Annotated in this window: 51 protein-coding genes (2 of these 51 cut by a window edge); 18 read left to right on the plus strand and 33 right to left on the minus strand. The window is 68.3% G+C overall.

From position 1 onward, the window contains the following. Both ACWDSI_RS08715 and ACWDSI_RS08720 read left to right on the plus strand, forming a co-directional pair. On the plus strand, positions 1-486 hold the final stretch of the coding sequence (locus ACWDSI_RS08715) for a catalase family protein (protein WP_449756338.1). The gene continues 642 nt to the left of window position 1, outside the view; only the last 486 of its 1,128 coding nucleotides appear in the window; the start codon falls outside the window, past its left edge; its stop codon occupies positions 484-486. A gap of 48 nt (positions 487-534) precedes the next feature. After that, a complete protein-coding gene (locus tag ACWDSI_RS08720; protein ID WP_449756308.1) occupies positions 535-3,147 on the plus strand; it encodes a LuxR C-terminal-related transcriptional regulator in 2,613 nt (870 codons plus the stop codon). Between the two features lie 14 nt (positions 3,148-3,161). On the opposite strand, the gene ACWDSI_RS08725 is transcribed toward ACWDSI_RS08720, so the two are convergent. After that, entirely contained in the window at positions 3,162-5,543 is a 2,382-nt protein-coding gene (locus tag ACWDSI_RS08725; RefSeq protein WP_449756309.1) for an ATP-binding cassette domain-containing protein, read from the minus strand. A 40-nt stretch (positions 5,544-5,583) separates the two neighbouring features. Beyond that, positions 5,584-6,216 carry a TetR/AcrR family transcriptional regulator gene (locus tag ACWDSI_RS08730; protein WP_449746278.1) on the minus strand — a complete coding sequence of 211 codons (633 nt, stop codon included), beginning with the start codon at positions 6,214-6,216 and terminating at the stop codon, positions 5,584-5,586. An 88-nt stretch (positions 6,217-6,304) separates the two neighbouring features. On the opposite strand from ACWDSI_RS08730, the gene ACWDSI_RS08735 reads away from it, so the two are divergent. Continuing rightward, positions 6,305-7,324, plus strand: a complete 1,020-nt coding sequence (locus tag ACWDSI_RS08735) for a hypothetical protein (protein ID WP_449746279.1) — start codon at positions 6,305-6,307, stop codon at positions 7,322-7,324. A gap of 15 nt (positions 7,325-7,339) precedes the next feature. On the opposite strand, the gene ACWDSI_RS08740 is transcribed toward ACWDSI_RS08735, so the two are convergent. Next, entirely contained in the window at positions 7,340-8,215 is an 876-nt protein-coding gene (locus tag ACWDSI_RS08740; RefSeq protein ID WP_449746280.1) for an SGNH/GDSL hydrolase family protein, read from the minus strand. Positions 8,216-8,295: 80 nt separating this feature from the next. Between ACWDSI_RS08740 and ACWDSI_RS08745 the strand changes: the two genes are divergently transcribed. From ACWDSI_RS08745 to ACWDSI_RS08755, 3 genes are read left to right on the plus strand one after another with little or no spacing between them, the layout of a single operon-like run. After that, entirely contained in the window at positions 8,296-9,564 is a 1,269-nt protein-coding gene (locus ACWDSI_RS08745) for an esterase/lipase family protein (protein ID WP_449746281.1), read from the plus strand. A 40-nt stretch (positions 9,565-9,604) separates the two neighbouring features. Beyond that, a complete protein-coding gene (locus ACWDSI_RS08750) occupies positions 9,605-10,495 on the plus strand; it encodes a DUF1295 domain-containing protein (protein ID WP_449746282.1) in 891 nt (296 codons plus the stop codon). After that, positions 10,492-11,655: an FAD-dependent oxidoreductase gene (locus ACWDSI_RS08755; RefSeq protein ID WP_449746283.1), complete on the plus strand. Its 1,164-nt coding sequence runs from the start codon at positions 10,492-10,494 to the stop codon at positions 11,653-11,655. Before ACWDSI_RS08750 ends, ACWDSI_RS08755 begins: the two co-directional genes overlap by 4 nt. Here the strand turns inward: ACWDSI_RS08755 and ACWDSI_RS08760 are convergent. After that, positions 11,636-11,980 carry a nitroreductase/quinone reductase family protein gene (locus ACWDSI_RS08760; RefSeq protein ID WP_449746284.1) on the minus strand — a complete coding sequence of 115 codons (345 nt, stop codon included), beginning with the start codon at positions 11,978-11,980 and terminating at the stop codon, positions 11,636-11,638. The genes ACWDSI_RS08755 and ACWDSI_RS08760 overlap by 20 nt on opposite strands. 28 nt (positions 11,981-12,008) lie before the next feature. On the opposite strand from ACWDSI_RS08760, the gene ACWDSI_RS08765 reads away from it, so the two are divergent. Genes ACWDSI_RS08765 through ACWDSI_RS08775 form a run of 3 tightly spaced genes read left to right on the plus strand, consistent with a single transcriptional unit; the run spans position 12,009 to position 14,453 of the window. Further along, on the plus strand, positions 12,009-13,112 hold the full coding sequence (locus ACWDSI_RS08765) for an NAD(P)/FAD-dependent oxidoreductase (RefSeq protein WP_449756339.1): 1,104 nt from the start codon (positions 12,009-12,011) through the stop codon (positions 13,110-13,112). Between the two features lie 31 nt (positions 13,113-13,143). Next, positions 13,144-13,740: a sulfite oxidase-like oxidoreductase gene (locus ACWDSI_RS08770; RefSeq protein ID WP_449746285.1), complete on the plus strand. Its 597-nt coding sequence runs from the start codon at positions 13,144-13,146 to the stop codon at positions 13,738-13,740. Between the two features lie 2 nt (positions 13,741-13,742). After that, positions 13,743-14,453: a ferredoxin reductase gene (locus ACWDSI_RS08775; protein WP_449746286.1), complete on the plus strand. Its 711-nt coding sequence runs from the start codon at positions 13,743-13,745 to the stop codon at positions 14,451-14,453. Between the two features lie 35 nt (positions 14,454-14,488). On the opposite strand, the gene ACWDSI_RS08780 is transcribed toward ACWDSI_RS08775, so the two are convergent. Continuing rightward, entirely contained in the window at positions 14,489-14,803 is a 315-nt protein-coding gene (locus tag ACWDSI_RS08780) for a hypothetical protein (protein ID WP_449746287.1), read from the minus strand. A 48-nt stretch (positions 14,804-14,851) separates the two neighbouring features. After that, the gene (locus ACWDSI_RS08785) at positions 14,852-15,073 is read right to left on the minus strand and encodes a DUF3263 domain-containing protein (RefSeq protein WP_449746288.1); all 222 of its coding nucleotides are present in this window, start codon (positions 15,071-15,073) and stop codon (positions 14,852-14,854) included. A 238-nt stretch (positions 15,074-15,311) separates the two neighbouring features. Between ACWDSI_RS08785 and ACWDSI_RS08790 the strand changes: the two genes are divergently transcribed. After that, entirely contained in the window at positions 15,312-15,929 is a 618-nt protein-coding gene (locus ACWDSI_RS08790) for a hypothetical protein (protein WP_449756310.1), read from the plus strand. A gap of 39 nt (positions 15,930-15,968) precedes the next feature. On the opposite strand, the gene ACWDSI_RS08795 is transcribed toward ACWDSI_RS08790, so the two are convergent. Together ACWDSI_RS08795 and ACWDSI_RS08800 are read right to left on the minus strand one after the other, a co-directional pair. Then, positions 15,969-17,039 carry a DUF475 domain-containing protein gene (locus ACWDSI_RS08795; RefSeq protein ID WP_449746290.1) on the minus strand — a complete coding sequence of 357 codons (1,071 nt, stop codon included), beginning with the start codon at positions 17,037-17,039 and terminating at the stop codon, positions 15,969-15,971. Then, complete coding sequence (locus ACWDSI_RS08800) at positions 17,036-17,317, minus strand: hypothetical protein (protein ID WP_449746504.1); 282 nt, start codon at positions 17,315-17,317, stop codon at positions 17,036-17,038. Before ACWDSI_RS08800 ends, ACWDSI_RS08795 begins: the two co-directional genes overlap by 4 nt. 152 nt (positions 17,318-17,469) lie before the next feature. On the opposite strand from ACWDSI_RS08800, the gene ACWDSI_RS08805 reads away from it, so the two are divergent. After that, a complete protein-coding gene (locus ACWDSI_RS08805) occupies positions 17,470-17,814 on the plus strand; it encodes an RNA polymerase-binding protein RbpA (protein ID WP_449746291.1) in 345 nt (114 codons plus the stop codon). 98 nt (positions 17,815-17,912) lie between these two features. Here ACWDSI_RS08805 and ACWDSI_RS08810 read toward each other — a convergent pair whose 3' ends face one another. From ACWDSI_RS08810 to cobN, 5 genes are all read right to left on the minus strand, one after another. Further along, entirely contained in the window at positions 17,913-18,716 is an 804-nt protein-coding gene (locus ACWDSI_RS08810) for a polyprenol monophosphomannose synthase (RefSeq protein ID WP_449756311.1), read from the minus strand. After that, on the minus strand, positions 18,700-20,277 hold the full coding sequence (gene lnt, locus ACWDSI_RS08815) for an apolipoprotein N-acyltransferase (RefSeq protein ID WP_449756340.1): 1,578 nt from the start codon (positions 20,275-20,277) through the stop codon (positions 18,700-18,702). Before lnt ends, ACWDSI_RS08810 begins: the two co-directional genes overlap by 17 nt. 158 nt (positions 20,278-20,435) lie before the next feature. Next, positions 20,436-22,061, minus strand: a complete 1,626-nt coding sequence (locus ACWDSI_RS08820; RefSeq protein ID WP_449746293.1) for an amidohydrolase — start codon at positions 22,059-22,061, stop codon at positions 20,436-20,438. Positions 22,062-22,097: 36 nt separating this feature from the next. Continuing rightward, positions 22,098-22,610: an FxsA family protein gene (locus tag ACWDSI_RS08825; RefSeq protein WP_449756312.1), complete on the minus strand. Its 513-nt coding sequence runs from the start codon at positions 22,608-22,610 to the stop codon at positions 22,098-22,100. Between the two features lie 135 nt (positions 22,611-22,745). Next, positions 22,746-26,372: a cobaltochelatase subunit CobN gene (gene cobN / locus ACWDSI_RS08830; protein ID WP_449756313.1), complete on the minus strand. Its 3,627-nt coding sequence runs from the start codon at positions 26,370-26,372 to the stop codon at positions 22,746-22,748. A gap of 210 nt (positions 26,373-26,582) precedes the next feature. Between cobN and cobG the strand changes: the two genes are divergently transcribed. Genes cobG through cobJ form a run of 3 tightly spaced genes read left to right on the plus strand, consistent with a single transcriptional unit; the run spans position 26,583 to position 29,951 of the window. Further along, on the plus strand, positions 26,583-27,776 hold the full coding sequence (cobG, locus tag ACWDSI_RS08835; RefSeq protein WP_449756314.1) for a precorrin-3B synthase: 1,194 nt from the start codon (positions 26,583-26,585) through the stop codon (positions 27,774-27,776). Positions 27,777-27,799: 23 nt separating this feature from the next. Then, on the plus strand, positions 27,800-28,423 hold the full coding sequence (locus ACWDSI_RS08840; protein ID WP_449746297.1) for a precorrin-8X methylmutase: 624 nt from the start codon (positions 27,800-27,802) through the stop codon (positions 28,421-28,423). A gap of 7 nt (positions 28,424-28,430) precedes the next feature. Next, a complete protein-coding gene (gene cobJ, locus ACWDSI_RS08845; protein ID WP_449746298.1) occupies positions 28,431-29,951 on the plus strand; it encodes a precorrin-3B C(17)-methyltransferase in 1,521 nt (506 codons plus the stop codon). Positions 29,952-29,959: 8 nt separating this feature from the next. On the opposite strand, the gene ACWDSI_RS08850 is transcribed toward cobJ, so the two are convergent. Genes ACWDSI_RS08850 through ACWDSI_RS08865 form a run of 4 tightly spaced genes read right to left on the minus strand, consistent with a single transcriptional unit; the run spans position 29,960 to position 33,490 of the window. Then, positions 29,960-30,727, minus strand: coding sequence for a cobalt-precorrin-6A reductase (locus tag ACWDSI_RS08850; RefSeq protein WP_449746299.1), 768 nt, complete (start codon positions 30,725-30,727; stop codon positions 29,960-29,962). After that, complete coding sequence (cobM, locus tag ACWDSI_RS08855; protein ID WP_449756315.1) at positions 30,724-31,512, minus strand: precorrin-4 C(11)-methyltransferase; 789 nt, start codon at positions 31,510-31,512, stop codon at positions 30,724-30,726. Before cobM ends, ACWDSI_RS08850 begins: the two co-directional genes overlap by 4 nt. Continuing rightward, the gene (gene cbiE, locus ACWDSI_RS08860; RefSeq protein ID WP_449746301.1) at positions 31,509-32,720 is read right to left on the minus strand and encodes a precorrin-6y C5,15-methyltransferase (decarboxylating) subunit CbiE; all 1,212 of its coding nucleotides are present in this window, start codon (positions 32,718-32,720) and stop codon (positions 31,509-31,511) included. The genes cobM and cbiE overlap by 4 nt, the downstream gene beginning before the upstream one ends. Continuing rightward, a complete protein-coding gene (locus tag ACWDSI_RS08865; protein ID WP_449746302.1) occupies positions 32,717-33,490 on the minus strand; it encodes an SDR family NAD(P)-dependent oxidoreductase in 774 nt (257 codons plus the stop codon). The genes cbiE and ACWDSI_RS08865 overlap by 4 nt, the downstream gene beginning before the upstream one ends. A gap of 17 nt (positions 33,491-33,507) precedes the next feature. Here ACWDSI_RS08865 and ACWDSI_RS08870 point away from each other — a divergent pair, with 17 nt between their 5' ends. Further along, positions 33,508-33,909, plus strand: coding sequence for a TIGR03618 family F420-dependent PPOX class oxidoreductase (locus ACWDSI_RS08870; RefSeq protein ID WP_449756316.1), 402 nt, complete (start codon positions 33,508-33,510; stop codon positions 33,907-33,909). 9 nt (positions 33,910-33,918) lie between these two features. Here ACWDSI_RS08870 and ACWDSI_RS08875 read toward each other — a convergent pair whose 3' ends face one another. Continuing rightward, a complete protein-coding gene (locus ACWDSI_RS08875) occupies positions 33,919-35,061 on the minus strand; it encodes a M24 family metallopeptidase (RefSeq protein ID WP_449756317.1) in 1,143 nt (380 codons plus the stop codon). Between the two features lie 60 nt (positions 35,062-35,121). Between ACWDSI_RS08875 and ACWDSI_RS08880 the strand changes: the two genes are divergently transcribed. Continuing rightward, positions 35,122-36,072 carry a 5'-3' exonuclease gene (locus ACWDSI_RS08880; protein ID WP_449756341.1) on the plus strand — a complete coding sequence of 317 codons (951 nt, stop codon included), beginning with the start codon at positions 35,122-35,124 and terminating at the stop codon, positions 36,070-36,072. A 7-nt stretch (positions 36,073-36,079) separates the two neighbouring features. Here the strand turns inward: ACWDSI_RS08880 and ACWDSI_RS08885 are convergent, their stop codons facing one another. The 11 genes from ACWDSI_RS08885 to dop all read right to left on the minus strand — a co-directional run bounded on the left by ACWDSI_RS08885 (position 36,080) and on the right by dop (position 48,203). Further along, positions 36,080-36,964, minus strand: coding sequence for a DUF4333 domain-containing protein (locus ACWDSI_RS08885; protein ID WP_449756318.1), 885 nt, complete (start codon positions 36,962-36,964; stop codon positions 36,080-36,082). 194 nt (positions 36,965-37,158) lie between these two features. Further along, positions 37,159-39,954, minus strand: coding sequence for a DEAD/DEAH box helicase (locus ACWDSI_RS08890; RefSeq protein ID WP_449746306.1), 2,796 nt, complete (start codon positions 39,952-39,954; stop codon positions 37,159-37,161). Further along, positions 39,951-40,919, minus strand: a complete 969-nt coding sequence (tatC, locus tag ACWDSI_RS08895) for a twin-arginine translocase subunit TatC (protein ID WP_449746307.1) — start codon at positions 40,917-40,919, stop codon at positions 39,951-39,953. Before tatC ends, ACWDSI_RS08890 begins: the two co-directional genes overlap by 4 nt. A 20-nt stretch (positions 40,920-40,939) precedes the next feature. Further along, entirely contained in the window at positions 40,940-41,218 is a 279-nt protein-coding gene (tatA, locus tag ACWDSI_RS08900) for a Sec-independent protein translocase subunit TatA (protein WP_449746308.1), read from the minus strand. A gap of 116 nt (positions 41,219-41,334) precedes the next feature. Then, positions 41,335-42,294: a helix-turn-helix transcriptional regulator gene (locus ACWDSI_RS08905; protein WP_449746309.1), complete on the minus strand. Its 960-nt coding sequence runs from the start codon at positions 42,292-42,294 to the stop codon at positions 41,335-41,337. Next, positions 42,294-43,283, minus strand: a complete 990-nt coding sequence (locus ACWDSI_RS08910) for a helix-turn-helix transcriptional regulator (RefSeq protein WP_449746310.1) — start codon at positions 43,281-43,283, stop codon at positions 42,294-42,296. The genes ACWDSI_RS08905 and ACWDSI_RS08910 overlap by 1 nt, the downstream gene beginning before the upstream one ends. Positions 43,284-43,301: 18 nt before the next feature. Continuing rightward, positions 43,302-44,660 carry a Pup--protein ligase gene (gene pafA, locus ACWDSI_RS08915; protein WP_449746311.1) on the minus strand — a complete coding sequence of 453 codons (1,359 nt, stop codon included), beginning with the start codon at positions 44,658-44,660 and terminating at the stop codon, positions 43,302-43,304. 44 nt (positions 44,661-44,704) lie between these two features. Continuing rightward, complete coding sequence (gene prcA / locus ACWDSI_RS08920; RefSeq protein WP_449746312.1) at positions 44,705-45,484, minus strand: proteasome subunit alpha; 780 nt, start codon at positions 45,482-45,484, stop codon at positions 44,705-44,707. After that, positions 45,481-46,365: a proteasome subunit beta gene (gene prcB, locus ACWDSI_RS08925; RefSeq protein WP_449746313.1), complete on the minus strand. Its 885-nt coding sequence runs from the start codon at positions 46,363-46,365 to the stop codon at positions 45,481-45,483. The genes prcA and prcB overlap by 4 nt, the downstream gene beginning before the upstream one ends. After that, positions 46,362-46,553, minus strand: coding sequence for a ubiquitin-like protein Pup (locus tag ACWDSI_RS08930; protein WP_449746314.1), 192 nt, complete (start codon positions 46,551-46,553; stop codon positions 46,362-46,364). Before ACWDSI_RS08930 ends, prcB begins: the two co-directional genes overlap by 4 nt. A gap of 150 nt (positions 46,554-46,703) precedes the next feature. Next, positions 46,704-48,203, minus strand: a complete 1,500-nt coding sequence (gene dop / locus ACWDSI_RS08935) for a depupylase/deamidase Dop (protein ID WP_449746315.1) — start codon at positions 48,201-48,203, stop codon at positions 46,704-46,706. Between the two features lie 92 nt (positions 48,204-48,295). Between dop and glgP the strand changes: the two genes are divergently transcribed. Then, positions 48,296-50,881, plus strand: a complete 2,586-nt coding sequence (gene glgP, locus ACWDSI_RS08940; RefSeq protein ID WP_449756319.1) for an alpha-glucan family phosphorylase — start codon at positions 48,296-48,298, stop codon at positions 50,879-50,881. Positions 50,882-50,896: 15 nt separating this feature from the next. Here the strand turns inward: glgP and ACWDSI_RS08945 are convergent, their stop codons facing one another. From ACWDSI_RS08945 to ACWDSI_RS08955, 3 genes are all read right to left on the minus strand, one after another. Then, positions 50,897-53,365 carry an FHA domain-containing protein gene (locus ACWDSI_RS08945; protein WP_449746507.1) on the minus strand — a complete coding sequence of 823 codons (2,469 nt, stop codon included), beginning with the start codon at positions 53,363-53,365 and terminating at the stop codon, positions 50,897-50,899. A 109-nt stretch (positions 53,366-53,474) separates the two neighbouring features. Continuing rightward, positions 53,475-55,259 carry a proteasome ATPase gene (gene arc, locus ACWDSI_RS08950; RefSeq protein ID WP_449746317.1) on the minus strand — a complete coding sequence of 595 codons (1,785 nt, stop codon included), beginning with the start codon at positions 55,257-55,259 and terminating at the stop codon, positions 53,475-53,477. A 176-nt stretch (positions 55,260-55,435) separates the two neighbouring features. After that, the gene (locus ACWDSI_RS08955) at positions 55,436-56,266 is read right to left on the minus strand and encodes a tRNA (adenine-N1)-methyltransferase (RefSeq protein ID WP_449746318.1); all 831 of its coding nucleotides are present in this window, start codon (positions 56,264-56,266) and stop codon (positions 55,436-55,438) included. 122 nt (positions 56,267-56,388) lie between these two features. On the opposite strand from ACWDSI_RS08955, the gene ACWDSI_RS08960 reads away from it, so the two are divergent. After that, entirely contained in the window at positions 56,389-57,258 is an 870-nt protein-coding gene (locus ACWDSI_RS08960) for a RecB family exonuclease (RefSeq protein WP_449746508.1), read from the plus strand. A 30-nt stretch (positions 57,259-57,288) separates the two neighbouring features. On the opposite strand, the gene ACWDSI_RS08965 is transcribed toward ACWDSI_RS08960, so the two are convergent. Beyond that, positions 57,289-57,671 carry the end of a PE-PPE domain-containing protein gene (locus tag ACWDSI_RS08965; RefSeq protein ID WP_449746319.1) on the minus strand. 1,231 nt of this gene lie beyond the right edge of the window, so the window shows 383 of its 1,614 coding nt (coding positions 1,232-1,614); its start codon lies beyond the right edge, outside the window; the stop codon is at positions 57,289-57,291.

Here is a 57,671-nt window from a genome sequence, read left to right on the forward strand (position 1 = left end):
ACGTCGGCTCCGCTGCGCTACGGCAAGTACATCGCGAAGATGCTGTACGCACCCTCGTCTCCGGAGGTGCGCGCCCTGGCCGGGCAACGCACCCCCGACTATCGCGGCATCAACGCCCTGCAGGACATGATGATCGACTTCTTCGGCTCACACGGCGCCGAATACGAACTGCGCGTGCAGTTGTGCACCGACGAGAAGCGCATGCCGATCGAGGATGCGACGGTGCCGTGGTCGGAGGAGGAGTCGCCGCACCGCACCGTCGCCACCCTCAGATTCGCACCGCAGGACCCCTACACGCCCCAGCGACGTGCATATGGCGATGACATCTTGTCGTTCAACTCGTGGCGGGGGTTGTCGGAGCACACGCCGCTCGGTTCGATCAACAGACTCAAGCGTCGCGTATATGACGCCTCCAGCCAATTTCGCCATCAACGCAACAATGCACCCTTGATCGAGCCCGCCGGCGTGGCCGACCTTCCCGATTGACGGCGTTCTCGGCGCGGGGTGTCGGGCCGCAGCCGTATACTTTGCGCCATGGGCGGACGTTGGCAACTGCTCGGCCGTCCCGCCGAACAGCATCGGGTCCGTGCTGCACTGACCGATGCGCGTAGCGGGGGTGTCGTGATCGTGGGCCCGGCGGGGGTCGGCAAGACCACGCTGGCGCGCGCCGTCACGGAGTCACTGAACTCACCGGTCCAGTGGGCGGCATGCACCGAATCCTCCCGGGCGATCCCGCTCGGGGCGTTCGCCCCCTGGGTCCAGTCCACCGCGTCGCGCGATCCCATCGCAGCGCTGGTCTCCGCGCGCGAGGCACTGATCGCCGAGAAGCACACGGTGATCGGGGTCGACGACGCCCACATGCTCGATCAATTGTCGGCGACGCTGCTGCACCAGATCGCGGTGGACCGCAACGCCCGGATCGTGGCCACGGTGCGCACCGGTGAACCCGTGCCCGACGCGGTGACGTCGCTGTGGAAGGACGGGCACCTCACCCGCCTGGAACTGACGTCGTTGACCAAGAGTCAGAGCACCGAACTCGTGGAACTCATCCTCGGCGGACCGTTGGAAGGCCTCAGCGCCGACGTGATCTGGGACTCGTCGGGCGGAAACCCGCTGTTCCTGCGCAACATGGTGGAGGGCGCCGTCGACGCGGGCACCTTGTCGGAGGTCGACGGCGTCTGGCAGCTCCGTGGACCCACGGCCGTGCCGTCGGGTCTGGTGGCGCTGCTCGACGACAGGCTCGATCGCGCCGGGGAGAGCGTGGTCGAGGCACTCAAGGTACTGGCCCTCTACGAACCGCTCGACATCGATGTGATGATCGAACTTGCCGGTGAAGCGGAGGTGGAGGCGGCCGAGAACCGCGGGCTGATCCGCATCACGCAGGACGGCCCGGCGGTCAACGCCCGATTCAGTCATCCGCTCTACGGCGACGTGGTGCGTCGACGGATCGGCACGGTGACCGGACGGCGGCTGCGGGCCAGCATCGTCGACGTACTGCGCGACCGACCGATCGATTCGCCCGCCGAGCGGATCCGGCTGGCGCGGCTGTGCGTCGACGGAAACCAGGACATCGACATCCGGTTGCTCATCTCGGCGACCAAGGACGCGATCTTCCTCGCGAATCTGCCGCTGGGCGAGCGTCTCGCGCGTGCCGCGGTGGACCGAGGTGGCGGATTGGCTGCCGCGGAACTGCTTTCGCGCGCTCTGCTGTGGCAGGGCCGGCCGCACGAGGCCGACGACGTCCTCGCCGGCTTCGACCCCGAGAACCTCGACGAACTGCAACTGGTGTTGTGGGCATTGCCCCGAATGAGTTTGTTGTTCTGGTCTATCGGCGATGTCCCCAAGAGCCGGCGCATCCTCGATCTGCTCCACGAAGAAATCGAACATCCTGTTCTGCGGCAAGTGGTCGATGCGGTCGGCGCCGCGATGGCCGTGCACGAGAACAGATTGGATGAGGGAATCGCGGGCGCGGAGAAAATCCTCGCCATCCCCGACGCTCCCAAGCAGGCGGTGGATTTCGCCGCGTTCGCGGCAGGGCTGGCCATGCCCGTGGTCGGCCGCGGCCACGACTACGCCCCGTATGCGGCGCGGTGCCGCGCCGAACAGAAGGCCACCGACGGCATGGTGCGAGTCATGGTGCGCTACTGCGACGTTCTCGCCCTCACCATGCTCGGCGAAATCGAAACAGCCCGCAAGCGCGCCACCGAGTACACCGAATTCTCTTCTGCGGGACAGTTTCTGGGGTGGGCGATCGCCAAGATCATGACCGGCCTGGCCGCCACCTACCACGGCGCGTTCCGGGAGGGCATCAACGAGATCGAACAGGCACTCGCCGCACTCAATGCCGAACAATCACTGCCGTGGCGACTACCCGCGCGCCTCATACTCGTTCGGGCCTACGCCGCATTGAACGAAGCCGACGAGGCGGAGCGGGTGTTGCGCGAGGCCGACGAGCACACCGGGCAGCAAGTGGCGATCCACGAACCGCAACGGGTGATCGCGCGTGCCTGGCTGGCCGCCGCGCAGGGCAGCCAACGCGACGCCATCGCACACGCCCGGGAAGCGAGCCGCATCGCCCGTGAATCAGGTCAGTTCGCGCTGGAAGCCGAGGCCCTGCACCACGCAACGAGATTCGGGGACACGAGCACCGCGGACCGGTTGGGCGAACTCGCTCCTCGGCTGCAAGGCGTCGCGGGGCGTCTGTTCGCACGGCACGCCGCCGCGGTCGACGCCTCCGACCCTGATGCGCTCGACGCGGTGAGCCACGACTTCGAGGAGATCGGGCTGCTGCTCTCGGCCGCCGACGCGGCCGCGCAGGCGGCCACGCTGTACCGACACGCGGAACGTCGCAAGGAGAACGCCGCCACCGCCGCCCGTGTGCTGCGGCTGTCGACCGCGTGCGACGGGGCCACCACCCCCGCGATCCGGGCCACCGCGCGTCCGCTTCCGGTCACGGCGCGTGAGCGGGAGATCGCCGCCCTCATCTCGAGGGGACTGACCAACCGGGAAATCGCCGATCGGCTCACGGTGTCGGTACGCACCGTCGAGGGACACATCTACCGCGCGTGTATCAAACTCGACGTCGCCGACCGCGACGAGTTCGCGCAGCTGGTGTGGGATTCCGATGCCGGGGGTGCACGCGCCTGATCGGGCGCGTCGGATCACAGACCGAGATAGTCGGCGAGGTGAGTGGCCGTCAGCGTTTCGCGCCCGGCGACGAGGTCATGCGGCGTGCCCTCGAACACCACCGCGCCACCGTCGTGTCCGGCGCCCGGACCGAGATCGATGATCCAGTCGGCGTGCGCCATCACCGCCTGATGGTGCTCGATGACGATGACCGACTTTCCGGCGTCGACAAGGCCGTCGAGGAGATCAAGCAGATGTTCGACGTCGGCGAGGTGCAAGCCGGAGGTCGGCTCGTCGAGCACATATACGCCGCCGCGCTCACTCATGTGGATGGCCAGCTTCAGGCGTTGGCGTTCGCCTCCCGACAGTGTGGTGAGCGGCTGGCCGATGGTGAGATAGTCGAGCCCCACCAGGCTCAGATTGCGCAAGAGCTTCTGTGCCGCAACGACCTTGGTGTCGCCGGAACCGAAGAAGTCGAGCGCGGCGGCCACCGGCATCGCGAGAACCTCGCTGATGTCGCGCCCGCCGAGTGTGTAATCGAGGACCTCCGGCGAGAAACCCTTACCCCCGCACAGCTCGCAGGTCACCGCCACCCCGGCCATCACCGCGAGGTCGGTGTAGATCACCCCGCTCCCCTTGCAGTTGGGGCAGGCGCCTTCCGAATTCGCGCTGAAGAGACCAGGTTTGACACCATTTGCCTTGGCGAAGGCCTTACGGATCGGCTCGAGCAATCCTGTGTAGGTCGCGGGGCTGCTGCGGCGGGAACCGCGGATCGGGGTCTGGTCGATGAGCACCACGTCGTCTCGCTGTGCCACCGCCCCGCCGATCAGTGAGCTCTTGCCCGATCCGGCGACCCCGGTGATCACGCAGAGCACGCCCAGCGGGATGTCGACGTCGACGTCGCGCAGGTTGTGCGCGTTGGCGTCGCGGATCGGCCACGCACCCGTCGATGCGCGTACCGAGTCCTTCACTCGTGCGCGGTCGTCGAGATGCCGTCCGGTAAGGGTGTCCGCGGCTCGCAACCCCTCGACGGTCCCCTCGTACATCACCTCGCCGCCGTCGGCCCCGGCGCGTGGACCGAGATCGACAACGTGGTCGGCGATCGAGATCACCTCCGGCTTGTGCTCGACGACGAGTACCGTGTTGCCCTTGTCGCGCAGGCGCAGCAGCAGCCGATTCATCCGTCCGATATCGTGCGGGTGCAGCCCGACCGTGGGCTCGTCGAAGACATAGGTGACGTCGGTGAGGGCCGATCCCAGGTGCCGGATCATTTTGGTGCGCTGCGCTTCTCCGCCCGAGAGGGTGCCCGCGGGACGGTCCAGGGAAAGGTAGCCGAGGCCGATCGCGACGAACGAGTCGAGTGTCGCGGCGAGGGTGTCGCGCAACGGGGTGACCGACGGGTCGGTGATCTGCCGTACCCAGTCGGCGAGATCGCTGATCTGCATCGCGGACGCGTCGGCGATACTGTTCCCGCTGATCAGGGACGACCGTGCCGCTTCGTTGAGACGCGTCCCTGCGCAGTCCGGGCAGGTGGTGAACGTGATCGCGCGGTCGACGAATGCGCGGATGTGCGGTTGCATCGCGTCGCGGTCCTTGGCCAGGAAAGACTTCCGGATCTTCGGGATCAATCCCTCGTAAGTCACATTGATGCCCTCGACCTTGATCTTCGTGGGCTCCTTGTAGAGCAGATCGTCGAGTTGCCCTCGGGTGAACTCGGCGATCGGCCGGTCGGCGTCAAAGAAGCCGCAGCCACGGAAGATCCGGCCATACCAGCCGTCCATCGAGTAGCCGGGAATCGTGATGGCGCCGTCGCTGATGGATTTCGACGCGTCGTAGAGCGCGGTCAGGTCGAAATCGGAGACACTCCCCCGCCCCTCGCACCGCGGGCACATGCCGCCGGTGATCTCGAAGCTGCGGCGCTCCTTGACGGTGCGCCCGCCCTTCTCGAGGGTCACCGCACCGGCTCCGCTGACCGAGGCGACATTAAACGAGAATGCCTGCGGCGAGCCGAGGCGGGGTTCGCCGAGGCGGCTGAAGAGGATCCGGAGCATCGCGTACGCGTCTGTCACGGTCCCCACGGTGGAGCGCGGGTCGGCACCGATGCGTTCCTGGTCGACGACGATCGCGGTGGTCAATCCATCGAGCACATCGACATCGGGCCGGTCCGGTGTCGGCATGAAACCCTGTACGAACGCGCTGTACGTCTCGTTGATGAGGCGCCGCGACTCGGCGGCGATCGTCCCGAACACGAGTGAGCTCTTTCCGGACCCGGACACACCGGTGAACACCGTGAGCCTGCGTTTGGGAAGGACGATGTTGACGTTCTTGAGGTTGTTGACGCGCGCACCGACGACGGTGATCGCGTCGTGCCGGTCGGCTGCGAGCACGCCGTCGCCTGTGGATCTGGCTGCGGGCATGGTGATGTGGACCTCGTTCCGTGTGGCTTTCGTCACCACGCTAGCGGGTCGATCTGACCCGGGGTGTCGTCTCTGTCGGCTCGTCCGCCTCGATGCCCGGGCCCTCGCCGCGACTCAGCGTGCGCCACAGCGGGATCACGCAGATATCGACGATCTCGTCGATCGTGGTGGGCGACAGCGCTCCGGAGATCAACATCTCATGGCGTGCGAGATCGAACGGTAACGACAGCGCCCGAGGGGGAAGCGTCAGCGCACCGAGTTCGCCGCGACGGCGGGCGCGCTCGAGCGTGGGGCCGAGGATCCCGTCGACGTGACTGCCGAGCAGGGTGCGGAAGGTCTCGGTGGTGCCTGCCGGGAGTTCGGCGATGAGGCTGTGAATCGTGGGGGTACCGATCTCGTCGAGTCGGTCGCGCATCGCGCTCAGGAGCACGCGCACATCACCACCCAGCGAACCGGTGTCCGATGTCACGAGGGCCTCCCTCGCCGATGCGGCGAGCGCAGCGAGCACCATGTCGGCGCGGGATCCCCATCGTCGGTAGAGCACGGTCTTCCCGGTGCCCGCGGCCGCGGCGACGCCCTCGTAGGTCAGCCCGGCGTAGCCGTGTTCGGCGAGCTCGCGCCGCACCGCATCGAACAGTTCGTCCTCGAGTTCCTGGCCCCGGCGTCGGCGCATCACGTCTCCTCCACATCCGATACGTTGCGTATCTTATACGATCGGCCTAGTCTTCTAGGAAACGTTGCGTATCTAAGGAGACAGGCTGATGACGACCAACGGTCCGACAACGGCATCGACATCGATGCCGAAGATCATCGCGGTGGTGGTGGGGACGTCGATCCTCTTGTCGGTGATGGTGTTGCTCTTCGCGCTGCCGGCGGCCCGGTCGGCGCCGCATCACGTCCCGGTCGGTGTGGTGGCGTCCGAGCAGGCGCAGTCGGCGGTGCGCCACGGCGGCGGCGACGGTTTCGAGTTCACGTCCTATTCCGACGAATCGGCCGCCCGCACCGCGATCGAGCACCGCGAGGTCTACGGTGCCGTGCTGATCGGGCCCACCGGCGACGTGACCACGCTGGTGGCGTCGGCGGCGAGTCCGACCGTGGCCACACTGATCCAGACGATGGGACAGCGCGTCGCGTCGTCGACCCGGGGCACCGCGACATCCCACGACATCCGCGCGTTCCCGGCGAAGGACCCACGGGGCGCGGGACTCTCGGCCGGTGCCCTACCCCTGGCCCTCGGCGGGTGGATCACCGCGATGGTGATCATGCTGGTGTTGCACACGCCACGAGCCCGCGTCGCCGCCGCCCTGGGCGTGTCGGTGATCGGCGGGCTGGCGCTGGTCGCTCTCCTGCAATTCGTGGTGGGGACGTTCGACGGCAACTATCTTCTGACGTCGGTCGCGGCGATGCTCGGCATCGCGGCGACGTGTTTCGCCGTTCTGGGATTGCGTGAGTTGCTCGGCGGACCGGGCATCGCCATCGCGGCGGTCGCCCTGATCCTGCTGGGCAATCCGCTGTCGGGACTCTCGAGCGCCCCGGAGATGTTGCCGACGCCATGGGGTGCCGTGGGACAGTTGCTGCCGCCCGGCGCCACCGGTTCCCTACTTCGTGACGTGGTGTTCTTCGACGGTCACGGCATCGCTCATGCACTGACGGTCCTGTTGTGCTGGCTGGTCGGTGGCCTGGCGCTCTACGCCCTCGGGGTTGCTCGATCACGGCGGGAACACACCACCGATGTCGATGTCATCGAGTTCGACAGTCGCCGCGAGACCGTCGAAGCCTGACCGTGCAGCCGGCGGTCACCGGCGCAGCACTGCGAGCGCCGCACGCGCCATGGCCTGCTGCCCCGCCGGATTGGTGTGCAGGAACGGATATTGGCGAGAACCGATGATGGGCTCCACCCACCGCTCGCCGGGTCCGGCGCAGGCGTCGTGTCCCGCCGAGGCCTCGGCGAGCGAGACGAATGTGCTGCCGGTGGCCGCCGCTGCCCGCGCGGCGGCGGCGTTGAGTGCGGTGATCGCCGAGTGGAGGTAGCCCACATCACCCCGCGCCGTCAGTAGGGACGCGGCGCAGGCGCGGTCGCCCTCGGCGGGAAACATTTGCGGGTAACCGAGCACCAGCAACCGGGCGTTCGGTGCGGCACGAAGGATCGCTTGGTATGCGCCCACGAGCGCGGGGTAGGTCGAATCAGAGATCTCCGCGGCCAGGGAGTTGCCGTAGCGGTCGCGGCACGGGTGAGCGGCACCCGGAGAGGCGAGGTGGGCGGTCATACAGCCATTGGTGGCGGTGGTGAACAGATCACCATTGTTGGCGCCGATGGTGATGGTCACCAGGCGGGTCCGCGCATCGAGTGCGTCGAGTTGGGGTGCCACCCACGGATAGCGGCTGCGGAACAGGTTGTCGGTATCCGCACCCCCGCAACTGACGTCACGAACCCGCACGCCGAGGACGGCAGCGACCTGACGGGGGTAATTGTGCGCGGAGTTCGAGCAGAGCGGCGCCGCGCCGGGAGCCGGAGGCATCACGCCGGACGCCGACGAGTAGCTGTCTCCGAGGGCGACGTACTCGACAGGTGGGACGGTCCGATCCGGTGGTACTGCCGACGCGGCGCCGCCGCCGAGCGCGAGCGCGGCCACTGCCGCGATTGCCACCAACATCGCCCGACCGGGGTTCATCCGTCCACTTTGACGCATTTGACCGCGCGTCGCGACCAGTAAACCCCGCGCATTTCGGTGTACAGGCGTACGCTCAAGTCGTGACGACGACACCTACGCCCGACGCCGACGAGGTCGCCGCGCTGACCCGACTCGGCCTCGTCGAACTCGCCTCCGCCACGCGCGGGGTGGGAAAGATGCACCGATCGATCTCGCGGGCCGTCTTCGGTGTCATGCACCGCGTGTTGGGGCGTCGGGCGCTGTCGGTGCGCGACGTGCACGATGCGGTCGCCGAGGCCACCTATACGTCGATCTGCGGTGTGCTCGAGGTGAGCGCGGTGGCCGCCGATCGTCTTCCCGACCCGTCACGGCCGGTGTCGCACTCCCCGCGCGGAGCCGGTGTCATCGCCGTGCTCGACGGCTTGATCGGCGACGCCCTGGCCGACGAGGGTTCGCCGCTGGCACCGGCGCTCTCGGTCCGCGTCGCCGGCGCCCCGGTGCCGCATGACCCGGACCGACTGGACGAGGCGTTTCCGCACGCCACGGGCCACCTGGTGGTGTTCCTGCACGGGCTGATGGAGTCCGAATTCGCGTGGCGAAGCGATCAGCGGCCGACGTACGGGTCCCGACTCGAGGCCGACATCGCGGCCACCGAGGTACAGATCCGCTACAACTCCGGCCGACACATCAGCGCCAACGGCGCCGATCTGAGCGCCACCCTCGAGGCACTCGTCGAACTGTGGCCCGTACCGGTGACCCGGATATCGCTGGTCGGGCACTCGATGGGTGGGCTGGTGATCCGCAGCGCCTGCCACCATGCGACCGAAAGCGAGGCCTACTGGCGCCACCTCGTCACCGAGACCGTGAGTCTGGGCACCCCGCACCTCGGTGCGCCCCTGGCCAAGGGCGTCCATGCGGCCACCACGGCGTTGCGTGCCACGCCGGTCACCGAGCCGTTGGGCAATCTGCTGGGGCGGCGCAGCGCCGGCGTGCGGGATCTGTTCCACGGCAGCCTCACCGACGACGACTGGCGCGACCGGGACCCCGATGCGTGGATACAGCCGGGCGTGGCCGACCCTCCGCTGCTGCCGACCGCACGGCACCTGTTCGTGACCGCCTCGGTGACGCGTAACCCCAACCACCCGCTCGGTCGTCTGATCGGCGACGGCCTGGTGCTCACACCGAGCGGCCGCGGATACAACAAGTCGCGCACCGTCGGTTTCCGGCTGGACCACGGCATGCACATCGGCGGCGCGAACCACTTCACCCTGTTGAACAACGACGACATCTACGACTGGCTCGTGGGACATCTGCGTCCGCGTCCGGCATTGACGACGGGCAAGCCCGAGGTCGGGGCGCTCGCGCCGTAGCCCGGACACGCGGCCGGTCGACCTGACAAGATCGTTTGTCATGGGGACAACTGCGTCGCTGGTCCGGATTGCGATGGCCTACCTCCTCGCCATCGGTGTCGCGCTGGTGTGGCTCATCTGGGGTCCCGGTACCGGCGAGCTCTGGGCCGACACCCTCGTCGCCGACGTGCTGGGCACGCTGGTGATCTTCGGATTCTCGCGCGCACACCACAATTCGAGCTTCTACGACGCCTACTGGAGTGTGGTGCCGCCGCTGCTGATGATCTATTGGTGGTGGTCCGGGGACTTCCGCGACGCTGGTACAGGGGCGTGGATCAGGTACGTGCTCGTTGCGACGGTCGTCATCGTGTGGGCGATCCGTCTCACCGTGAACTGGCTGCGGTCGTTTCCGGGACTCCATCACGAGGACTGGCGGTATCCGTTGCTGCGGGAGCGGGCGGGCCGTGCCGAGTTCTGGGCGGATCTCGTCGGCATCCACCTCTTTCCCACGTTGCAGGTCTTTCTCGCGATGATGCCGGTCTACGTCGCGGTGACCCGATCCGACGACGGCATCGGATGGCTGGCGTGGGTGGCCTTCGTCATCGGCATGGCCGCCATCGTGACCGAATCTGTTGCCGACCGGCAATTGCGTGCCTTCCGCGCGTCCGCGCGTCCGGGCGAGGCCATCACGGCGGGGCTGTGGGGATGGTCGCGACACCCGAACTACTTCGGCGAGTTCGGATTCTGGGTGTCACTCGCGATCTTCGGGGTGTCGGCGGCCCCGGGTGACGCGTGGTGGATGTTCGCCGGCGCACTGCTCATGCTCGCCATGTTCTTGGGCGCCAGCATCCCCATGATGGAGGAACGCAGCCTCGAGCGACGACCCGAGTACCGTCATGTGATCGACCAGGTGTCCAAGTTCGTCCCGCTACCTCCGCGGGTGCGCGCGTGACCGGTCGGCGAGTGGTGATCGCCGGACTCGGTGACTCCGGCCTGCTCACCGCCATTCACCTCGCCCGTCATGCCCAGGTCGTGGGCGTGAGCCTCACACCCGCAATGGTGAGCGGGCAGGAACTCGGACTGCGGCTCAGTGATCCCGACACCTGGGCGCAGCACTACCGCGTCGACTTCTCCCGGTACCGCGGCCTGGACCGCGTCGAGACGCTGCACGCCGAGGTGGTGGGCCTGGATCCCGGGGCGCACACCCTCACGGTGCGACGCCCCGGCAGCACCCGGGCCGGCGCGTCGATCGACACTCTGCCCTTCGATGTTCTGCTCATCGCCACCGGCGTCCGCAACGGTTTCTGGCGGCACCCGGAGCTGCGGTCGACGGAGGAGGTGGACGAGGCCCTGCGTGATGCGCACATACGCGTTGCGAACGCCCGGTCGATAGCCGTCATCGGGGGAGGCGCCGCGGCGGTGAGCGCGGCCGCGCAACTCGCCGCGCGATGGCCCGACACACGCGTCGACCTCTATCACCCCGGCACCGAGCCCCTGCCGCGGCACCATCAGCGGGTTCGCCGCGCCGTGGTGCGCCGACTGGGTGCACTCGGCGTGGTGGTGCATCCCGGGCACCGGGCGGTGCCGCCCGCTCCCACCTGCGCCCCGGCCATCACCGACGCCCCCATCGAGTGGCGCACCGGGCAACCACCGGTAACGGCGGCGGCGGTCATCTGGGCGATCGGCGCGGGCAGGCCCAACACCGAATGGTTACCGCCGGAGATGCTGACCGACGACGGATTCGTCCGGGTGGGTGCGGATCTCGCGGTTCCGGGCCACCCCGGCATCTTCGCGGTGGGTGACGTCGCCGATACCGACCCGCTGCGCGGATCGGCCCGCAATCGCGCCGACCGACTGGCGGCCCACAATATCCGGACCCACCTCGACGGCGGGACGCCGCGCCGCTACCGTGCGCGCAATGTTCGCTGGGGCTCGGTGTTCGGACCACTCCCCGACGGCCTCGACGTGTTCACGCCGCAGGGTGCGCGTTTCCGTTTCCCGGCGTGGACCGTCGAGGCGATCCTCTACCGGTGGATCGTCGCGCGCGGCATCTACCGCGGGATTCGGCCCGAGGTGTCGCGCACGTCGGCGATCACATCGGATCGAGCGTGATCCGTACGGCGACGCGCCCCTCGCCGTCGCGTTCGGCCACCGCGTGTCCGGTGTGGCTGCCCCCGTCGAGTGTCAGTGACAACGGTGCTCCATCGCCGGTGAAGTTCTTCCACCAGGTCTTGCGGTCGGGCATCGCCACCCCGACGACCACCTCGTCCCCACGGCGCGAATACCCGACCGGCAGTTCGACGGTCTTGCCCGAGCGGCGGCCCGTGTAGGTCAGCACGGTCATGCTGCGCCCGACGATCGGAGCGAGGAACGGGGCGCGAACCATGGGGCGCACCGCCGTGTTGAGCACCGCGGCCGACTTCTGCAGTATGTTCACATCTCCATGATGGCGGCAGGAGGGCGCACTGGACACCATCGACTGTGTCATCGTCGGCGCAGGAGTGATCGGACTCGCGATCGCCCGCGAACTGGCGACCGCCGGACGCGAGGTGCTGGTGCTCGAGGCCGCAGACTCCGTGGGAACCGGCACGAGCTCGCGCAATTCGGAGGTGATCCACGCCGGCATCTACTACCCGCCGGGATCCCTCAAGGCCCGGATGTGCGTGCGCGGGCGGGACATGCTGTACCGCTACTGTTCCGATCGCGGCGTCGACCATCGTCGGGTCGGCAAGCTCATCGTGGCCACATCCGACGATCAGCGGCCCACCCTGGCGACCCTGGCCGATCGTGCCCGGGCCAATGGTGTCGACGACCTGCGGGAGGTCACCGGAACCGAATTGGCCCGCACCGAACCCGCCCTCACCGCGACGTCGGCGCTGTACTCCCCGTCGACGGGGATCGTCGACTCGCATGCCCTGATGCATGCGTTGGGTTCCGACGCCACCGCGGCAGGCGCCGACATCGCGTTACGCAGTGCGGTCATCGGCGGCAGGGTCGGTAGCGGCCCGACGCCGCATGTGCTCCGGGTCGCGAATGTGGGAGAGCTCGGATGTCGGGTACTGGTGAACGCCGCAGGACTCGGTGCGTGGGACGTGGCGCGCTCGCTGGCCGGTTTCCCCGAGCAACAGATACCGCAGCAACGCCTGGTCAAGGGCAGCTACTTCTCCCTCGGGGCCCATCGGGCGCCGTTCTCGCACCTGGTGTATCCGGTGCCCGAGCCCGGCGGCCTGGGGATACATCTCACGCTCGACCTCGCCGGCGCCGCCCGTTTCGGACCCGACGTCGAGTACGTCGACCACATCGATTACGCGGTCGATCCTGCGCGGGCAGGCATATTCGCCGAGTCGGTGCGCCGGTACTGGCCCGGACTGCCCGACGACGCTCTGGTCCCCGACTACGCCGGGATACGTCCCGCGATCTCCGGGCCGGGACCCTCGGCCGACTTCCGCCTCGCCGGACCCGCCGACCTCGGCATCGCCGGCCTGGTGTCCCTCTTCGGTATCGAATCGCCCGGCCTGACATCGTGTCTGGCCATCGCTGCTGCCGTGCGCGAGATGCTCGACGCCTGAGCAGCACCGGCCCAGTGCGTAGACTCGTGCCATGGCCATCGTCAACCGGGGATTCGTCGGTCGGCGTGACCGCGACGCCGACCGACTACCACCGGGCCAGTACACCACCCTTGACTTTCCGGTGCTCTCCGCCGAACCGACGCCGGTGATCACGCCTGCCACATGGTCGCTGACGCTGCAATCGTCGGCTCACCGCGCCCACACTCTCGACTGGGCGGCTTTCCGGGCGTTGCCGCACACCGACATCACCACCGACATCCACTGCGTCACCCGCTGGTCGAAGTTCGGAACACGCTGGCGTGGAGTGTCATTCGACGCCATCCTGGAGATTCTTCCGTGGCCTGCCGACCATTTCGTGATGGCCCACTGCTACGGCGGTTACACCACCAATCTGCCTCTCGCCGACCTCCGGGACGGCCAGGCGTGGCTCGCCGACACCTACGACGGCGAGCCGCTGGCCCCCGAACACGGCGGTCCGGTACGGCTGCTGGTGCCGCATCTGTACTTCTGGAAGAGCGCGAAATGGGTTCGCCGACTTCGGTTCATGCCGCACGACACCGCCGGTTTCTGGGAGAGTCGTGGCTACCACATGTACGGCGACCCCTGGCGCGAGCAGCGCTACTCCTGACCGTGCACTGGCAACTGACCACCGTGATCTCCTCGGTGCACCAGACACCGAGCGCCCGTTCGCTGCGGCTCGCGCTCTCGGAGCCGATGACGGCGCTACCTGGACAGCATGTCGACATCCGGCTGACCGCCGCCGACGGGTACTCCACAGCTCGCACCTACTCGTTGTCGGACGTGCGTGAGCAATCGGTGGTGGAGGTGACGATCGAACGACTCGAGGACGGGGAGGTGTCGCCCTACCTCGTCGACGAGGTACGCGACGGCGACCCATTGGAGATCACCGGTCCGAACGGGGGCTGGTTCACCTGGGATCACCGCGATGGCCGTCCGGTGCAGCTCATCGCGGGGGGCTCGGGCATCGCGCCCCTCATGTCGATGATCCGCGACCGCGAAATCCTGTCCCCTGCAACACCGTTTCGGCTCCTGTACTCCGTCCGGAGTCCCGAACGGAGATACTTCCGGGACGAGTTGGACCTGCTGACCACACATCGGCGTCTGCCCGTGGATCTGATCTACACCCGTACCGCCGCATCCGACGAGTCCCGCCCACCCGGCCGGATCACGGAGGAGGAGGTCGCAGCGCGGACGTTGCCCGCCGATGTCTCCCCCACCGTGTTCATCTGCGGTCCGACGCTCTTCGTCGAGCAGTGTGCGTCGTGGATGGTGCGCGCCGGCCACGATCCGGGACGGATCCGGACCGAGCGGTTCGGCTGAGCCAGCTCATCTGTGGACGACGGTAAGGCCACCCGTCACCGCCGCCGTCGTCGCCTGCCGGGATCGGGGCGGTCGGCAGCGGGGCGAGCCAGATCCGGACTGCTCGTGATATGCCATGCGCCGCAGACACACTCGTAGGACCGCAGCCGGGGCGCGGTTGCCCGGAGCGCGCGGATGCGGGCCGCCGCAGCGTCCGCGGCGGACACGGTGTCGAAGGCGTCCTTGTCCGGGGTGGGGCATACGCCGGGGGTCGGTTTCGTGGGACGCGAACGCGGCGTCGCCCGGAGGCTGGTTCGGTGTTCGATGCGGCGATAGAACTCGTCGAGATCGTCGTCGGAGAACGCTGCCATGGTCGGTGCCCCGGCATCGGCCCGGCCGGGCGATGCGCCGGAGTTCGCTCAGCGGGCCATCCAGAGCCTGCGCCGGATGACCTCGTGCATCCGGGCGAGCTGCGTGCGAGTCAGCGTCGACGGCGGCGCGGTGTCGATGAGGCGTTTGATCTCGGTGAAAAAGTCACGATCGGAAAGGCCGAAGCGTTCGGTGATGGCCCGTGAGGAGCCGCCGCCGAGGGCGTACCAATTCGTCTCGAAGTCAAGCATCTGCTTCTGCTTGGTGTCCATGCGGAACTCAATTCACCAGAACGTGCGGGGGGAAGCGATACGAGTGGAGGTGCCCACCATTTGCTCGTCGCCGTATGAGTCCTTTGTACACGGGGATTCCGACTTGTTCGGGCTTATTACGCAGCGTTCGCCAAAACGAAACCCGCAAGCGTGGTCAGTAGATGATCGCCCGGAACCCGGCGTGTCGCGATCACTCGTCCGCGCTCGACCGACGCCCCGGAACCCTACACTCGGACCCATGGCAGACCATCCCGTCGCGAATCCGGGCAAACCGGATCATTCGCCCACCGAGGTCCCCTCCGCGAGCGGTTCGGCCGCCGACAGCGCCACCGCAGCCACCCCCGCCGCGACCGCGTCACGCAGCTTCGGTGATCGCGTCCGGGGATGGAGCCGCACCACAGCGATCGTGCTGGTCTCGCTGGTGGCCGCAGTGGTCGTCTATTTCATCCTCGCGGCGTTCCTCCCCCGCTGGTGGGCCGGCGTCATCGGTCGCAATGTCGACGGCTCCTTCGGCCGCGGTATCGGTACCGGCCTCTCCCTCGGCTTCGTGTGCACCTTCGTGCCGCTGTTGCTCATCGGTTTCGCCGTGCTGCTGCGCGGCCGGTGGAAGAACGTGCCGACCGTCCTGCTCGCCCTCCTCGGGGTCGCGGCGGCGATCCCCAATCTGCTGACCCTGAGTGTGGTGCTCGGCGGCGGCAGCGCCGCCCATGCCGGTCAGCGGATCTTCGACGTGCAGGCACCCGGGTTCCGCGCGTCCACGCTGTGGGGAGCCATCATCGCGGTGGTGGTGTTCGCCGCGGTGGCCTACTTCATCTGGGCGTTCCGGCGTCGCGGGCAGAAGCTACGCGAGTCCTAGCCGTAGGACCCGACCACCTACGCCGATGGTGCGTGTCGGTCAGCCGGCGCGAGCGTGCTCGCGGCGGTTGGCCCGGACGCTGCTGAACAACGCGGCGCCGATGAACACGACGCCGATGAGCCCGGTCACCACGTCGTTGATGTGGTAGCGCACGCTGATCAGCAGGATCGTGGCCAGCGCGCCGATCGCCCAGTGCGCGCCGTGTTCGAGGTAGCGGTATTGGGCCAACGAGCCGGTACGCACCAGGAAGATGGTGATCGACCGGACGAACAGTGCACCGATGAAGCCAAGGCCGAGCGCGATGATGATCGGGTCGGCGGTGATCGCGAAGGCGCCGATCACACCGTCGAAGGAGAACGACGCGTCGAGGACCTCCAAGTAGAGAAACAGGAAGAACCCCGCCTTGCCGGTCGCCTTGGTGATCTCGGTGGGGCCGGAGCCGGTCTCGTCGTCGGTGTGGAACAGCGCACTGAGTCCGTCCACGAGTAGGTAGGTGATCAGGCCCAGGAGGCCGGAGATCAGTACCGTCGCCCGTATCGCGTCGGAGGCCAGAAACTCGCCGACGAGCACGAGTGTGATCGCGGCGAGTACCACGGGCAGCTGATTGAGCCTGCCGATCCTGATGAGCGGCCGTTCCAGCCACGACAACCAGGTGATCTCGCGGTCGCTGAACACGAAGTTGAGGAACAACATCAACAGGAACATGCCGCCGAACGACGCGATCTGCGGGTGCGCCTCGGTGAGAATGGTCTCGTAGCTCGGACTGCCGTCGGAGAAATAGGCGGCGTCGCCCGGCGGCGGATTCATCGCCAGCCGAAATGCCTCGACCGGGTCGAGGCCGGCCGTGATCCAGACGATGAGCAGCGGGAACAGCAGACGCATCCCGAACACCGCGATCACCACGCCGACGGTGAGGAACATGCGCTGCCAGAACGCGCTCATCCGTTCGAGGACCGTGGCGTTGATGACCGCGTTGTCGAACGACAGCGAGACCTCCAGAACGCCGAGGATGGCGCACAGCACCAGGGCCTCCCAGCCGCCATAGAAGTAGGCGACGACCAGCGCCAGGACCGTCACCAGAGTGGACAGTCCGAAGGTGCGGATGATCACCGGAGCCGTTCGGCTTCTCGCGCGAGGGTGAGCACCTCGTCGGCCAGCACGGTGAGCGTGTCGTGGGAGGCCCGCTCGACCACCGCGGTGGCCAGATCCTCGGTCGCACACCGCAGTGCGAATAGTCGGTCGCCGAGGCCGTCGACCTCTGCCCGGGTGAGGATGAGGGCGTCGGCGGGGATGGCGGTGCCCTCGGTGAGCGCTCGCTGTTCGTAGGCGCGCTGGCGGCACGACCGCTTGCAGTACTTGCGTCGCCGTCCCATCTCGGAGTCGACCATGCTCTGCCCGCACCACGCACAGTTGTACGGTTTGCGCGCCGCAGAGGTGGGTCGAATGGGGGTCACCACCCGACCGTACCCGGAGATGTCCGAGACACCCGGTTCAGGCGCGTAGAATAGATGTGTTCAAAGTCAAGGGAGAGGACACCGGCATGGCAGATCGGGTACTTCGTGGTAGCCGCCTCGGTGCGGTGAGTTATGAGACCGACCGTGATCACGATCTCGCGCCACGTCGCATCGTGCAGTACCGCACCGACAACGGCGAGATCTTTGACGTGCCCTTCGCCGACGACGCCGAGGTGCCGTCGAAGTGGCCGTGCAAGAACGGCATGGAGGGCACTCTGCTCGAGGGGGCCGAGCCCGAGGAGAAGAAGGGCAAGCCCCCCCGCACCCACTGGGACATGTTGCTGGAGCGGCGCAGCGAGGAAGAACTCGACGTGCTGTTGAATGAGCGTCTCGACCTGCTCAAACAACGCCGCAGGGGGATCAGTAGCTGACCCGCTGCGCGATCACGACGCAACGACATCACAGAACCGGGGTGGAGCCGATGGCTCCACCCCGGTTTTCTGTCGCCCAGGTGACGTGTTGTCGACGTTCAGGACCGTTTGATGCCGAGTTGGGTCAGACGGTTGTCGATTCCCCAGCGGGCCACCATGAAGAACGCCTCTCCCATCACGCCGCCACTCATCTTGGAAGTACCGATCTCGCGTTCGGTGAAGGTGATGGGCACCTCACGGACATCGAAACCGGCGCGGATGGTCCGCCAGGCGAGATCGATCTGGAAGCAGTATCCGGCCGACTCCACCGTCTCCAGTCCGATGCTCTCCAACACCTTGCGACGGTAGGCCCGGTAGCCCGCGGTGATGTCCTTGACCTTGGAGCCCAGGGCCAGGCGCGCGTAGGTGTTGGCTCCGCGGGAGAGCACTTCGCGGTGTCGGGGCCAGTTCACCAGCTTGCCGCCGGGCACGTACCGCGAGCCGATCGCCAGGTCGGCGCCCGCATTGACCGCGTCGAGCAGCCGGTAGAGCTGCTCGGGCGCGTGGCTGCCGTCGGCATCCATCTCGATGATCACCTCGTACTCACGTTTGAGGCCCCACGCGAATCCCGCCAGATATGCCTTGCCCAGGCCGTCCTTCTCGAGCCTGTGCAGCACGTGGATGCGATGCGCGTCGTCGGCTTCGGCGAGTTCATCGGCCACCTCGCCGGTGCCGTCGGGACTCGAATCGTCGACAACCAGCACATGGATGCCACTCAGTGCCTTCTGCAGGCGAGCGATGATGAGCGGAAGATTATCGCGTTCATTGAACGTCGGGATGACGACGAGGGCGCCGTTTCCGTCCGCCGCCACGAGCGGATCGGGAACCGCCGTTCCCGCCGATGCATCATTGTCCGCTGTCACCGATGTCCTCCGACTTCTCGCCTGTCCGCTTTCGCGGGTCCGGCGTGCGTCGCGAACCCCCGAAAGGCTTGAAGGTGAACCTATAACGCCGCGCCACCAGCACCAAAAGCGCCGCGATCGTCGCGAGTACGGCAAGCACCTGCGGCCACGGTCCCAGGGTCGTGGCCAGCGTTTTCGACGAATGCAACGGTAACCGGTGACTGAGGATCGCCGGGGTGAAGATCCCCGACTCGGCCGAGATCGAACCGTCGGGTTCGATGATCGCACTGACCCCGCTGGTGGCTGCGACGACAACCGCTCGTCCGTGTTCGACCGCCCGGAACTGCGACATCGCCAGTTGCTGATAGGTCATGTCGGTGCGGCCGAAGGTGGCGTTGTTGGTGGGCACGTAGAGCAGTTGCGCACCCTGCTCGACGGCGGTGCGGGCCGAACGATCGAAGGCCACCTCCCAGCAGGTGGACACGCCCACCTGCACCTTTCCGGAGCGACCGGGCACGTCGAGCACCGACGACCCCGCTCCCGGACGGAAGTTGCCGGCCATGTCGGCATACGACGAGAACATGCGGAAGAAGGGTCGCCACGGTAGATACTCGCCGAACGGCTGGACGATGTGCTTGTCGTACCGCGCGACCGGTCCCCGCTCGCCGTCCCACACCAGCACCGTGTTGGTGGGCCGGCCGTCCGCGTTCATCAGCAGGGTGCCCACCAGGATCGGGGCGTTGATCGCCTCGGACGCGTCGGTGATCTCCTGAGCGGCGTCGGGGTTTGTCAGCGGCGAGATGTCCGACGCGTTCTCCGGCCATGCGACGAAATCGGGCTGTTCGACTCGTCCCGAACGCACCTTGGCAGCCAGTGCCAGCGTCTCTCGGACATGGTTGTCGAGAACGGCCCTGCGCTGGGCGTTGAAGTCCAGTCCCAGGCGCGGCACGTTGCCCTGGATCGCGGCTACCTGCACCGAGGCCGACGACACGTTGCGGTCCACGGTGTCGGGGGTCAGCGCGATCGCCGCGATCGGCCCGACGAGCGCCAACACGACCGCGAGAGCGGCCACCCGGGCGGGGGTCCGGTATCCGTGGGCGACGCGTCGGAGGAGAAGGAGGACCAGCCAGGCCAACGACGCACCGAAGAGGGCCACCGCAGCCGACACCCCCGGGGCGCCGAGTACTGAGGCGAGCGGCAACAACGGTCCGTCGACCTGACTGAACGCCGTGCGGCCCCAGGGGAATCCGCCGAAGGGAAACGACGACCGCAGGGCCTCGATCGTCACCCACGACAGCGCGAACCAGACGGGCGGGAACGGCAGACGCATGGTGGTCACCGCCACCACACCGAACAGCGCCAGATAGCCGGCCATCACCAAGGACAGCGCGATCCACGGCAGCGGGCCGACGTACACGCCGATCCACGGCAGCAACGGGATGAAGAATCCGGCGCCGAAGACGAAACCCAGCCACGCGCCGGTGCGGACACGCACGGCGCCCGCACCGAGCACCGCGAACAACACACCGAGTGACACGACCGCCATGAACCACCAGTTGCGCGGCGGAAATGCCGACCACATCGCCAATCCGCCGAGTAGTGCGGCGACAGTACGCACCGACCACACGGTCCATCGACCGTGGGCGGATGTGTCGCCGCGCTCGGCGGGTCCGGGCAGATCCGGCTCGTGCACACGGGTGCCGCCGCCGACCCGCTGCGCAGCAGTATCGGAGTCGCCCGTCACCAGCCCGCCCCGCGATACAGCTCCCGGCCGCGATGCACCGTCCGCACACAGCGGGGCAGGTCGGCTCCCGGGGAGACATCGGGCAGCGCGGGTACGCGGGACCGCGGGTCCAACGACCAGCGCTGCACGTCGGCGTGCGACCCGGCGACGACGAGTTCGTCGACCTCCCACACCGCATAGCTGGCGGGGGCCCCCGGAACCAGCGTGCCGGTGACGCCGTCGTTGACCGCCCCGGCCCGCCACCCGCCGCGGGTGCAGGCGGCGAACGCGGCACGAGCCGAGATCGCGCTGCGCGGCTGGTGGTGGTGGACAGCGGCACGCACCACGGCCCAGGGATCGATGGGAGTCACGGGTGAATCCGAGGAGAACGCCAAGGCCACACCGGCCTTCGCCATGGTCGCGAAATCGTTGAGGGAGGCGCCCCGCTCAGCGCCCAGCCGCTGCGCGTACAGGTCCCCCGGGCCTCCCCACACGGCGTCGAAACCCGGCTGCATGCACGCGATCACACCGCACCGACCCAGAACCTGCGCGTGTGCGGCTGACACCATCTCGGCGTGCTCGAGGCGGTGCGCGCGTGCGGCGACGGCCGGGGTGCCCAACTCCGCGGCCAGTGCGTCCAATGCCGCGGCCACAGCTTCGGTTGCCGCGTCACCGATCACGTGGAAACCGGCCTGCACACCGGCCACGGTGCAGGCGTGGAGATGGCGGTGGATGTCGTCGTATCCCAGGAAAGAGATGCCCCCGACATCGGGTTCGTCGGTGTAGGGCCGCGTGAGCCACGCGGTGTGCGAACCAATCGCGCCATCGATGAACAGATCGCCGCCGAGCGCATCGGCCCCGGTGATGGCCATCAGTTCGTGTGCGTGTTCGGCGTTTTCGACCGCCTGCCCCCAATAGCGTCGCACCTGCACCGGATGGTCGAGGTCGGCGAGCGCGAGAAAGTCGTCGAGGCCGCTGATCTCGGGGCCACCGTTCTCGTGGACGGCCACCACGCCGGCGGCCGCAGCCGCATCGAGGGCGCACCGTTGCGCCCGGGTGCGCATCGCCGGGGTGACCAGTTGCCACGCCATGGTGCGCACCAGGTGGTGGGCGTCGGCGATCAGTGGGCCGTCCGGGTCGAACCCGGCAGCCGATTCCAGGTCGGGGACGAGGCGGCGCAGGGCGGTGGAGGCGAGCGCCGAATGCTCGTCGACCCGCGCGAGGTAGACCGGCCTGTTGCCGACCACCGCGTCGATGTCGGCGGTGCTCGGGTGTGTGCGGTCGGCGGGATCGGTTGCCGCCCATGTCGAATCGTCCCAGCCGAGTCCCCAGATCAGGTCACCGTCGGCGGCGTCGGCGGTGGCGGCCGCCAGCCGCCCTAAGCAATCGCGGCGATCGGTGGCGTCGTTGAGTGTCAGGCCGAGCAGCGCGAGTCCGGTGGAGGTGACATGCACATGCGAGTCGACGAACCCGGGTGCGACGAAGCGACCGTCGAGGTCGGTGACCGTCGCGTCGGGATGCAGGGTTCGCCCGACGTCGTCGGCGCCGACCCAGGTGACGACGCCGTCGGTCACCGCCATCGCGGTGGCGTCGGGCGCGGAAGGTGAGTAAACGGCACCGCGCAGGAGCAGTTCGGTTGCCACGAGTGTTCAGTCTGCCCTGTCGGGCTGGTCAGGGATTCAGTGCCCCCGCGGCAGTTGCGGGGTGGCCGATCCCCGGGCGTCACCAGGATCGGTGAAGCTCGTCGCGACGGTGTCGCCGTCGATCACGGTTCCGTCGATCACGGTGCGGTCGCGGTAGAGACCGGTGGCGTAGAGGCCGGCACGGTCCATCGATTTCATCATCGTGCGGGTGCCCATGGCGACGACGAGCGGGCGGACGGCCGTGCGGACCCCGGGGATGAGCAGCAGAGTGCCCAACACCGTGGAGACCAGGCCGGGGACGATGAGCAGAACCGACGATGCGCCGACCACCGCGGTGTCGACGAGAGGGCCGCGCGCGTCCACCTCGTTACGTGAGGCCTTGCGCAATTCGGCGAAGACCTTACGGCCCTGCCACCGCAGCATGAGGAAGCCGAAGAAGGTGGCCAGAATCGTGATGAGGACGGCCCAGGCGATGCCGAGCGTCATGACCAGCGCGACGAAGACGGCGATCTCGAGCACCAGGTAGACGAGTGCGTAGGGGAATCGCATGGTCGTTGTTGCCTTTCTCCGATCCGGCGTGGCCGCCCCGTTGCGACGGCCGTTTCGTCCGGATCCGTTCATTCTTCCCTGTGTAACGAACGACGGCGCGATTTTGCTCCACTCGCTCCCGGACGACGCGCGTCGTCAGCCGGTGCGGTCCTCGATCTCACCTTCTGCCTGCACGTACACCGCGCGCAACTGGTCGAGCATCTCCGCGGGCGGTTGCTCCCACATGTCGCGCTCGACCGCTTCGAGAAGCCGTTCGGCGATGCCGTGCAGGGCCCAGGGGTTCGACTGGTTCATGAACTCCTGGTTGCGTTCGTCGAGCACGTACGACTCGGTGAGCTTCTCGTACATCCAGTCGGCCACCACTCCGGTGGTGGCGTCGTAGCCGAACAGGTAGTCGACGGTGGCGGCCATCTCGAACGCCCCCTTGTATCCGTGCCGCTGCATGGCGGTGATCCAGCGTGGGTTGATCACCCGGGCACGAAACACCCGGCTCGTCTCCTCCGACAGGGTGCGCGTGCGCACCGCATCGGGGCGGGTGGAGTCGCCGATGTAAGCCTCCGGCGAACGTCCGGTGAGCGCTCGCACCGTGGCCACCATGCCGCCGTGGTACTGGAAGTAGTCGTCGGAGTCGGCGATGTCGTGTTCACGGGTGTCGGTGTTCTTGGCGGCCACCGCGATCCGTGTGTAGGCCGAGCGCATGTCGTCTACCGCGGCGACACCGTCGAGTTCCCGGCCGTACGCGTAGCCGCCCCACTCGGTGTAGACGCGGGCGAGGTCGTCATCGGTGCGCCAGTCCCGCGAATCGATCAGCTGCAACAGACCCGCGCCGTAAGTGCCGGGTTTGGACCCGAAGATGCGCGTGGTGGCGCGGCGGGCGTCGCCGTGTTCGGCCAGTGCCGCGGCGGTGTGCGCGGCGACGTGATTTTGTGCGGCGGGTTCGTCGGCGCCGGCGGCCAGACGCACCGCGTCGTCGAGCATCGTGACCACGTGGGGAAAGGCATCCCGGAAGAAGCCGGAGATCCGGACCGTGACGTCGATGCGCGGACGGCCGAGTTCGGTGAGGTCGATCAGTTCGAGGTCGCGCACCCGCCGCGAGGCCTCGTCCCACACGGGCATCACGCCGAGCAGCGCGAGCACCTCGGCGATGTCGTCACCCGAGGTACGCATGGCGCTGGTCCCCCACACCGACAAACCCACCGACGCGGGATACTCCCCGTGATCACGCAGATAACGTTCGAGGAGGCTGTCGGCCATGGCCCGCCCGGTCTCCCAGGCCAGCCGCGAGGGCACCGCCTTGGGGTCGACGGAGTAGAAGTTGCGGCCGGTGGGCAGCACGTTGATCAGGCCGCGCAACGGCGAGCCACTCGGTCCGGCCGGGATGAACCCGCCGTCGAGGGCGTGCAGGACCTGCGGGATCTCCTGCCGGGTCTGCCGCAGACGCGGAACCACCTCGGTGGCCGCGAACTCGAGCACGTCGCGCACCGCGGGCGGATGACCGGCGGCGGCGTCGGCCACCGCGTTCTCGCCCCACTCCCCCTTCGCGCAGGCGGCGACCAGTTCGCGGGCGGTGTGTTCGACGGCGTCGACCTCGGTGCGCGGGGTCTCGGCGTTCTCGACGAGTCCGAGTGCTTCGCGCAGGCCAGGCAGCGCCGCGGTGCCGCCCCACAACTGCCGGGCCCGCAGCATCGCCAGCACCAGGTCGACCTCGGCGTCGTCGACGGGCGGTTCACCGAGAACGTGGAGTCCGTCGCGGATCTGCACGTCCTTGATCTCGCAGAGCCAGCCGTCCACGTGCAGCAGCATGTCGTCGAACACGTCTTCGTCGGGCCGCTCCGCGAGCCCGAGGTCGTGATCCATCTTGGCGGCGGTGAGCAGTGTCCAGATCTGCTGCCGAATGGCGGGCAGCTTCGCCGGATCGAGGGTGGAGATGTTCGCGTGCTCGTCGAGCAGCTGCTCGAGGCGGGCGATGTCGCCGTAGCTGTCCGCGCGGGCCATCGGCGGGATGAGGTGATCGACGAGCACGGCGTGCGCGCGACGTTTCGCCTGGGTCCCCTCCCCCGGGTCGTTCACGAGGAACGGGTAGATCAGCGGTAGATCGCCCAGTGCCGCGTCGGTCCCGCAGTCGGCCGACATGCCCAGGGTCTTTCCGGGCAGCCACTCCAGGTTGCCGTGCTTGCCGACATGCACCACGGCGTCGGCCCCGAAGCCGGGGATGTCGGACTCGTCTCCGGTGCGGCCGGCCAGCCACCGATAGGAGGCCAGATAGTGGTGCGACGGCGGCAGATCGGGGTCGTGGTAGATCGCCACCGGGTTCTCGCCGAAGCCACGCGGCGGCTGCACCATGATCGCGATGTTGCCGAATGTCAGTGCCGCCACCACGATTTCGCCGTCGTCGCGGCCGGATCGGTCGACGAAGAGCTCGCCGGGGGCTGGACCCCAGTGCTCCTCGACGGCGGTCCGTAGGCCGTCGGGGAGGGTGGCGAACCATCGGCGATAGTCCTCGGCGCCCACCCGGATCGGGTTGGCGGCCAGCGTTTCCTCGGTCAGCCAGTCCGGATCCTGACCGCCGGCATCGACGATGGCATGGATCAGCGCGTCCGAATCATCCTCGGCGAGGCCGGGAATGGCGCCGGTGCCGGAGTCGGGGCCGATGTCGTAGCCCGCGGCACGCATCGCCTGCAACAGCCGCAGCAGGCTGCGCGGCGTGTCGAGACCCACCGCGTTGCCGATGCGGGCGTGCTTGGTGGGATAGGCCGACAGCAGGATGGCCACCCGCCGTCGTGCCGTGGGGATGCGCCGTAGGCGGGCGTGCGCGATCGCGATGCCGGCGACGCGTGCGCATCGCTCGGTGTCGGGCTGATACCAGGGCAGCCCGTTGTCGTCGAACTCCTTGAACGAGAACGGAACCGTGATGATGCGGCCGTCGAACTCGGGTACCGCCACCTGGGTGGCGACGTCGAGGGGGGACAGCCCGTCGTCACCGTCGGCCCACTCGGCACGCGGGCCGGTGAGGCACAGTCCCTGCAGGATCGGGATGTCGAGTGCGGCGAGACGTTCGATGTTCCAGGCGTCGTCGTCGCCGCCGGCCGACGCGGTTGCGGGGGTGGCGCCGCCGGCCGCGAGTACGGTCACCACCAGCGCGTCGGCGGTGCCGAGCAGGTCGAGAAGATCGTCGGGCGCCGTGCGCAGCGACGCGCAGAAGATCGGCAGCGCCCGCGCCCCCCGCGCTTCGACGGCCGCGCAGAGTGCGTCGACGTAGCGGGTGTTGCCCGCGAGGTGTTGCGCCCGGTAGTAGAGCACGCCGATGACCGGTGCGTCGTCGGGAAGGTCGGCGGCATCCCGTTCGAGGACGCCCCATTCGGCCGTCTGCGCGGGCGGTTCGAAACCCAGACCGGTGAGCAGCACCGTATCGGACAAGAAGTTGTGCAGGTTCACCAGATTCGGGACGCCGCCGAAGGCGAGATAGTTGTGCGCGTCGGCGGCCACCCCGGCCGGCACCGTCGAGAGAGCCATCAGATCCGGGTCGGGCTGCTGTTCACCGGAAAGCACCACCACCGGTGTGCCGACCGAGCGCACCGTGTCGAGCCCTTCCTCCCAGGCCCGCCGGCCGCCGAGGATGCGGACGATGGTGAGATCCGCGGCGGCGACCATGGCCGGTACGTCGTCGAGAAGCAGCCGCGACGGGTTGGCCACGCGGTAGGGCGCATCGCACGCGTCCGCGGTGATCAGGTCGGTATCCGACGTCGACAACAGCAGAATCATCGGCACTCCTCACCGGGATGTCGCGCCCGGACGGTGATATCGCGGAACTCGGGGATACGAGGTGACGGGTCTGGCTCCGCGAGACACGATGAACGGTCCCGCGTCACAGTGGCGCGACCGCGCCGGAATCGCACCGGCTTCCGCACACCTCGTGTGCGCTCAGCCTAGTGCAGCGACCACCCCCACCAGAACCCGCCGTAGGCTGAAACGGTGAGTGCCCCCGACGCCCGCTCCGTCCGCGACCGATGCCCGGGCGTGTTCAGCCCACATCCCGCGGCCGATGGCGCGGTGGCACGGATTCGCCTGGTCGGGGGAGCAATCGGGTCCGAGCAGTTGCACACCCTGGCCGACGTGGCCGCGTCCTTCGGCGACGGTCACCTCGAATTGACCGCGCGGGGCAATCTCCAGATCCGCGGGATTTCCGACGTCGAGGGTGCGGGCGCGGCGATCGCCGCGACCGGGCTGGTGCCCAGTTCGAGCCATGAGAAGGCGCGCAACATCGAGGTGAGCCCACTGACCGGGCGGATCGGCGGACACGTCGACGTCCGGCCGCTGGCCACCGACCTCGACGAACGGCTGCGCGCCGACTCCGCACTCGCGGGTTTGTCCGGCCGGTTCCTGTTCGGTCTCGACGACGGACGCGGCGACATCGTCGGCGGCCGTCCCGACGTCGCGGCCGCAGCCCGACGGATCGGCACCGGCGAGGTGCGCTTCGACGTGATCGTCGACGGCGAACCGGTGGGATCGGTGCCGGCTATCGACTCGGTGGCCCCAGCCCTGCTCGACGTCGCACACGACCTCACCGACATCGACTCCTCCGCGTGGCGCGTCGCCGACCTCGCCGAGCAGCCCCGGCGCGTCCTGCTCGACCGTGTTCGCGGTCGTCTCGATCCCGTCGTCGGACAGGTGCCCGATGGGCCGCAGTCCGACGGGGCGGTGCCTGAGGGCCGGTCATCCGACAGCCCCATCGTCGGCTGGTTCGACCAGGACGACGGCCGCGTGCTCCTCGGTGCCGTGGTGGCGCACGGCAGGCTCCCGGCGCGGCTCGGTGAGTTCCTGGCGGCCATCGGGGCGCCCATCATCATCACCCCGCACCGCGAGATCCTCATCGGTGACCTCGGCGAGGGCGTCGCCGACACCGTGGTGCGGGTGCTGGCCCCGATGGGCCTCATCTTCGACGCCGCATCACCGTGGGCCCGGATCACCTGCTGTGTGGGCGCGCCGGGGTGTGCGCGATCGCTCGCGCCGGTCCGCGCCGACGTCACCGCCAGGGTGGAGTCGGGTGAGCCGGTGACCGCGCGCGAGCACTGGGTGGGATGCGACCGCGGATGCGGGTCGCCGAAACGGCCGCACATCCGCGTGGAGGCGTCACCCGGTGGATACCGCCGGGCTCCGGCACCGTGAGCGGTGTCTAGGGTGAGACCACGATGACCGAGTACCTGCGCGACGGCGCTGCCATCTACCGACAGTCCTTTGCGATGATCCGCGCCGAATCGGATCTGTCGGCGTTCGACGATGACGTCGCCGGTGTGGTGGTTCGGATGATCCACGCCTGCGGGCAAACCGACCTCCCCCACGATGTGGTGGCCACCGCCGGAGTGGTTCGGGCGGCGCGCGCGGCGCTGCGCGGCGGGGCGCCCATCTTCTGCGACGCCACCATGGTGGCCGCCGGTGTCACCCGGCGCCGGCTGCCCGCCGACAACGAGGTGCTGTGCCTGCTGCACGATCCGGGCGTCCCCGATCTCGCCGAACGCCTGCAGACCACCCGTACCGCGGCTGCGGTGCACCTCTGGTTGCCCCGGCTGGCCGGCTCCGTGGTGGCCATCGGCAACGCGCCCACCGCGCTGTTCGCCCTGCTCGACCTGATCGATGCGGGCGCCCCCCGCCCCGCGGCCATCGTGGGCGCACCCGTCGGGTTCGTCGGGGCAGCCGAATCGTGCGCCGCCCTGGCCGCGCGCACCGACCTCGACTTCATCACGGTGACCGGGCGCCGGGGCGGATCGGCGATCACCGCCGCCGCGCTCAATGCGCTGGCCAGCCCGCAGGAATGAGCGTCCGATGACCACACCCGTGCACTCTTCCCCACCCGGCACACTCTGGGGCGTCGGGCTGGGTCCCGGCGACAGCGAACTGGTCACCGTCAAGGCCGCCCGCGTGATCGGTGACGCCGAGGTGATCGCGTATCACTGTGCGCGCCATGGCAACAGCATCGCCCGCGCGGTGGCGGCGCCCTACCTGCGGGACGGGCAGATCGAGGAACGCCTGATGTATCCGGTGACCACGGAGACCACCGATCATCCCGGCGGCTATCGCGGGGCCCTCGACGACTTCTACGAGCAGTCGGCGCAGCGGCTCGCCGCGCACCTGCGGGCCGGCCGCGACGTGTGCCTGCTCGCGGAGGGAGATCCGCTGTTCTTCAGCTCGTACATGCACATGCACAAACGGCTCGCCGCCGAGTTCCCCGCCGAGATCGTGCCCGGTGTGACGTCGGTGAGCGCGGCGTCGGCCGCGGTCGGTATCCCGCTGGTGGAGGGCGACGAGACCCTCACGGTGGTTCCCGGGACATTGCCCCCGGACGAACTGATCGCGCTGTTCGCCGGTGCGGACGCGATCGCCGTTCTCAAACTCGGCAGGACGTTCGCGACCGTGCGCGAAGCGCTGACGCGCGCGGGTCGCCTCGACGAGGCCTGGTACGTCGAGCGGGCATCCACCGCGGTGCAGCGCGTCGCCCCGGTCGGTGAGGTCGATCCCGCGCAGGTCCCCTACTTCTCGATGGTCGTGGTGCCCGGTCGTCGCAACAATCCGCGGTTCGCCACCCCGTCTTCCGTTGCCACATCAGGTGAGGTGGTGGTGGTGGGTCTGGGCCCGGGAGCGGCCGATCAGACCACGCCGCAGGTGCGTGCCGAGCTCGCCGCGGCCACCGATCTGGTGGGGTACAAGACGTATCTGGCACGGCTGACACCGCGCCCGGGGCAACGCGTGCACGCCAGCGACAACCGGGTGGAGGCCGAGCGCGCCGAGTTCGCGCTCGATCTCGCCTCACGCGGTGCGCGGGTGGCAGTGGTGTCGTCGGGCGATCCGGGAGTGTTCGCGATGGCCTCGGCCGTCGCCGAGGTGGCCGCCGAAGCGCGGTGGACCGACGTGCCGGTACGCGTGGTGCCCGGGGTGACCGCAGCGACGGCCGTGGCCGCGGCGGTGGGCGCACCGCTGGGTCACGACTTCGCGGTGATCTCGCTGTCCGACCGGCTCAAACCGTGGGATGTGATCGCCGAACGCATCCGGTCTGCCGTGGGCGCCGACCTCGTGGTGGCGATCTACAACCCGGGATCGCGCAGCCGCACCTGGCAGGTGCCGCGGCTACGAGAGATCCTGATCGACACCGTGTCCGCCGACCGGACGCTGATCCTCGGACGCGACGTGGGAGGTCCCGAACAGGACCTGCAGGTCACCACGGTCGGCGAGTTGGACCCGGCGTCGGTGGACATGCGCACGATGATCATCGTCGGATCCTCGGCCACCCGCGTCGTCGAGCGTGCCGGGGGGCGGCTGGTGTTCACCCCGCGCCACCACGACGGCTGACGAGCGACTCAGGCCCGTTCGACATGCCGGTCCGCCAGTGTGGCCGTGACCCAGTCGGCGGCCGCATCGGCATCGGAAACGGTTGGTTCGCCACCGGTTTCGTCGGGACGGTCGATCATGATCACCCGCACCCCGAGGTGCCGGGCCGCGTCGAGTTTGCCTCGGGTGAGCGCGCCGCCGCTGTTCTTGGTGACCAGTGTGTCCACTCGGTGCGTGCGCATCAGCGTGGCCTCGTCGTCGGCGCGGTAGGGTCCGCGCGACCTCAGCAGCCGATGATGGGCGGGCAGCAGTGCGGTGTCGGGTGCGTCGACCACCCGGATCAGGAACCAGGCGGACGTGATCTCGGTGAACGCGCCCACATCCTGACGGCCGGTGGTGAGAAAGACGCGCCCGCCACTCCGGTCGACCTCGTCGGCCGCGTCGGCGATGGTCGGCACCACATGCCACGCGTCGTCGGGTCCGGGCGTCCAGGCGGGTCGCCGCAACCGGAGCAGCGGTGTGCCGGTGGCCGTGGCTGCCGCGACGGCGTGGGCGCTGATGGTGGTGGCGTACGGGTGGGTGGCGTCGACGATCGCGGCAATGTCGTGCTCGCGCAACCATTCCCGCAGCCCGGAGATCCCGCCGAAACCTCCGATGCGGACCTCCCCGACCGGCAGTCGGGGGTCGGCGACCCGGCCGGCGAGTGAGCTGATCACCCCGATCCCCCGTCCATCCAGCCGACCCGCGAGCTCGCGTGCCTCGCTGGTACCGCCGAGCAGCAGCACCTGCGCGGTCACGGGTGATCCCTGTGCGTGGCGGGGTCGGCACGCAACGCAGCCATCCGGGCGTGGGAGTAAAGATAGCTGTCGGTGGGTGTGCGCTGGTCCGACGAACCCAGCACCGGTCCGACAAGAATGACGGCGGTGCGCCGAATGCCGCTGTCGGACAGAGATTTCGGAAGCTCCGACAGGGTACATCGCACGATCTGCTGGTTGGGTCGCGAGGCGAACGCGACCGTTGCCGTCGGGCAGTCGGGGCCGTAGTGCGGCGTCAGCACCTCGACGAGTTCCGCGGTTCGGTGGGCGGCGAGATGCAGGGCGAGGGTGATCCCGGTGGCCGCGAGTCGGTCGAGTTCCTCGCCGGGCGGCATGTCGGTGGACAGCGTCGACACCCGGGTGATCAGTAGGCTCTGCGCCACCCCGGGCACGGTCAGTTCAGTATCCAGGGCCGCGGCCGCGGCGGCAAACGCGGGCACTCCGGGCACGATCTCGACGTCGATGCCCCGCTCTTGTAGCGCGCGATGCTGTTCGGCGAACGCCGAATACAGCGAGATGTCGCCGGAGTGCAGGCGCGCCACGTGGTGCCCGGCACGATGGGCGGTCTCGATGTGACCGATGATCTCGGCCAGCGGCATCCGGGCGGTGTCGATGAGCACCGCATCGGCCGGACACGCCTGCAGCATCTCGGCGGGCACCAGCGATCCCGCGTAGAGGCAGGTTCGGCATTCGCCCAGGATGCGGGCACCCCGCAGGGTGATCAGGTCGTGGGCGCCCGGTCCGGCGCCGATGAAGTAGACGGTCACGGCTTCTCGGCGATCCACTGCACGATCGGCAGCACGGGCCGCCAGGTGGTCATCGACCCGAGCGGTTCCACCGTCTCGATCGAGATGCGGCGCAGCACACCGCCGTGGGCGCGATGCCAGGCGGTGAGCTGTTGCTGCGACTCGACGGTCACCGCGTTGACGACCATCGTCCCGCCCTCGAGCAACGCCTCCCACGCGGTGGCCATCACCTCCTCGTCCAGACCTCCGCCGATGAAGACGGCGTCGGGGTCCGGGGCTGCGGCGAGCGCCGCGGGCACCTCGCCACGCACCGACAGTGCGCCGCACACGCCGTGCCGGTGCGCGTTCTCGGCGATGCGGCCGGCGCGGCCGGTGTGGCGTTCGAAGGCGATGGCGTGCCCGGCGGGATCGGCCCGCAGCCATTCGATGGCGACGCTGCCCGATCCAGAACCGATGTCCCACAGCAGTTGTGGGCCACCGGGCCGGAGTGCGGCGACCGTCAGCGCCCGCACCGGCGACTTGGTGATCTGTCCGTCGTGGGTGAACTCATCGTCGCCACGTCCGGGCGCATTGCTGCCGCGAGGCCCGATGCACGCGATCGCGACGATGTTCAACGGGTCGAGGTCGTGGTGGCGCCAACTGCGGGCGAGTCCTTCCACCACAGTCTGCCGGGGGCCGCCGAGCTGTTCGAGCACCGTCAGCGTCGACCAGCCGAATCCCTGCGCCGTCACGACCTCGGCGAGTTGGGCCGGGGTGTGCCCGTCACGGCTCAGTACCAGCAGGCGCCGGCCGTCGGCGAGTTCGGGGATCACCGAGTGCACGTCGCCGCGCAGGGTGGTGATGACCCGGGTGTCCACCAGGTCCCACCCGAGCTGCGCGCACGCGAGACTCACACTGGACACCGCGGGGATCACCGTGACACGTTGCGCACCCACCGATTTGACCACCGAGCTGCCGACACCGTGGAACATGGGGTCGCCGCTGGCGAGGATGTGCACCACCGGCCGGATGTGCTCGGCGAGCACCGACGCCAGGTGGGTCGACATCGGGGTGTGCCAGCAGATCACCTCGGCGTCGACGCGTTCGATCAGATCGAGCTGACGCCGTGACCCGTAGATGACCGACGCGCCACGCAACTCCGTTCGCGCCCGTTCCGACAGTCCGCTCCACCCGTCCGCGCCGATCCCGACGACGACGAAGCGGGTGGAGATCGGCTGATCGACGGTCATCGTGGCAGCCGACGCCAGATCGCGCGCGGCATCAGACGCATGGCGAACGCCACCGGCCGCAAGGCCGTGGGAATCCACACCTCGCCCCGGCCCTTGCGGTACGCCCGTACCACTGCGTCGGCGACTTGATCGGCGGTCACCGACATGGGCGCCGGTGGCGTGCCCGCGGCCATCAGATCCGCGGTCATGTGACCGATCACGAAACCGGGACGGGCCAGCAGCAATCGCACCCCGCTGCCGTGCAGGGCGTCGGCCAGGCCGCCGGCGAAGCCGTCGAGTCCCGCCTTCGTCGAGCCGTACACGTAGTTGGCGCGGCGCACCCGCACCCCGGCGATCGACGAGAACACGATGATGGTGCCCGATCCCTGCGCGCGCATCGCGTTGGCCAGTGGTGTGAGCACACTGATCTGCGCGACGTAGTCGGTGTGCGCGATCTGCAGTGCGTGGGTGACGTCGTGTTCGGCCCGTTGCTGATCGCCGAGAATGCCGAAGGCAACGATGGCAACGGCGATCGGTCCGTGATCGGCGATCAGGCGATCGACCAGCGCGGTGTGGGTGTCGGTGTCGTCGGCGTCGAACGCGACGGCGATCACCTCGGTGGCCCCGGCGGCGTTCAGCGTCGCCGTCTCCTCGACCAGGTCGTCGGGCCGGCGTGCCGCGAGCACCACGGTGCGCCCGGCGGCGAGGCGGCGTGCCACCTGCAGTCCGATCTCACTTCGGCCGCCGAACACCACGATGGCACCGGGGTCGATGTGCCGAGTGTTCGCCATGTGTGCAGTATGTCAGCATGCCAACCACCTCCGTGCTGTCCCCCGGTGCGCTGCAGTTCCTGACCGAACGTCACCTGGCAACGCTGGCCACCACGCGCGCCGACGGCACCCCGCATGTGGTGGCGGTGGGTTTCACCTACGACCCCGACAACGGGCTCGCGCGGGTGATCACCACCGACGGAAATCAGAAGGTACGCAACGTGGAACGTGCGGGCTACGGTGCGGTGACCCACGTCGACGGCCCCCGGTGGATCACCCTGGAGGGTCCCGCGGTGGTGCGACGCGACCCCGATCGGGTGGCCGATGCCGAGCGTCGATACGCGGTACGCTATCGCGAGCCGCGGCCCAATCCGCGGCGTGTGGTCATCGAGATCGGGGTCGCCAGAGTATTGGGTTCGCGTACGCTGCTGGACTCCTGATCGGGGCGCTCAGAGCACGACGAGGTCATGCGGGCGGGTGTTCAGCGATGCGCAGCCATCATCGGTGACCACCACGATGTCCTCGATGCGCGCTCCCCACGACCCCGGGAAATACACACCGGGTTCGATGCTGAACGCCATTCCGGGTGCCAGGGTCAGTGTGTTGCCGCTGACGATGTAGGGCTCCTCGTGCACCGACAGGCCGATGCCGTGGCCGGTGCGGTGGATGAAGTTGTCGCCGAAACCGGCCTGCACCAACACATCCCGCGCCGCTGCGTCGACCTCCTCCGCGGTGACGCCGGGCGCGACGGCGGCCACCGCGGCGCGCTGGGCCAGTTGTAACGCGCTGTACGCGTCGGCGATCTCGCCGCTCGGCGGGGCGAAGCAGTAGGTGCGGGTGCTGTCGGAGTTGTAGCCGGGCTCCACCGGTCCGCCGATGTCGATCACGACGACGTCGTCGGCGGTGATCACCCGGTCGGAGAACTCGTGGTGCGGATCGGCGCCGTTGGGTCCGGACCCGACGATGATGAACTCGGCACCGGTGTGCCCCTCCGCCACGATCGCGGCGTCGATGTCGGCGGCCACCTCACGTTCGGTGCGCCCCGGCATCAGCCACTCCCCCATCCGCGCATGCACCCGGTCGATGGCCGCCCCGGCACGGCGCAACGCCTCGATCTCGTTGTCGTCCTTAATCATCCGCAGTTCACGAAGCACCGGCGTGGCCAGCGTCGGGGTGGCCCGGTTGCGGTCGGCGAACGGCACCACGTGCAGCGCGGGCATCGACTCCGACACGGCGATGCGTGACCCGCGCGGCAGACCCGACAGCGCCAGAGTATGGGCGTCGTCGCCGTCGACCCAGTCGTCCACCTCGATCCCGAGTTCCGAAACGGCCGAATCGCGGACCGATGCCAGTTCGAGCCGGGCCACCACGAGGCGCGGGTTGCCCGACGCCGGAATCACCAGCGCCATGAGACGTTCGAAGGTGTCCGCACGCGACCCGGTGAGGTACCGCAGGTCGGGGCCGGGCGAGACGATCAGCGCGTCGAGACCGGCTGCCGCGGTGAGCTCGGCCGCGCGCGCGAGTCGCTGCTGGTAGACGACCGACTCGAAACGTTCGTATCGGTTCGCGTGCACGGACCCGGTGGCACTCATGGACGCAGCCTACGCGGGCCCCCACCCGGATGGCATGGTGTGGGTATGGCCGGATCCCTGATGCTGCTCGACGGCGCGAGCCTGTGGTTTCGCTCGTTTCACGCTCTCCCGGAGAAGTTGACGGCACCCGACGGACGGCCGGTGAATGCGGTGCGCGGCTTCGTGGACACCATCGCGTCGCTGGTCACCACGCACCGACCCACCCGGCTGGTGGTGTGCCTCGACCTCGATTGGCGTCCGGCCTTCCGCACCGAACTCATCGGGTCGTACAAGGCGCACCGGGTGGCCGAAGAAGCGCCGCACGGCACCGGCGGTGACGTCGAGGAGGTGCCCGATACCCTCACCCCGCAGGTCGACATGATTCTCGACCTGCTCGCCGCGGCCGGGCTGACCACCTCCGGTGCCCCCGGCTGCGAGGCCGACGATGTGATCGGCACGCTGGCCCACGCGGAGACGATGGACCCGGTGATGGTGGTCAGCGGCGACCGCGACCTGCTGCAGGTGGTCGCCGACGACCCGGTGCCCGTTCGCGTGCTGTATGTGGGCCGAGGCCTGGCCCGGGCCGAACTGATGGGCCCCCGGGAGGTCGCCGAGAAGTACCGGCTCCCGGCCGATCGCGCCGGAACGGGCTATGCGGAGATGTCGATGCTGCGCGGCGATCCCTCCGACGGGTTGCCGGGCGTGAGCGGAATCGGCGAGAAGACGGCCGCGAAACTGATCTGCGAGTACGGCGACCTCGATGCGCTCGAGGCCGCGGCCACCGACCGCGGAACGTCGCTCACCGCGCGCACTCGCAGCGCGTTGCTGGCGGCCGCCGACTATCTCGACGCGGCCCGCACGGTGGTCACCGTGCGGATCGACGCACCGACCGTCGAGTCGAGAGCCGACGACCATCTGCCCAGCGCGCCCGCCGACCCGGCCGCACTTGCCGATCTCGTCGAGGAACTCGGTGTCGGCGGCTCGGTGGGGCGGTTGGCCGCGGCCCTCGGATGGGAGCTACCGGCCGGTTGAGTGTGCCTCAACTGGTGGGTCGGGCCACCTCGTACTTGCCGTCGTCGTCGAGGAAGGTGACCTTGACCTGCTGTTGCTGGCCGCCGACGGTGACCGAGCAGGTGAACGAATCGCCCTTGCGCACGCGCTGCCCCGACGGGCATTTCACGTTGCTGACGTCGGTGGCCTGGTAGTCACTGGTGAGCACGTGTTTGACGCCGTTCTGCGCGGCGGTCTGATCGAGGTTCTTCGGTGCCCATCCCGGCCATGCGAAGGCGGTGATGAGCAGGATCGCCGCGATCAGTACCAGCGCGCCCCCGCCGGCGATCAACAGGTTGCGCAACCCTTTACGTTGCGGCGTCGTCGACATCGCGGCGAACTGGTCGGGGGCCCCGTACTGGCCGGTGGGCCCGTAGGCTCCCGGCTGCTGGCCATATCCGGGTTGCTGGCCATATCCGGGTTGCTGGCCGTACCCGGGTTGCTCGCCATAGGCGGGCTGAGCATACGGCGACCCGGGGGTGCCGTAGCCCGCCTGTGGCTGACCCGGCTGGGAACCGAATGCGGCGGTCTGCCCGTATCCGCCGGCCGGGGGCTGCTGGTAGCCCTGTGGGGCATACCCGGGCGGGGTGCCGGCACCTTGCGGCGCCTGACCGTAGGCGGGCTGGCCGTAGGGCGACTGGCCCTGGGGAGATTGGCCGCCCTGGGGAGATTGGCCCTGGGGAGATTGGCCCTGGGGAGATTGGCCCTGAGGGGGCTGGCCGTAGGGAGACTGGGCTCCCGGCGGCGGAGTGAGGGGGGCCGCCGTGGTCGGCGGGGCCGCAGGAGTGGGAGGCGGTGTCGGTGATCCGGTGTTGACCACTTCGGTCTCGTTGTCCGGCCCGCCGGGCCTGTTGGGGTCATGGGGGTGGCTCATGGTCTGTCTCCCGCTCTACCCGGCCGCGGTCGGTGCCCGCTGGGTTCTCCGATGGATCTACGGTCGAACCGGGCTCGGTTCACACGTTCCGCCGCGACCTGCGCAGCGATCACGGCACCGACCCGATATGCCTGAAGTACGTTACCGCAGCCGTCATCGACAATCACTTACCCGAACGTCCGACCGTCCGGGCGTCATCCCAGTTCGGCTGCGACCACACCGCGCCGGATCGCGCGTACCGCGGCCCGCGCCGGAACCGACAGCGGCGCGTCGTCTCCGACCCCGAGTCGTATCTGTTCGAGCAGGTCGACCACCTGGCGGTTCCATCGAACGAAATCCCCGGGCGACAGCAGTTGTCCCCGTTCCCCGGCCGCGGCCAGCGATTCGGTGAGCGAACGCCCAGACACCCACAGCGACACCGCAACCGAGAACCCGGTGTCGGGTTCTCGGGTGGGCGATATCCGGTGGGACGTCTCCACCGCGGTCACCGCACGCCAGATCTGCACGGTGTCGGCGATCGCCGTGCGCAGCGCAACACTCCCCGGCATGGCGTCGGCTCCGGCGAAGCTCTCCCGGCGCGATTCGAACACCACCGACGCGACGACGGCCGCCAGTTCGGCCGGGCCGAGCCGGTCCCAGACACCGGCGCGGATGCACTCGGTGACCAGAAGGTCGCTCTCGCTGTAGATTCGGCTGAGCAAATGACCTGTCGGGGTCACCGTGACACCGGTCGCGTCGTCCTCCAGATAGCCGAGTTCGGTGAGTACCGCGACGATGCGATCGAAGGTGGTCGACAGCGTCGAGGTGCGTTCGCCGATCGAGCGTTCCGCCGACACGATGTCACGCACGATGCGGTTGCGTTGCTCGGCCAGCCGGAACAGGTCGTCGGAGCCCTCGATGCGGTGGGCGGGGTGCGCGCGCAGCGCCTGACGCAGTCGCACCAGGTCGGCGTCGTCGGCTGCGGGGGCGCGTTTGCGCGGCCTCCCGCGCGGCATCTCGAGGCCGGTGGAACGCAACGCCGAGGCGAGGTCTCGCCGCCCCCGGCCGGTCCGGCGATCGGGATTCTTCGGCAGACGCATGTTCCCGAGAACCTCGGGCGGATTGACGAAATCCCGGGTCCCCACCCGGCCGCACCACGCGTCCTCGCTGAGCACAAGCGGTTTCGGGTCGGCGGCCTGCGACGCGGGTTCGAGGACCACGGCCAGTCCGCGATGCCTGCCGTTGGGCACCCCGATCACGTGACCCTTCTTGAGCGCCGCGAGGTCGGCCACGGTGGATTCATGTGCGCTGATCCGCTTCTGGAACTTGAGGTCGCGTTCGCGTTGGCGGATCTCCTCCCGCAACGTCACGTAGCCGAGAAAGCCCGAATACGGATCATCTTCTGCCGCAGCGGCACCGACGTCACCGCCGGCACCCACGGCACCCGGTTCGATGCCCCGCGCGCGTGCCGCGCCGCTCAACTCGACGTCGAGTTTGCGCAGCCTCCGGTACATGTCGTCGACCTTGTGTGCCTGCCCCACCACCGAACGATCGGCCTGGAACTGGGCGAACGACCGGTTGAGGAGCGCCCGCGATCCGTCGATTCCGAGGCGCCCGATGAGGTTGACCGCCATGTTGTATTCCGGGGTGAACGAGCTGCGCAGCGGAAAGGTACGTGCCCCGGCGAGCCCGGCGACCTGTTCGGGCACGAGTTCGGGAGACCAGACCACCACCGCGTGACCCTCGACGTCGATGCCGCGCCGACCGGCGCGGCCGGTGAGCTGGGTGAACTCACCCGGGGTCAGGTCGACATGCGACTCGCCGTTGAATTTCACCAGGCGTTCGAGGACCACCGACCGGGCCGGCATGTTGATGCCGAGTGCGAGGGTCTCGGTGGCGAACACCATCCGGACCAGGCCTCGGACGAACAGTTCCTCCACGGTGTGCCGGAAGGTGGGCAGCAGGCCCGCGTGGTGGGCGGCGAACCCACGTCGCAGCCCCGTGCGCCATTCGTCGACGCCGAGGACGTCGGCATCGGCGGGTGAGATCTCGTCGAGATGACGGTCCACCACCTCGTCGACGGCCGCGGCCTCCTCCGGGGTGAGAAGGGTGAGACCCGACCGCAGGCACTGACTCAGTGCGGCGTCGCACCCGACGCGGGAGAAGATGAACCCGATCGCCGGTAGCAACGCCTCCCGGTCGAGCCGCGCGACGAGTTGCGGACGCGACAGCGTCCCGGCGGCGCGTCCGCGTCCCCCCTGGTTGCGTCCGGCCCGGTTCCCGCGGCGTGATCCGGCCGCGCCGCGTTCGTCAGCGAGCAGGATTCGGTGTCGGATATAGCGTTTGAGCTCGCCATTCACCTGCGGCCGGCCCGATCGCGACGACTGCGGGTCGAACAGGTCGAACATCCGTGAGCCCACGAGCATGTGCTGCTCGAGCGGCACCGGACGGTGCTCGTCGACGATGACGGTGGTGTCCCCGCGTACCGTCTGGATCCAGTCGCCGAACTCCTCGGCGTTGCTCACCGTCGCCGACAAGCTCACCACACGCACCGACGGTTCGAGGCCCAGGATCACCTCCTCCCACACCGCACCGCGGAAGCGGTCGGCGAGAAAGTGCACCTCGTCCATCACCACGTGGGACAGTCCGCGCAGTGCCGGCGAGTTGGCGTAGATCATGTTGCGCACCACCTCGGTGGTCATCACGACCACCGGGGCGTCGGAGTTGATGGAACTGTCGCCGGTCAGCAGTCCCACCGACTCACGGCCGTGCACGGCCACCAGGTCGGCGTATTTCTGGTTACTGAGCGCCTTGATGGGCGTGGTGTAGAAACACTTGCTCCCCGCGGCCAGCGCGAGGTGCACCGCGAACTCGCCGACGATCGTCTTGCCCGCGCCGGTGGGTGCACACACGAGCACGCCGTGACCCGATTCCAGGGCCGTGCAGGCATCGACCTGAAAGCCGTCGAGCCCGAAGCTCAACCGTGCCCGGAACCGATCGAGTTCGCTCACAGGATGTCGTCGAAGATGTCCCGGTCGCGTACCGAGGACCGTATCGGTCCCGGCGACGCCACCCGTTCGGTCCGGCCGAGCGACGACGTGTCCGGCGTCCCCGACAGCGTGCTGGCTTCGTCGTCGGGCACCGACAACCAGTCCGGACGGCGGCGTGACTTGCGCTTGTCACTGATGCGGGCGATCTGAATCGAGATCTCCATCAGCAGCGTCAGCGCGAAGGCCAGCGCGCACATCGTGAACGGGTCCTGCCCGGGAGTGGCGAAGGCGGCGAACACGAAGAGCGCGAAGATCAGCCCGCGCCGCCACGTCTTGAGCCGTGCGTAGGGCAGCACCCCGATGTGGTTGAGGGCGACGATGAGCAGCGGCAGTTCGAAACTCACGCCGAAGATGATCAGCAGGTGCAACATGAAGTTGAAGTACTGGTCACCGGCCAGGGCGGTCACCTGAACTCCGTTGCCCACGGTGAGCAGGAACTCGAACGCCTTGGCCACCATCAGGTAGGCGAGCACGGCTCCGGCCACGAACAGCACCGCCGCCGCCGACACGAAGCTGACCGCGTAGCGCCGTTCGTTGGCGTAGAGGCCGGGCGTGATGAACTGCCACAACTGGTAGAACCAGATTGGGCACGCAAGCACGATTCCCGCGGTCAGCGCCACCTTGAGACGCAGCATGAATTGATCGAACGGCCCGGTGGCCAGGAGGCGACACGAGTCGTCGGGGGTCAGCGCAGCCCGCGACGATGCCGGCAGAGAACAGTAGGGCTCGCGCAGCAGGTCACCCAGTGACTCGATTCCGAAGAGGCTGTGGGAGTACCACATGAAGCCGACCATCGTGGTCAGAGCGATGGCGATCATGGCGATCACCAGCCGGGTGCGGAGCTCGTAGAGATGCTCCACCAGCGGCATCGTGCCGTCCGGATTGACCTTGCGTTTGCGGTATCGGGGATCCAGCGGGATACGCACTCGAGTGCTCCGCCGAGCCCCTAAGCGGACTTCTTCACGTCGTCGGCCGCGGGCTCCGACTTCGCGGTCGGCACCTCCGACGTCGACGACCCGCTGGGCAGAGCCTTACTCGCCTCGTCCTTGGCTCCGTCGGCCGGCGTGTCGTCGTCGCGCTGCATCTCCTTCATCTCGCTCTTGAAGATGCGCAGCGAGCGCCCCAGTCCGCGCGCGGTATCGGGCAGCCGTTTGGAGCCGAAGAGCAGCAGCAAGACGATCACGATCACGACGATGTGCCAGGGATGCAAGACGTTCCCGAACATGAAGACCTCCCGATCAGTTCACGCTCATGCTACCCGAGGCGCAGGTTTTGGCATGACAGCGCACGAGCGCGGTAGCGGGGCTTCAGTGGTAGCGGGGCTTCAGTGGTAGCGGGGCTTCAGTGGTAGCGGGCGCGGGCTGCGGTCGCCTCGCTGGTGACCGCATCGGCGATCGCGGGGTCGTCGACCACCCGGATGTGCCCGCCGAAACCGAGGAGGAACCGTGTCAGCCACGCGGGCGAGCCGTAGACGAGGCCGGCGCGCACCGGTGCATCGGGGTCGGTGCGCGCATCGAGTGGCTCCACGGGCTCGATCAGGTAGTAGTCGAGCACCCAGAGTTCGTCGGGATCGATGTCGATGAGCACCGACGGGAGCCCGGGATTGTCGGCGAGGATCACCGACTGTGGTGAGTCGATGGCCCGCTCGGGCGGATCGGAGGGTTCGTCGAGGACCGTGGCCTCCTCCACCCGATCGAAACGGAACAGACGCACACCCTCGCTGCTGCGACACCACGCCTCGAGGTAGGTGTTGTTATCCACCACCTGCAGCCGGATCGGGTCGACCGTGCGTTCGGTGACGGTGTCGCCGGTGGCCGAGTAGTAGCGAATCCGTACCGCACGCCCGGTACGCACCGCCTCACGCAGGGCCGCGTGGGTGGCCGCCGCGCCATCGTCATCATCCGATGCCGCCAGGCCGGGCACCGACTCCCCCACCGCCTGCTCGATCTTGGCGATCGCCCGGTGACCCGCGTCCCGGTCGACCACGCCGGGCATGTCGACAAGCGCCTGCAGCGCGACCAGCAGCGTCGACGCCTCCGTGGTGGTCAGTCGCAGCGGCCGGTCCATGCCCGCCGCGAACTTCACGTCGACGACACCCTCGCTGTACTCGATGTCGATCAGATCATCGGGGTAGTAGCCGGGCAGCCCGCACACGAAGAGCTGGTCGAGATCCTTGGTGAGCTGGCGGGCGGTGACACCGAGATCGGCGGCCGCCTGGTCGATCGAGATGCCGCTGCGCGCCTGGAAATACGGCACCAGGGCCAACAGCCGGCTGATCCGGGAGGGTTGCGCAGTGGCCATCAGACGCTGCTCCCGACGAGCGCGTCGAGTCCGGCGATCACCGCGTCACGCAGTTCCGGCGGATCGAGGACCACGGCTGCGGCGCCTGCGCCGAGCACCATCCGGGTGAGCGTGCCCAGCGACCGGACCTGCACCGTGAGCACGTCTCCGGCATCACCGTCGACGGTGCCGCGTTCGGTGGACGTGGCCAGCCGGCGCAGCCCGGCAGCCTTGCCGTCGGCCACCCAGATCCGCGCGGATCCGGTGTCGGGACCGGTTGCCGAGTCGACCGCTGCGGCGACGACGCCCTGCAGATCCACGTCATCGGGGGCCGCGACGGCGCCGGCCCGACCGACCGTATGGACGGCCGAGATCCGGGACAGCCGGAATGTGCGGGTGGCGTCTCGGTCACGGTCGTGCCCGACGACGTACCAGCGCCGGCGATGGGTCACCACCCCCCACGGCTCCAGGGTGCGGGTGGTGGCCGATGCCGCCGACCCGGGCCGATAGGTGAACCTCACCGCGTGGCCGTCGGTGATCGCGCCCAGGACCACGCCGATCGCGGTCTCCGACCCCATCGACCGGGATGAATCCGACGCCCGGATGCCGAGGTCGTCGTCGGCGCGGACGTCAAAGCCCGCGGCCTGCAACTTGAGCACCGCGGTCTGCGAGATCGCCGACACCTCCGGTGTGACCCACAGCGCCGACGCCGTGGCGATGACGGCCGCCTCGTCGGGTTCCAGGGTGATGTCGGGCAACGCGTAGCTCTCCCGGTTGATGCGGTAGCCGTCCACGCCGCCGCGCTCGATGGGGCCGGTGACCAGCGGGATGCCCAGGTCGCGGAGTTCGGTCTTGTCGCGCTCGAACATCCGGTTGAACGCCTCGTCGGACTGACCGTCGTCGTGGTAGCCCGTGACGTTGCGCCGGATGTACTCCGCGCTCACGAACTGCCGCGTCGACAGCAGACAGATCACCAGATTCAGGAGTCGCTCGACCTTGGACGTCGCCACGACTAGAGAGCCTACGGCTCACATGGAGGCGATGAGGCGATCGACGCGCTCGTCCACACTGCGGAAGGGATCTTTGCACAGCACGGTTCGCTGCGCCTGATCGTTGAGTTTGAGATGCACCCAGTCGACGGTGAAATCACGACCCGCCTTCTGCGCGGCCGAGATGAAATCACCCCGCAACTTCGCCCGCGTGGTCTGCGGGGGCTCGTTGACCGCCGTTTTGATGTCCTCGTCGGTGGTCGCGCGGGTGACCAGACCCTTACGGGAGAGCACATCGAACACGCCCCGGCCCCGCTTGATGTCGTGATAGGCGAGGTCGAGTTGCGCGATCTTCGGGTCGGAGAGATCCATCGAGTACTTGTCCTGATAGCGCTGGAACAGCTTGCGCTTGATCACCCAGTCCACCTCGGTGTCGACCTTGGCGAAGTCGTCGGCCTCGACCGCGTCGAGCATGCGGCCCCACAGGTCGACCACCTTCTCCATCTCGGGGTCGGGACGACGGTTGACCATGTGCTCGACCGCGCGTGCGTGATATTCACGCTGGATGTCGAGGGCGCTGGCCTGCCGCCCACCTGCCAACCGCACCGGTCGCCGACCCGACGGATCGTGACTGACCTCGCGGATCGCGCGGATCGGGTTGTCGAGGGCGAAGTCGCGGAACGCCACGCCCGCCTCGATCATCTCCAGCACCAATGCCGCGGACCCCACCTTGAGCAGGGTGGTCATCTCCGACATGTTCGAGTCGCCGACGATCACGTGCAGGCGACGATACTTCTCGGCGTCGGCGTGCGGTTCGTCGCGCGTGTTGATGATGGGACGTGACCGGGTGGTGGCCGACGACACGCCCTCCCAGATGTGCTCGGCGCGCTGCGACAGGCAGAACGTCGCGGCCTTGGGCGTGGCCAGCACCTTCCCGGCACCGCAGATCAACTGCCGGGTCACCAGGAACGGCAACAGCACGTCGGAGATGCGGGAGAACTCCCCGGCCCGCACCACCAGATAGTTCTCGTGGCAGCCGTATGAGTTGCCCGCCGAGTCGGTGTTGTTCTTGAACAGGTAGATGTCGCCGCCGATGCCTTCATCGGCCAGCCGCTGCTCGGCGTCGACCAGCAGATCCTCGAGCACCAGCTCCCCGGCGCGGTCGTGGTTGATCAGCTGGATCAGGCTATCGCACTCGGCGGTCGCGTACTCCGGATGCGAACCCACGTCGAGGTAGAGACGTGCCCCGTTCTGCAGGAACACATTCGACGACCGGCCCCACGACACGACACGACGGAACAGGTACCTGGCCACCTCGTCGGGACTGAGTCGGCGATGGCCGTGGAAGGTACACGTGACACCGAATTCCGTCTCGATGCCCATGATTCGACGCTGCACGGTTCAACCCTACCCGCGGTGAGCTCGCCCGACCGGCTGCGCGATCAGGACTCGCCCGCTTCCTCATCGGTCGCCGGGGCCTGATCCGCGGGCTCAGCCGGTGCGGTGTCGGCGGGCAGCAGGTCGGCCACAGCCGCCGAACCGAGCCTGCGGAAGGCCCGTCGCGGCCGGTTGCGGTCGAGCACCGCCACTTCGAGGTCAGCCGGGTCGAGGTCGCGCGGCGCCGCCGCGGCACCATTGCCGGTGTCCACCGGCGCCGACAGTGCGGCCACCGCGATCTTCAGTGCGCTGCGCAGATCCAGGTCGGGTTCGTAGCTCTCCCGCAGCGCGGCCGCGATCGACTCGGTGGCACCGCCCATCACCAGGAAACGGGTTTCGTCGGCAATCGAACCGTCGTAGCTGATCCGGTAGAGCTGCGACGGCTTGGGTTTACCCGGCCGCGACACCTCGGCCACACACAGTTCCACCTCGTAGGGTTTCGGCTGCTCGGTGAACACCGACCCCAGCGCGTTGGCGTAGGTGTTGGCCAGCGACAACGCCGACACGTCGGCGCGGTCGTAGCTGTATCCCCGCATGTCGGCGAGCTGGATGCCGGCCTTGCGCAGACTCTCGAACTCGTTGTACTTGCCGACCGCGGCGAACCCGATCCGGTCGTAGATCTCGCTGGTCTTGCGCAGCGTGTTCGACGGGTTCTCGGCGACGAACAGCACGCCGTCGGCGAACGTCAGGATCACCACGCTGCGTCCGCGGGCGATGCCCTTGCGGGCCAGCTCCGAGCGATCCCGCATGATCTGCTCGGCACTGGCGTAATACGGGAAGGTCATCGCGGGGTCCCCTCGTGCTCGGCGGCGCGACGTTCCACGATGGCACGTGCGGCGGCCTCGATCTCGGTGGGCGGCACCTCCCGGGCACCCTCGGCGCCCACGATCACCGCGGTGGGGAAGATCTTGCGGACGATGTCGGGTCCACCGGTCGCCGAATCGTCGTCGGCGGCGTCGTAGAGCGACTCGACCGCGATCGCCAGGGCCGCATCGGCATCCAGGTCGGGTCGGTACAGCTTTTTCAGCGACGACTTGGCGAACACCGATCCCGACCCGATCGCCTGATATCCGCCCAGCTCCTCGTGCCGGTCACCGGCCACGTCGAAGGAGAAGATGCGGCCCCGCTCGCTGGGGTCGTTGTGGTCGATGTCGTAGCCGACCAGCAGCGGGATGGCCGCCAGACCCTGCATCGCGGCGCCCAGGTTGCCGCGGACCATCGACGCCAGGCGACTCACCTTGCCGTCCAGCGTGAGCGGCACACCCTCGATCTTCTCGTAGTGCTCGAGCTCTACGGTGAACAACCGCACCATCTCGATCGCGATCCCGGCGGTGCCGGCGATGCCCGCCGCCGAGTACTCGTCGGTGATGTAGACCTTCTGCACGTCGCGGGTGGCGATGAGGTTGCCCATCGTCGCCCGCCGGTCGCCGGCGAGGACCACCCCGCCGGGAAAACTCACCGCGACGATGGTGGTGCCGTGCGGGATCTCGGAGGTGTCGGCCGACCCGGCGAATCCACCCATGCGATCAGCCCGCGACTGCGGCAACTGATCCGGCGCATGGCTGCGCAGGAAATCGGTGAACGACGAGATGTCGGCGCCGAGCGATGAGAGGGATTCGCGGGAGGTCGGACGGTAGAACGGCAGTGATCCGAACGTGTCGCTCACTGGCCGCCCTTCTGCACGTATGCGCGCACGAAGTCTTCGGCGTTCTCCTCGAGCACATCATCGATTTCGTCGAGCAGATCGTCGGTGTCCTCGGCAAGCTTCTCGCGACGTTCCTGCCCGGCAGCTCCGTCGGGGCCGAGGTCACCATCGTCGTCGCCACCGCCGCGCTTGGTCTGTTCCTGCGCCATCTGCTCTCCTTAGCATCTGCCCGGGCCCGCATCTACCGCAGCCCGCATGTGCCCGAAGCCCGCCGTGCCCACGCCGGGCAACGGCGTAGGTCCACAGTACCGGCGGACGCCGACTCGGGTTGTGCAGAACACGAGGAGATCTGGTGTCACTCAGTTGGTGAGCTGATCCACCAGGTCGGCGGCCGAGTCGACCGAGTCGAGGAGTCTGCCCACGTGGGCGCGGGTCCCGCGCAACGGTTCGAGGGTGGGAATGCGCACCAGGGAGTCACCGCCGAGATCGAAGATCACCGAATCCCAGCTCGCCGCGGCGACGTCGGCGCCGAACCGACGCAGGCACTCGCCCCGGAAGAACGCGCGGGTGTTCTCCGGCGGCTCAGAGATCGCGCGGGTCACCTCCGCCTCGTCGACCAGGCGCTTCATCGAGCCGCGCGCCACCAGCCGGTTGTAGAGGCCCTTGTCGAGGCGCACGTCGGAATACTGCAAATCGATCAGTTGCAGCCGCGGGGCCGACCAGCCGAGTCCCTCACGCTGCCGAAAACCCTCAAGGATCCGCAGCTTGGCCGGCCAATCGAGGATGTCGGCGCACTCCATGGGGTCACGTTCGAGACGGTCGAGCACGTCGGCCCACGTGTCGAGCACATCCATCGCGCGAGCGTCGTCGGAGTGCTCATGCCGATGGAACCGTTCACACCGTTCGAGGTATTCACGCTGCAGCGCCAGGCCGGTGAGTTCGCGGCCGTCGGACAACGCGACGGTGGCCTGCAACGACGGGTCGTGGCTGATCGCATGCACCGCCGACACCGGCCGCGCGAGTTCGAGGTCGGAGAAGTCGACACCGGCCTCGATGAGGTCGAGGACCAGCGCGGTGGTGCCGACCTTGAGGTACGTCGCCGTCTCGGCGAGGTTGGCGTCGCCGATGATGACGTGCAGCCGGCGGTAGCGTTCCGGGTCGGCGTGCGGCTCGTCGCGGGTGTTGATGATGCCGCGTTTGAGTGTGGTCTCCAGACCGACCTCGACCTCGATGTAGTCCGAACGCTGCGACAACTGGTACCCGGCCTCGTCGCCGGACTGCCCGATGCCCACGCGGCCCGAGCCGCTGATCACCTGGCGGGACGCGAAGAACGTGGTGAGTCCACCGATCACCGCGGTGAACGGTGTGTCGCGGTTCATCAGGTAGTTCTCGTGGGTGCCGTAGGAGGCGCCTTTGCCGTCGATGTTGTTCTTGTAGAGCTGCAGTCGCGGCGCGCCCGGCACACTCGCCACGTGGCGGGCCGCGGCCTCCATCACACGTTCACCCGCCTTGTCCCAGATCACCGCGTCGCGGGGGTCGGTCACCTCCGGTGCCGAGTACTCCGGGTGGGCGTGGTCGACGTAGAGCCGCGCGCCGTTGGTGAGGATCATGTTCGCCGCACCGATCTCGTCGGCGTCGATGATGGGCGCGGGCCCCGACCCACGGCCCAGGTCGAAGCCGCGTGCGTCGCGAAGCGGTGATTCCACCTCGTAATCCCAGCGGGTCCGTTTGGCACGGGGCACGCCCGCGGCCGCCGCATAGGCCAGTACGGCCTGCGTCGAGGTCATGATCGGGTTCGCGGTCGGGTCGCCCGGAGCCGAGATCCCGTACTCCACCTCGGTGCCGATGATTCGCTGCATGACATTGAGGGTAGATGTCGGTCGTGTGAAAGGTCGTCACCAGGACCCCGGCCCCGGTCGCACGCGGTCGTGCGGTGTGGCATTTTCTAGTCGTGAAAGCATTCCGCCGGTTCACCGTTCGTGTGCCGCTTCCCGCACCGCTGTCGGATCTGGCAGACCTGGCCCACAACCTGCGCTGGGTGTGGCATCCGCCCACACAGGACCTGTTCGCCACGATCGACCCGGACCGCTGGGCGGCGATCGGTGACCCGTCCCGACTGCTCGCCGAGGTGCGCCCCGAACGGCTCGCCGAACTCGCCGAGGACGAGTCGTTCCGGCAACGCCTGACCCAGCTCCGGGCCGATCTCGACCGTTACTGCTCGGCCCCGCGGTGGTACGGGAACGAGGAGGCGACCGGGAAGGCCATGCCGCCCGGAATCGCCTACTTCTCGATGGAATACGGCATTTCGGAGGTGCTGCCGATCTACTCCGGCGGTCTCGGGATCCTGGCGGGCGACCACCTCAAGGCAGCGTCGGACCTCGGTCTGCCGCTGATCGGCGTCGGCCTGTTCTATCGGTCCGGCTTCTTTCGCCAGAGCCTCTCCCACGACGGATGGCAGATCGAGCGGTACCAGGTGAACGATCCGGGCGCGCTCCCGTTGACACTGCTCACCGACGGCAACGACACACCGGTCCTCATCGACGTCTCGATGCCCGGTGGACGGACTCTGCACGCGCAGGTGTGGGTGGCCACGGTGGGCCGAATCCCGTTGCTGCTGCTCGATTCCGACCTTTCGCTCAATGACGACGAGCTCCGCGCGATCACCGACCGGCTCTACGGGGGTGATCAGGATCACCGCATCAAGCAGGAGATCCTGCTGGGTATCGGCGGTGTGCGCGCGCTGCGGGAGTATGTCCGCGTCACCGGGCACCCGGAGCCGACGGTGTTCCACATGAACGAGGGGCACGCCGGCTTTCTCGGCGTCGAACGCATCCGGGAACTCGTCGACTCTCCTGCCGCGCTCGATTTCGACTCCGCCGAGTCGGTGGTGCGCGCCTCGAACATCTTCACCACGCACACACCGGTGCCCGCCGGCATCGACCGGTTCCCCGACGACATGGTGCGCTACTACCTCGACGCGGGCCCCGACGGCATGTCCCGGCTGCTGCCGGGTCTGTCGGCCCGGACCGTGCTCGAACTCGGTGACGAATCCGAGCCAGGTGTCTTCAACATGGCGCACATGGGATTTCGGCTCGGCCAGCGATCCAACGGAGTGTCGCGGTTGCACGGTGCGGTCAGCCGCGAGATGTTCGCCGACCTGTGGCCGGGATTCGACGCAGCGCAGGTGCCGATCGGGTCGGTGACCAATGGTGTGCACGGTCCCACCTGGGTGGCCCGACCGTTCCTGGACCTGTGCCGCAACAACCTGGACGCGGCGTCGGAGGTGTTCGCGGCGATGTCGTCGGCGGACCTGTGGCGCATCCGTTCGGACCTGCGTGCCGGGTTGGTGACCGAAGTGCGCAGACGGGCGTACCAATCGGGCCGCGACCGTGGATTCAGCGACGCCGAATTGGGCTGGACCGGCGATCTTTTCGATCCGCAGGTGCTCACCATCGGGTTCGCGCGGCGCGCGGCCACCTACAAGCGACTCACCCTGATGCTGCGGGATCCGGATCGGATGCGGCGCATCCTGACCGATCCGCAGCGCCCGGTGCAACTGGTGATCGCCGGGAAGGCACACCCTGCCGATGACGCCGGAAAGGCGCTCATCCAGCAGGTGATCCGATTCACCGAGGACCCCGAACTGCGTGACCGCATCGTCTTCCTCCCCGATTACGACATCTCGATGGCCCGCCACATCTACGCGGGGTGCGACGTATGGCTCAACAATCCGGTGCGGCCGATGGAGGCGTGTGGCACGTCGGGAATGAAGTCCGCGCTCAACGGTGGTCTCAACCTGTCGATTCTCGACGGATGGTGGGACGAGATGGCCGACGGCGAGAACGGCTGGGCGATCCCGTCCGCCGAGGGGGTGACCGACGTCTATCGCCGCGACGACCTGGAGGCCGAGGCGCTCTACACACTTCTCGAGGACACCGTGGTGCCGATGTACTACAACCGGGACGCCGACGGGGTACCCGAACGCTGGGTCGAGATGGTCCGGCACACACTGAGCAGGCTCGGTCCCAAGGTGTTGGCCTCGCGGATGGTCCGTGACTACACCCTCGACTTGTACGCCCCGGCCGGGCGCTCCTACGTCCAGGCGTGCGCCGACGACTACGCCGCGGCCCGTTCGCTCGCCGACCTGCGCAACCGCCTGGCCAAGTCGTGGCCCGCGGTGAAGGTCGCTGCCCTCGACGAGGGTATCGGCCCCGATTCCGACGAACTCTCACTCACGGCGCACGTGGAGTTGGGCGATCTCGCACCCGACGAGGTGACGGTGCAGGCGGTGCTCGGTCGGGTGACCGACGACGGCGACATCTACGATGCCGTGTTCATCGACATGGCATCGACCGAGCCGGAATCGCAGGGTCGCACCCTGTTCAGCGCCAAGGGGCGGCCATACCGGTCCGGGGTGCTCGGCTACACCGCACGGGTGGTGCCCCGGCACCGGCTGCTCACCGACGCCGCCGAACTGGGCCTGGTGCACTACCCGGAGGTCAGTGGGGAGGCACCGGCCGTCGGCATTCCGGGCTAGTGCGCCGATTCGTGGCTAGTGTGCCTTCTTCAGCCGCAGCCGCGAGTAGGTGAAGCCGAGCAGCGCCACCGCGATCAGCGCGAGCATTCCGTAGCACAGGGCGAGGTGGGCCACTGACGGATCCCACAGCGTTGCGCCCTTGGTCTGGGGAGCCAGCGGCGAGATCCGGTTCAGGTCGACGGCCTGCGCCGCGGCGGCATATCCCCAGTACGACGGAAAGATCCACGACAGCTGTTCGAGTCCGGGTGCGGTGAGCCGGAACAGGCCCCCGCAGAACACCAGCTGCACCATCACGGCGATCACCAGCGGCGGCATCACCTGTTCGTTGGAACGCACGGCCGACGAGATGGCCAGTCCCACCAGGGTGCTGACGCAGGCGAGCACCGCGATGGCCACGAACAATTCGATGGCGCCGGGCAGCAGCACACCCGCGCCGGGCAGTCCGCGGCGGGAGTAGGTGATGGCCACCATCACCGCACTCTGCAGCACGGCGGCGATGAAGAACACCACCACCTTCGCGGCCAGATACGCCCCGGGCCGGAGGCCGACGGCCCGTTCCCGCTCGAAGATGTCGCGTTCGCCGACGAGGTCACGCACCGTCAGTGCGGCACCCATGAACGTGGCGCCGACGACGAGGACCACCAGCACCTGTACCGCTTCGCCCGCGGTGTCGGCGGAGCGGTTGACGTCGAAACCCACCGAGCCGGGGATCACCAGGGTCAGCAGTCCCAGCACGACCGGTAGCAAGAGCAGGAACACCAGGTAACCGGTATCGGCGAAGATGAGCCGGATCTGTCTGCGCGCCACCGTGCCCGCCTGCCGCGCGGCGCTGGTCTGGGGCACCGGGACCGGCGGCCCGGGCGGGCGCAGCGGTGGCGGCGGCGTCGAGGTGTGCCGGCTGCGCTGCAGGTAACGCTGGTGGGCGGTATCGGGCTGGGCTGCGACGAAGGCGAAGATCTCGGCCCAGTCGGAGGTTCCCATCGCCTCGTCCACCTGGTCGGGATTCCCGTAGAACGCGGTCTTGCCGCCCGGGGCCAGTAGCAGCACCTGATCGCACATCGACAGATATGTCAGCGAGTGGGTCACCACCAGCACCACGCGCCCGGCGTCGGCCAGACGCCGCAGCGTGGCCATCACCTGTCGGTCGAGCGCCGGGTCGAGCCCGGAGGTGGGTTCGTCCAGGATGAGCAGTGACGGACCGGTGAGGAGTTCCATCGCCACCGAAGCCCGCTTCTGCTGGCCGCCGGAGAGCTTCTCCACACGGGTGTCGACATGCTCGAGCAATTGCAGTTCGGAGAGCACGCCGTTGATCACGTTGTCACGGTCGGCGGTGCTCAGGTCGGGCGGGAGCCGCAACTCGGCGGCATACCGCAGCGCCTGGCGCAGCGTCAGTTTGTGGTGCAGCACGTCCTTCTGCGGCACCATGCCGATTCGGGTGCGCAGTGCCTCGTACTCCTCGTGGACGCTGCGGTTCTCGAAGGTCACCCGACCGCTGGTGGGCGCGTTGAGTCCCGCGACGATCCGCGACACCGTCGATTTGCCCGCACCCGACGGGCCGATCACCGCGGTCAGCGTTCCCGGACGAGCGCTGAACTCGACATCGGCGAGCAGCCGTTTGCCGCCGTCGACCACCAGGCTCACACCCTGGACCTGCAATCCTCCCGACACCACGGCACCGGCCTGACCGCGCATGAGGGTGCCGCCGGACACCACGAAGTCGCTGTTGCCGATCGTGACGACGCTGCCCTCGGTCAGGCGCGCCCGGTCGACCCGCTGCCCGTTCACATACGTGCCGTTGACGCTGCGCAGATCCTCGAGGTACAGCCCGTCGGGCTGGGTGATCACGCGGGCGTGGTGGCGGGATGCGAGCACGTCGCTCACCACGATGTCGTTGTCCGGGGTGCGGCCGATGGTCTGGACCCCCGACAGCGAGATGCTCTCCCGGCCGGGTGGCGTGGTCTGTCCGGGCACGCGATAGACCGCCGACACGTTCTGTTGCAGCGATTGCAGGTGCGGGGCGTTGCGCAGTTCCGGTGGCATGGGCGCCACGCCGCCCTTGCGGTAGGTACCGGGGGCGGGCACCCGCATCGGCGTCGACGGCGGTTGCGGCTGCGGCTGCGGCTGTGGCGCCATCGGCATCCGCCCGGATGCCGGTTGCGGCACGGGCCCCCGACCAGAGGGCGGCACGGGTGCACCGACCGCGGCATCGAGCACCGGCCCGGTCGCCGGATCACCGAGGCGTACCTGCACCGAACCGTTCAGGGGCAGCTCCCCCACCCGCCGGCCGCTGGCGAACACACCGTTGGTGCTGCCGATATCGACCAGCCACCACCGATCGCCGCGCCATTCGACGGCGAGGTGACGGCGCGACACCAGCGGATGGTTCACCACGATGTCGTTGTCCGGCGTTCGTCCCACGGTGATCCGGGCCGACTTACCGAGCGGGTGCGTCTGCCCCGCGACCGTGATCCGTCCGGTGGTCATCGACACGCTGTTCATCGTGTGAAAACTCTAGTGGGTGGCGACGACGAAGGCCCGGTTGCGTCGTGCAAGCGCACGACGCAACCGGGCCCGCGAAAGCCGAACCGGGTGGCTACAGGTACTGACCCGTGTTGGTCTCGGTGTCGATCGCACGGCTGGCGCCGGAACTCTTCCCGGTGACCAGCGTGCGGATGTAGACGATCCGTTCGCCCTTCTTACCGGAGATCCGTGCCCAGTCGTCGGGGTTGGTGGTGTTCGGCAGATCCTCGTTCTCGGCGAACTCGTCGAGGATCGAATCGAACAGATGCTGCACCCGGAGGCCGGGGGCACCTGTCTCCAATTGCGACTTGATGGCGTACTTCTTGGCCCGGTCCACGACGTTCTGGATCATCGCACCCGAGTTGAAGTCCTTGAAGTACATGATCTCTTTGTCGCCGTTGGCGTAGGTGACCTCGAGGAAGCGGTTGTCGTCGCTCTCGGCGTACATCCGCTCGACGACCTTCTCGATCATCGCGTTCAGGCATGCGGTGCGGTCGCCACCGAACTCGTTGAGATCGTCGACGTGCACCGGTAGCTCTTCCACCAGGTACTTCGAGAAGATGTCGATCGCCGATTCCGCGTCGGGACGTTCGATCTTGATCTTCACGTCGAGTCGACCGGGACGCAGGATGGCCGGGTCGATCATGTCCTCGCGGTTGGATGCGCCGATGACGATCACGTTCTCGAGGCCTTCGACACCGTCGATCTCGCTGAGCAGCTGCGGCACCACCGTGGTCTCCACGTCCGAGGACACGCCCGAGCCGCGGGTGCGGAAGATCGAGTCCATCTCGTCGAAGAACACGATCACCGGAGTTCCCTCCGACGCCTTCTCGCGGGCACGCTGGAAGATGAGGCGGATGTGCCGCTCGGTCTCGCCGACGAACTTGTTCAGCAGCTCCGGGCCCTTGATGTTGAGGAAGTAGGACTTGGCCTCCTTCGCATCGTCGCCACGGGCCTGGGCGATCTTCTTGGCCAGGGAGTTGGCCACCGCCTTGGCGATCAGCGTCTTGCCGCAACCGGGCGGACCGTAGAGCAGCACGCCCTTCGGCGGCCGCAGCGCGTAGTCGCGGAACAGATCCTTGTGCAGGAACGGAAGCTCCACCGCATCGCGGATCTGTTCGATCTGCCTGCCCAGCCCACCGATGTCCTCGTAGCCCACATCGGGAACTTCCTCGAGCACCAGATCTTCCACCTCGGCCTTGGGCACGCGCTCGAAGGCGAATCCGGCCTTGGTGTCGATCAGCAGCGAGTCGCCCGGACGCAGTTTGCGCCGCTGCCCGTCCTCGCCGTCCACGTCGCCGAGCAGCGGTTCGGCGAGCCACACCACGCGCTCCTCGTCGGCATGACCCACCACGAGGGCACGCTCGCCGTCGCCGAGCACCTCGCGCAGGGTGCTGATCTCGCCGACCGAATCGTATTCGCCGGCCTCGACGATCGTGAGTGCCTCGTTGAGGCGCAGCGTCTGCCCCTTGCGGAGCGTGTCCACGTCGATGTTGGGCGAGCAGGTCAGGCGCATCTTGCGACCCGAGGTGAACACGTCGACGGTCTGGTCGGGATGGATGTCGAGCAGAACGCCGTAGCCGCTGGGCGGCTGGCCGAGGCGGTCGACCTCCTCGCGGAGAGCCACCAGCTGCTGCCGTGCTTCCTTGAGCGTCTCCAGGAGCTTCGCGTTGCGTGCCGTGAGGTTGTCCACCCGGTTCTGGAGATCCGTCGTCTCGGCACCACGGGCGAACGACGATCCCTCACCGTCCGGACGCATGACGGGTGAACTGTAGGCGGGGGTGAACGTCTCCTCGGGCACGTTCGACGTCCTGCCGTGATTCTCACCGGAGGTTTCGTGGCGATCAGATTCGGTCATTGCTGACTCCTCTCCCCGGCAATCGCCCCCCATCGGGAACGCTTGCGCCGTAACCCCACGCTACCGGGGTGCGGCAAATATCGCCCTGCACCGCGCAACCCGCGGTGTTGACGACGTGTTAAATGTGTGTCTTCGCAACGTATTCGCGATGTTTCACCGGGTAAACCGGACGTGGTTCAGCCTCGCGTCGGGCGGCGTTGTACACGCAGTGTGGTGACGCCGTCCGCGAGGCGACGTGCAGTGACCAGAAAAGCGGTGTGCCCTTGCATTTTGTGCTCCGGCCGCACGGCGAGCCCGACCGCGCTCCAGTCACGCACCAGTGATTCCCACGCCCGCGGCTCGGTCCAGCATTCCTGTGCGCGCAGCGCCTCGATGATTCGCGACAACTGGGTGACCGTTGCCACATAGATGGTCAAGACCCCGCCTGGTTTCAACACCGTTCGAACGACGTCGAGCGGTTCCCACGGCGCGAGCATGTCGAGGATGATGCGGTCGAACCGCTCATCGGTGTCGATGTCGGCGAGGTCGGCGATCACCAGCGACCAGTTGTCGGGGGCACCGCCGAAAAAGGTGTCGACGTTGCGTCGGGCGTGCTCGGCGTGGTCGTCACGGATCTCGTAGGAGACCACCTCACCGGCCGGCCCCACGGCACGCAGCAGCGAACAGGTCAGCGCGCCGGACCCTGCGCCGGCCTCGAGTACCCGGGCACCGGGGAAGATATCGCCCTCGGTGACGATCTGGGCGGAGTCCTTCGGGTAGATGACCTGAGCACCACGTGGCATGGACAGCACATAGTCGATCAGCAGCGGGCGCAGCGCGAGGTATTCGGTGCCGCTGGTGGCCGAGACGATGCTGCCCTCGGGGGCGCCGATGAGATCGTCGTGGGCGATGGCACCGCGATGGGTGTGGAAGAGTTTGCCGGGTTCGAGCACAACGGTGAACTTGCGACCCTTCGCGTCGCTGAGCTGGACCCGATCGCCCACGGTGAATGCGCCACTCGCCGCCATTACTGAAGTACCCTCCTGGGACTGAAGTGATGCATGTGACCAGGGTGTTTGGTAGAACCGGTGGTCGTGCATGTCGGACGGCGTTTATGTCAGCGCCGCGCCCTACCCTGCCAAATGTGAGCATGACCGCCTACGCCGGGGCGACAGATCCCGGTTCGCAGACCTCGTCGCGGGGACTGGTCGGCAGGCCGCTGGCCCTGTCACCGTCACGTGCCGCCGACTTCAAACAGTGTCCCCTGCTCTACCGATATCGGGCCATCGACCGTTTTCCCGAGCGCCCCACCGCGGCTCAAACCCGTGGCACCGTGGTGCACGCGGCGCTGGAGAATCTGTTCGACATCCCCGCTGCCCTGCGCACCCGTGAGTCCGCGGAATTTCTCGTCGAGGGCGCGTGGGCGGCGATGTGCGAGGCCGACCCGGAGCTGGCCACCGTCGTCACCGACGCCGAGCAGGGACGCTTCCTCGCCGACGCGTTCGGGCTGATCGCCAACTACTACCGGCTGGAGAACCCCACGGCGTTCGATGCCGATGCGGTGGAGGAACACGTCGAGATCGAATCCGACGACGTCTTGATGCGCGGATTCATCGACCGCATCGACGTGGCGCCCACCGGGGAGATCCGCATCGTCGACTACAAGACGGGGCGATCTCCCGGAGAGGGATTCGAGGCCAAAGCGCTGTTCCAGATGAAGTTCTACGCCCTGGCAATCCTGCGAATCCGCGGCGTGGTGCCGCACCGGCTGCAGCTGATGTATCTCTCGGACGGTCAGGTGCTCACCTACCAACCCGACCGCGACGAACTCGAGAGGTTCGCGCGCACGTTGTCGGCGATCTGGCGGGCCATTCGCGCGGCGGTGGCCACCGGCGACTTCCGTCCCCGTCGGTCACGGCTGTGTGCCTCGTGCGAGCACAAGGTGCGGTGTCCCGAATTCGGCGGCGAGATTCCCGAGTACCCCGGACCGCCCGCGGGTTTCGGTTCTCCCGACACCTAGACCCACTCGACTGCTAGACCCACTCGACTGCTAGTCGGACTGCGCGCCGGCTCCGGAACTGCCCGGCCCCGAACTCTCGCCGGCGGCACCCGCTCCCCCGCCGCCCGCGGATGGGGGCCCGCCCGTCCCGCTGTCGCTCGTCCCTGTGTCGCCCGTGACGGCGTTGGCACCGGCGGCGGCATGCGGAGCGTCACCGCCGGTCGCGTCGGAACCAGACCCGCCCGACTCGGGCGCGGCATGTCGGCCGCCACCGGTGGAAGGCTGTTCGGAGCGCTGGTGGCGGCCTCCGCCGAGGAGTTGATGCCGGCCACCCGGTGGGGGCGCAGGTGTCGTGGACGGCGGGGTTACGGCATCCTCGGCGGTCACGCCGTGGTCGGAACCTGCGACCGGCGCGGTCGGAGACGGCGGGGAGT

This window comes from Gordonia sp. NPDC003429 (assembly GCF_053588575.1).

Bases quoted from the DNA above. Each gene is read 5' to 3' on its own strand.
- ACWDSI_RS08770 (WP_449746285.1), top strand. From the start codon at position 13,144: ATGGCCATCGTCAACCGGGGATTCGTCGGTCGGCGTGACCGCGACGCC.
- tatA (WP_449746308.1), bottom strand. From the start codon at position 41,218: ATGTTCGGGAACGTCTTGCATCCCTGGCACATCGTCGTGATCGTGATC.
- ACWDSI_RS08725 (WP_449756309.1), bottom strand. From the start codon at position 5,543: ATGCCCGCAGCCAGATCCACAGGCGACGGCGTGCTCGCAGCCGACCGG.
- prcA (WP_449746312.1), bottom strand. From the start codon at position 45,484: ATGACCTTCCCGTATTACGCCAGTGCCGAGCAGATCATGCGGGATCGC.
- ACWDSI_RS08870 (WP_449756316.1), top strand. From the start codon at position 33,508: ATGCCAACCACCTCCGTGCTGTCCCCCGGTGCGCTGCAGTTCCTGACC.
- ACWDSI_RS08790 (WP_449756310.1), top strand. From the start codon at position 15,312: ATGGCAGACCATCCCGTCGCGAATCCGGGCAAACCGGATCATTCGCCC.
- dop (WP_449746315.1), bottom strand. From the start codon at position 48,203: ATGCAGCGAATCATCGGCACCGAGGTGGAGTACGGGATCTCGGCTCCG.
- cbiE (WP_449746301.1), bottom strand. From the start codon at position 32,720: ATGACCGTCGATCAGCCGATCTCCACCCGCTTCGTCGTCGTCGGGATC.
- ACWDSI_RS08885 (WP_449756318.1), bottom strand. From the start codon at position 36,964: ATGAGCCACCCCCATGACCCCAACAGGCCCGGCGGGCCGGACAACGAG.
- ACWDSI_RS08880 (WP_449756341.1), top strand. From the start codon at position 35,122: ATGCTGCTCGACGGCGCGAGCCTGTGGTTTCGCTCGTTTCACGCTCTC.
- ACWDSI_RS08875 (WP_449756317.1), bottom strand. From the start codon at position 35,061: ATGAGTGCCACCGGGTCCGTGCACGCGAACCGATACGAACGTTTCGAG.
- ACWDSI_RS08960 (WP_449746508.1), top strand. From the start codon at position 56,389: ATGACCGCCTACGCCGGGGCGACAGATCCCGGTTCGCAGACCTCGTCG.
- lnt (WP_449756340.1), bottom strand. From the start codon at position 20,277: ATGTGGTCGGCATTTCCGCCGCGCAACTGGTGGTTCATGGCGGTCGTG.
- ACWDSI_RS08945 (WP_449746507.1), bottom strand. From the start codon at position 53,365: ATGACCACCGGACGGATCACGGTCGCGGGGCAGACGCACCCGCTCGGT.
- ACWDSI_RS08720 (WP_449756308.1), top strand. From the start codon at position 535: ATGGGCGGACGTTGGCAACTGCTCGGCCGTCCCGCCGAACAGCATCGG.
- cobN (WP_449756313.1), bottom strand. From the start codon at position 26,372: ATGATTCTGCTGTTGTCGACGTCGGATACCGACCTGATCACCGCGGAC.
- cobJ (WP_449746298.1), top strand. From the start codon at position 28,431: ATGACCACACCCGTGCACTCTTCCCCACCCGGCACACTCTGGGGCGTC.
- ACWDSI_RS08735 (WP_449746279.1), top strand. From the start codon at position 6,305: ATGACGACCAACGGTCCGACAACGGCATCGACATCGATGCCGAAGATC.
- ACWDSI_RS08865 (WP_449746302.1), bottom strand. From the start codon at position 33,490: ATGGCGAACACTCGGCACATCGACCCCGGTGCCATCGTGGTGTTCGGC.
- ACWDSI_RS08805 (WP_449746291.1), top strand. From the start codon at position 17,470: ATGGCAGATCGGGTACTTCGTGGTAGCCGCCTCGGTGCGGTGAGTTAT.
- ACWDSI_RS08780 (WP_449746287.1), bottom strand. From the start codon at position 14,803: ATGGCAGCGTTCTCCGACGACGATCTCGACGAGTTCTATCGCCGCATC.
- ACWDSI_RS08840 (WP_449746297.1), top strand. From the start codon at position 27,800: ATGACCGAGTACCTGCGCGACGGCGCTGCCATCTACCGACAGTCCTTT.
- arc (WP_449746317.1), bottom strand. From the start codon at position 55,259: ATGACCGAATCTGATCGCCACGAAACCTCCGGTGAGAATCACGGCAGG.
- ACWDSI_RS08785 (WP_449746288.1), bottom strand. From the start codon at position 15,073: ATGGACACCAAGCAGAAGCAGATGCTTGACTTCGAGACGAATTGGTAC.
- ACWDSI_RS08730 (WP_449746278.1), bottom strand. From the start codon at position 6,216: ATGCGCCGACGCCGGGGCCAGGAACTCGAGGACGAACTGTTCGATGCG.
- ACWDSI_RS08800 (WP_449746504.1), bottom strand. From the start codon at position 17,317: ATGGTCGACTCCGAGATGGGACGGCGACGCAAGTACTGCAAGCGGTCG.
- ACWDSI_RS08825 (WP_449756312.1), bottom strand. From the start codon at position 22,610: ATGCGATTCCCCTACGCACTCGTCTACCTGGTGCTCGAGATCGCCGTC.
- ACWDSI_RS08930 (WP_449746314.1), bottom strand. From the start codon at position 46,553: ATGGCGCAGGAACAGACCAAGCGCGGCGGTGGCGACGACGATGGTGAC.
- ACWDSI_RS08740 (WP_449746280.1), bottom strand. From the start codon at position 8,215: ATGAACCCCGGTCGGGCGATGTTGGTGGCAATCGCGGCAGTGGCCGCG.
- ACWDSI_RS08905 (WP_449746309.1), bottom strand. From the start codon at position 42,294: ATGGCCACTGCGCAACCCTCCCGGATCAGCCGGCTGTTGGCCCTGGTG.
- ACWDSI_RS08750 (WP_449746282.1), top strand. From the start codon at position 9,605: ATGGGGACAACTGCGTCGCTGGTCCGGATTGCGATGGCCTACCTCCTC.
- ACWDSI_RS08955 (WP_449746318.1), bottom strand. From the start codon at position 56,266: ATGGCGGCGAGTGGCGCATTCACCGTGGGCGATCGGGTCCAGCTCAGC.